This window comes from Phytobacter cepae, from assembly GCF_054165735.1.
The window spans coordinates 5099740-5157410 of record NZ_CM135107.1 but is presented as its reverse complement, the minus strand read 5'-3'; the positions used below and the strand labels follow the sequence as shown (position 1 = coordinate 5157410).

The following is a 57671-nucleotide window of genomic DNA, read 5'->3' as shown; positions in this document are numbered from 1 at the left end:
CCCTTTACATCCGGGTGGAGACGATCCCGTCCCGCCAGGACCCTTTAATACCAGAGAACACTAACGATGGATTCGCAACGCAATCTTTTTGTCATCGCTTTGTTGTTCGTGTCTTTCATGATCTGGCAAGCCTGGGAGCAGGATAAAAATCCTCAGCCTCAGCAGCAGATCACGCAGACTACGACCACCGCAGCGGGTAACGCAGCCGACCAGGGCGTACCAGCCAGTGGCCAGGGAAAACTGATTACGGTTAAAACCGACGTGCTGGAACTGACCATCAACACCCGTGGTGGTGATGTTGAGCAGGCGCATCTTTTGGGTTACCCGAAAGAGCTGGGTTCTAACGAGCCTTTCCAGTTACTGGAAACCACCCCACAGTTTATCTATCAGGCTCAGAGCGGTCTGACAGGTCGCGACGGCCCGGATAATCCGGCTAATGGTCCGCGTCCGCTGTATAACATCGAAAAAGATGCGTTCGCACTGGCTGACGGTCAGAACGAACTGGCGATTCCATTAACCTTTACGGATGCGGCCGGTAACACCTTTACCAAAACCTTCACCCTGAAACGTGGTGAATATGCGGTAAACGTAGATTACAACGTGCAGAACAGCAGCGAAAAACCGCTGGAAGTCTCTGCCTTTGGTCAGCTGAAGCAATCCATCAATCTGCCATCGCACCGCGATACAGGCAGCAGCAACTTCGCACTGCATACTTTCCGTGGCGCAGCGTACTCTACGCCAGACGCGAAGTATGAAAAATATAAGTTCGATACCATTGCTGATAACGAAAACCTGAACGTCAGTGCAACCAACGGCTGGGTGGCGATGCTGCAGCAGTACTTTGCGACTGCGTGGATTCCACACGTTGCGGGCGCGAATAACTTCTATACCAGCAACCTGGGCAACGGTGTTGCAGCCATCGGCTACAAATCTCAGCCGGTCCTGGTACAGCCTGGCCAGACCGCAGCGCTGAACAGCACCCTGTGGGTTGGTCCGGAAATTCAGGACAAAATGGCCGCAGCAGCACCTCACCTGGATTTGACCGTTGATTACGGTTGGTTGTGGTTCATCTCTCAGCCGTTGTTCAAACTGCTGAAATGGATCCATAGCTTCCTGGGCAACTGGGGCTTCTCCATCATCGCGATTACCTTTATCGTTCGTGGCATCATGTACCCGCTGACCAAAGCGCAGTACACCTCCATGGCGAAGATGCGTATGCTGCAGCCGAAGATTCAGGCCATGCGTGAGCGTCTGGGCGATGACAAGCAACGTCAAAGCCAGGAAATGATGGCGCTCTACAAAGCGGAAAAAGTAAACCCGCTGGGTGGGTGTTTCCCGCTGCTGATTCAGATGCCAATCTTCCTGGCGCTGTATTACATGCTGATGGGCTCGGTTGAACTGCGCCACGCGCCGTTCGCGCTGTGGATCCACGACTTGTCCGCACAGGACCCGTACTACATCCTGCCGATCCTGATGGGCGTAACGATGTTCTTCATCCAGAAGATGTCGCCGACCACCGTGACCGACCCGATGCAGCAGAAGATCATGACCTTCATGCCGGTCATCTTCACCGTGTTCTTCCTGTGGTTCCCGTCAGGCCTGGTGCTGTACTATATCGTCAGTAACCTGGTGACCATTCTGCAGCAGCAGCTGATTTACCGTGGTCTGGAGAAACGTGGTCTGCATAGCCGCGAGAAGAAAAGCTCCTGATACTCTTCATTCTTCAAGCCGCAGCTGCGTTGGCTGCAACTTGAATTATTTCGAGTATTCACGGTAAAGTTAATGCCAGAGAAGGCGGTCATTAGACCGCCTTTTTTACATTTAAAAGAGAACTATCATGAGCCATAACGACACCATTGTCGCCCAGGCAACCCCACCAGGACGCGGTGGCGTGGGTATCCTGCGTATTTCAGGCCTGAAAGCCCGTGATGTGGCGCAAACGGTTTTAGGCAAGCTGCCAAAGCCTCGCTACGCCGATTATCTGCCGTTCAACGATGTCGACGGTAAGGCACTGGATCAGGGCATCGCCCTGTGGTTCCCTGGCCCCAACTCCTTTACTGGTGAAGACGTCCTGGAATTACAAGGCCACGGCGGTCCGGTGATTCTGGATTTACTGCTCAAACGCATTCTGACTATCCCAGGGCTGCGCATTGCCAACCCGGGCGAGTTTTCCGAGCGTGCCTTCCTCAATGACAAACTGGATTTAGCGCAGGCAGAAGCCATCGCCGACCTGATTGATGCCAGCTCAGAGCAGGCAGCACGCTCCGCACTGAACTCCTTGCAGGGTGCGTTCTCCGCGCGTGTAAATCATTTAGTGGAAGCACTTACTCACCTGCGAATCTACGTTGAGGCGGCTATCGACTTTCCTGATGAAGAGATCGACTTCCTCTCTGACGGTAAAATTGAAGCCCAGCTCAACGAGGTCATTGTTGATCTGGACGCCGTGCGTGCTGAAGCGCGCCAGGGCAGTCTGCTGCGCGAAGGGATGAAGGTGGTGATTGCCGGTCGCCCGAATGCCGGGAAATCAAGCCTGCTGAACGCGCTGGCGGGCCGTGAAGCGGCGATTGTGACGGACATTGCTGGCACCACACGCGATGTACTCCGTGAACACATCCATATTGACGGTATGCCGTTGCATATTATCGATACTGCCGGCCTGCGTGATGCCAACGACGAAGTTGAACGTATCGGTATCGAACGCGCCTGGCTGGAAATCGAGCAAGCCGACCGGGTGCTGTTTATGGTGGACGGCACCACCACCGACGCGCAGGATCCTGCCGAAATCTGGCCGGACTTTATTGCCCGCCTGCCGCAAAAATTGCCGATCACCGTTGTACGTAACAAAGCCGATGTCACAGGCGAGGCGCTGGGTATCAGCGATGTGAATGGTCACTCACTTATTCGCCTTTCCGCGCGAACCGGTGAGGGTGTGGAGGCGCTAAGAAACCATCTCAAACAGAGTATGGGGTTCGATACCAACATGGAAGGCGGCTTCCTTGCTCGCCGTCGCCATCTCCAGGCGCTGGAAGAGGCGGCAAACCATCTGCAACAGGGCAAAGCGCAGTTGCTGGGTGCCTGGGCAGGTGAATTGCTGGCGGAAGAGTTACGCCTGGCGCAGCAGTCGCTCAGCGAGATTACCGGCGACTTTACCTCTGACGACCTGCTTGGCCGCATTTTCTCGAGCTTCTGTATCGGAAAATGACCCTCTCTGCCGCTGCACTTAGCAGGCTTTACACGGCGACCAGTGAAAAAACGCTGGCCGCCTGGCAGGTCGCACCTGATTGCGGCGAACCCATGCGTCAGGCTTATTATGATCCGCATAAACTGGCGCTGGCGAGCGGGATCCAACCGGCGTTATCATCCGCAGTTTCCGCACTGCTCGCTGAGCTGGCGCTGTTAACCGACGGTGATGAACGGGCTGATATCATGCCGCCCGCAGGGCTGCACTTCACCTTTCTGCCCTTCACTTTGCCGCTGTATGATGACGAACATCAGCCTGACGATCTCGCGCCGTTGCAGGCCCTTTGGCAAAAGTGGCACCGCCAACCGCTAAACATCGAAGCGCTCCGACTGGTGGCGCTTCCCAGCCAGCTTTTACTCGCGGGCGTTGCCGATGAAAAAAGCATACAGGCACGGCAGGCTCTCTGCGAGGCACTGCTGACCTCACCCTGGCGCGATAAGCTGATGGCTCGACACCGGAACGCCCCGCTGCCACCGCTCTTCTGGCACACAACATTATTACGTTATCGTGCACAATATCTCCCCCTGCCGATTCGGCACTTTTTTGCACAACATCAGCATCAGCGTTACGGCGCTGTCGAGGGCACGTTGACCCTTGCCCAGGTGAACTACAACTGGACGCGCGTACTGCCCTGCTGACTCAATTGTGGAGGAAATGTGGAAAGGGGGAAGTATTGACTAAATAAATTGTAAAAGTCGCCATCAGGGGCTTTTCAGATCTGTATTTCCACATTAAAACCTAAACGGTATACGCGATAATGTGAATTATCGTTTCCAGTACCAGACCATTATCACGGAGCGAAAAATGGCAACGCATTTTGCAAGAGGGATCCTTTCTGAAGGCTGTTCAGCCTCCCCCCGGCTCTCTCAGGCCTGTCGCGACAGCGCGAGACAACTTCCTGAGCACCAGCAATCACGCTTCCTGGCATCACGGGCCTTACTCGCAGAAATGATGTTTATGTTGTACGGACTCGGTGAATTACCGGACATCATGACTGAAGCCAGCGGCCGCCCTAAATTTGCCGATCCTGACCTGCCGCACTTTTCTCTGGCGTATGCCGGAAATATGGTGGGCGTGGCGATCATCACCGAAGGTGAATGTGGCCTGGATATGGAACTCCAGCGCGCGACACGCAGCTTCCATAGCCCTCACGCGCAGCAAGGTAAACACTTTTCCAGCAATGAACAGTTGTGGATTAACAATCAAAACGACCCCAATGAGGCTCAGACTCAGCTCTCCACCCTCAGACAAAGCGTGCTGAAGATGATAAGCCAGATGGGGGATGGCAACGATATGCTGCAACTGCTGCCCGGCGCAGGGCGTCTGCGTGTACAGCAACGGGCGCAGGTAGAAGTCTTGAGTGATGCTGAAGATGTCCTGATCTGGTCGGTCGCCGCCACACCGGCGATTGAAAGCCTGAAAATATGGGAATATGACGGCAAGAACGGCTGGCGCTATCTCTCTGACGTGCAAACCCGTGCCAACGACCCCGCCTCCCGTCTGATGCGATTCACCAGCTTGCCAGCAGACAGGTAAAGTTGGGCCGCTGAACGGGCCTGGCTGAGTCTGCTCAGCGTGTGCTAATCCAATAAAAAAGCCCGGAGGCGATATCGCGCTCCGGGCTTTTATCGTTACAGCTGAAGTTATTAATGGTCGATAAAGACGATTTTCAGCAGGAACAGCAGGGCCACCACAATGACGCACAGGCTCAAATCGCGCAGACGTCCGGTGAAAATTTTCATCACGCAGTAAGAGATGAAGCCCAGCGCAATACCTTCAGTGATTGAGAAGCTGAACGGCATCATGACCGCGGTAATAAACGCAGGGACCGCTTCCGTCAGGTCATCCCACTTCACACGGGAGAGGCTGGAGGTCATCAGTACACCAACGTAGATCAGCGCGCCCGCCGCAGCGTAGCCCGGCACCATCCCGGCCAGAGGCGACAGGAAGATAACCAACAGGAACAGAAGGCCGACCACAACCGCCGTCAGCCCCGTACGGCCACCGACTGAGACACCAGAAGATGACTCGATGTAAGCCGTCACGGAAGAGGTACCGATAAAGGAACCCGCGACGGACGAGATGCTGTCGACATACAGCGCCTGCTTCATACGCGGGAATTTACCTTTTTCGTCCACCAGCCCGGCTTTGTCGGTGACCCCGATGAGCGTGCCGGAGGAGTCGAACAGGTTAACCAGCATGAAGGAGAAAATGACCCCTGCCAGACCGATATTAAACGAACCGGCGAGGTCTACGTTACCCACTACGCTTGTGATGCTCGGCGGGGCAGACACAATTCCGTGATACTGAACATCGCCCAGCAACCAGCCCAGCAGGGTAGTTACAACGATGGAAACCAGTACCGCAGCATGAATGTTACGGGAAGCCAGAATCGCGATGATAAAGAAGCCCAGCACGCCCAACAGAACGCTGTGGGAGGTCAGGTTGCCAATGGAGACGAGGGTGTCTTTGTTCGCCACGATAACACCGGCATTTTTCAGCCCCATCATGCCGATAAACAGACCGATCCCGCTGGTGATCCCCACGCGCAGGCTGACCGGGATATTGGCAATCATCCAGTAACGCACGCGGAAAATGGTCAGCAGCAGCAGGCCAACCGCGCCCCAGAAAATCGCGCCCATGCCGATCTGCCAGGAAAGTCCCATTGCCCCGACCACGACAAAAGCGAAGAAGGCATTCAGCCCCATTGCGGGTGCCAGCGCAACCGGCAGGTTGGCCACCAGGCCCATCAGGATACTACCAAACGCTGCAATCAGGCAGGTCGTCACGAAGACCGCGCTGGTGTCCATGCCAGCGACACCCAAAATCTGCGGGTTAACAAAAACGATGTACACCATCGTTAAAAAGGTGGTGAAACCGGCGATCACCTCGGTGCGTGCCGACGTGCCATGTTCGCGCAGTTTAAACACGCGCTCGAGCAACCCGTGGCCCGACGCCTGGGTAGTGTGTTGTTGGCTCATTATCAATTTCCGGACAAAGGAGGGAAAATTCGTCGCTATCCTATACCAAAATGAGACAATGTTGACCGTTATCACACACTTTTTTTCATTGAATTTGCTTATACGGCAACGATTGCGTGGGGTAATCTGGCTTAAGTAAACGTTAAACTTGCAAGTAACAGGAAAAGGCATGTCTGAAATAGAAGCAGTATTTTTCGACTGTGACGGCACCCTGGTCGACAGTGAAGTCATTTGTTCGCGCGCGTATGTGCATATGTTTAAAGAGTTTGGTATCACCCTCGATCTGGAGGAGGTGTTCAAACGCTTCAAAGGCATGAAGCTCTACGAGATCATCGAAGTGATTGGCGAAGAACACGGAAAGACGCTGGACAAGACTGCGCTGGAGCCCGTGTTCCGCAGCGAAGTTGCCCGTCTTTTTGATGCTGAGCTGGAAATCATTCCTGGCGCAAAAGCGCTTTTAGACGCGGTGACCGTGCCGATTTGCGTGGTATCCAACGGCCCGGTCAGCAAAATGCAGCACTCTCTGGGCAAACTGGGGCTACTGCACCACTTCCCGGAACTCTTGTTTAGTGGCTACGATATCCAAAGCTGGAAGCCTGACCCGGCGCTGATGTTCCATGCCGCCAACGCGCTGAAGGTAAACACAAAACACTGCATTCTGGTGGATGATTCGGTGGCTGGCGTTCAGTCCGGCATCGCAGCGGGTATGGAGGTCTTTTACTTCTGTGCCGATCCGCATAACAAGCCCATTGAGCACCCGCAGGTCACGACCTTTACGGCGCTTTCACAGCTGCCGGAACTCTGGCGCGCCCGCGGCTGGAACATCATTCGCTAAGAATGACGCCTCTCCCGCGAAGGAAGAGAGAGGCGTAACACCTTACTTAAATAACTTCTGCACAAACTCAGCATAAGCCGGACGCCAGACGTCCATTTCATGGTTCAGGCCCGGGTACATCTTGTAATCAAACTTGATGCCCTGCTTCTCCAGTTCACTTTTAAGGCCCGCAATATCTTTACCGGTCACCGAGTCTTTCTCGCCCACCACCACCGTAAAGTTATGAAGCTGGGCATTAACCCCCTGCGGTTTATTAAGCTGTGCCGTCACCCCTGCGTCCGGTACCGTTGTGGTGGTCACGCCGCTGAAGGTCGCCAGCCAGCCGAAACTCTCCAGATGGTTCATCCCTGACACCAGCGCCTGATAGCCACCTTGCGATAATCCCGCCAGGGCGCGCCCGGCTGCGTCCTTACGCACGTTAAATCGACCGTCGACCAGCGGAATAATGTCATGCATTAATTCCCGGTCAGCCGCTTTGGCATTAAGAGGATAGAAGGTCTTACGCCGCTCTTTCGGCGGATAATTTTCCGCAATCGCCTGCACGATGTCGGTCTCTGTATCCGGCACAACCACCAGCATCGGCTTAATTTTGCCTTCTGCCAGCAGGTTATCCATGATCTGCGGCAGACGCCCCTGGTCGATCGCCGAAAGACCGGTGTCACCAAAGCCATGATAGAAGTAGAGCACCGGCAGCGGTTCACCTTTGCCGTTATAGCCCGGCGGCGTCCAGATATAGACGCGACGCTCAGAACGCAGCTCTTTTGAATGGTAGGTCACGGTCAGCAGGTCGCCATGAGGAACCGCGCGATCGTCCAGAATGCTCCCCGGCACCAGAATCAGGCTGGTATTCACCTGGCGCTGCGGCTTCTGATAACGGCTGCCGGTGTCTACCGAGCGGAACCCGTCCACATCGAAATAGTACTCGTAGAGGTTCGGTGCCAGGCTCTCGCTCTTCCAGGACCAGACACCGCTGTCGTCTTTGGTCATATCATGGGAGACGAAGCTGTCCGGCGTGGACCCGGTAACCACCGAAACACGTTTAGCTCCCGGCGCGAACAGGCGATAGGTGATGCTCTTATCTGCGTTGACCTGCGTAACATACTGGCTTACCGGAACAGACATATCTGGCGTGACCGGGAAGGGTGCTGCAAACGCAGGAACTGCCATAGCGCCTAACAGCGCTGATACCGCAAGGGTCAGACAGGTAAGTTGTCGTTTCATATCATTACCTTCATGTTGTTTTCCGTTCAGACTCATCGATTACTCTTCGCACGCTTTACCACCAGACTTCGGCTTGTACGCCCGCCGCAAACTGGTCGTTTTTCTCATCGGCAAAGCTAAAGTTATCCAGTTCGTTGTTTAATGCGTGGATGTAAGTCCCATAAAAACGAATTTCCGGACGAGAAGTCAGTAAGCTGGTGTTGACCTTAAGCGCATGGTAAAGCGTGGTTTTATAACCAGACTCTTTGTACTTCACCCCCAGTTGATCTTTGTTCTGTTGATTGAAATATGCCAGTTCTACACCAGACTGGTTGTATTTATCCCAGACATAAGATGGGCGAATCACTGCGCGGTAGCTGGTAAAATCACTGTGCGCGCCGGTTTCGTAGCTGTAGACATCTTCACCACGTGAATAGACCAGTGCGTTGGCAAGGATCACGTTGTCGGTCAGATACGTTTCCCCCTGAGAGACCAGGCGAATTGCCGTACCGTTGGTGTGATCGCCATAGTAACGACCATTAAAGGCTGTATTCGGACTGGAGTCGGTGTAGCGGGAGAAGCTGCTGGCCAGTGAGTTGTTCGCCATCAGGAAGCTAAACTCGTTAAAGCCGCCGTTATTGAACTTCTGCGTCAGCGCCGTTCCTACCATCCAGGTATCTTTCCATTTGTAATACCCGTTGTCGTTAACGTTATCTTTCTGCTCGTCGGTGGAGTTCCCCATCGCATAACGACCATTCACCATCAACTCAGCGTTATTCCATAGCGGAATCGCTTTATAACGCACATCCACGGTGTTGGTGTTGAGCTGCTGCGAGTGGCTGAGCGTACGATCGTACTGGTCGATATCGGCACGCAGCAGGGCAATATCCAGCTTGCCGCTACCCAGCACCATATTTTCGATCCCGACACCGCCCGCGTTATCGGTAGGGAGGGTTTTCCAGTCAAGCATCTGCACTTCGTGCTTAGGTAGCTGATGTTTACCGACCCATAGTTCAGCCTCAGGCGCAAACGGCAGGAACCCGGTGGTGGTCAGGTAGATATCGGAGAATTGCAGGAGATTATCGTTGCTGCTGTTGTCGCCAAACCAGCCCGACGCATAAGACTGACCGACGTTACCGTCCAGCATCACCACGGCCTTCGCCGTTTTGCCATTTTCATTGTAGACACGCTGAGAGAGCTGCAAATCAAACCAGCTGGTGTACTCATTACCAAAGCGCCCCAGCGATCCGATAGCCCATGATTTTGGCGAGCCATTGGTGGAAGCCCCCCAACCCGAACGGATATAACCGTTGTAACTAAAACCAATTTCATCCTTAACGTACTTACTGAGATCCTTCATCGACATCGGCGTTACCGCCTCTGTTTTCGCAGGTTGCGTGCCCGCCGCTGGCGCGGCCTGAACCAGCACTGCCGACGGTGCAGCAACCGGGGCTTTTGCAGCAGTGGCTGTAGGTTGAGAGTAATACAACGCCTGTTTGTTTTTCTCATCGTCCTTGTAGCGCTGTAATTCCTTTTTCGTTTCGCTGAGATCTTTCTCCAGCGCCGCCAGGCGCTGTTCGATAGTCAGGTTTTCTGTCGCAGCCACAGCAGGTGTAACGGAGTATAAAAATGATGATGCCAGAATTAAGGGTATTGTTTTTTTCATGGTTTCCATCCAACCATTTTTTGAATAAAAAAAAACCTGAACCCGCACGTAACAATACGTGCGGGTTCAGGTTTTGCCTGTCTAATGCAGTAACAATCCTGTGCTGGATATCGCAATGCGGCGGCGCACTTTTCCGTGCCCCAAAAACAAAAAAACCCGGCACCTCCGTTAAAGAGATGTCAGGTTTAGCCCGCAACGCGGTAGCAATCCAGTTTCAGCCCACAACATAGCGATTTTTAATCCGCCAGCAATGAGCAAAAGAACAAACTGTGATTCACCGCGAATTTTTTGCCCGTCTTACATTCGCGACATAGCCTTAAGTGTTATGTCAGAGAGCAAAATCACTCTTTAGGGTCATGGCCCGCAAGCAATTTGTCCAGTTCATCGCCGCCCACGTGACGGAAGTCCTGGCCTTTCACGAAGTAGAAGATGTATTCGCAGATGTTCTGGCAGCGGTCGCCAATACGCTCGATGGAACGTGCGCAAAAAAGGGCAGTCAACACGCTGGGAATCGTGCGTGGATCTTCCATCATGTAGGTCATCAGCTGACGCACGATGCCTTCATATTCCTGATCCACTTTCTTGTCTTCACGGTAGATACGCACCGCTTCGTCAAGATCCATACGCGCAAACGCATCCAGCACATCATGCAGCATCTGTACGGTATGGCGGCCCAGAGACTCGAGGCTGACCAGCAACGGCTGATGCTGAGAAGAGAATTTCTCCAGCGCCGTGCGGCAGATTTTATCCGCCACGTCGCCAATACGTTCCAGCTCAGCGATGGTCTTGATAATCGCCATCACCAGGCGCAAGTCGCTGGCGGTCGGCTGACGCTTTGCAATGATGCGTACGCAGGCTTCATCGATGGCGACTTCCATCATATTGACCTGCTTATCACCTTCGACAACGCGCTGCGCCAGCTCGCTGTCCTGGTTGTGCATGGCGGTAATCGCATCAGAAAGCTGCTGCTCTACCATCCCACCCATGGTCATGACCTGAGTGCGGATACTTTCCAGCTCAGCGTTAAACTGGCCAGAAATGTGTTTATTAAGGTTAAGGTTGTCCATCGTTCCTCCAGATGCCCAAAAGATTTCTGGCTGTAGCAAGGCGGCAACTGCGCGAATCCCCGGAAACGTAGATGACTACGTGACCGGAGTGAGCAAAGACAGCCAACGCGGGTACGGCCTGAAAGATGAAGGGCATATCAACCGTAGCGGCCAGTAATATAATCTTCGGTTTGTTTCTTCTTCGGCTTCGTGAACAGATCATCAGTATTACTGAACTCAATCAACTCGCCGAGGTACATAAACGCTGTGTGATCGGAGCAACGCGCAGCCTGCTGCATGTTGTGGGTAACAATCACAACGGTGTAATCCTGCTTAAGCTCAGTAATCAGCTCTTCAATACGACCCGTTGAGATCGGATCCAGTGCAGAACAAGGCTCATCCAGCAGCAACACTTCCGGGCGAATAGCGATACCGCGCGCGATGCACAGACGCTGCTGCTGACCACCAGAGAGAGAGTAACCACTCTGGTGCAACTTATCTTTGGTTTCATTCCACAATGCGGCCTTGGTCAATGCCCACTGCACACGTTCGTCCATATCCGGACGAGAAAGCTTTTCAAACAAACGCACACCAAAGGCGATGTTGTCATAAATCGACATCGGGAACGGCGTGGGTTTCTGGAATACCATCCCGACTTTCGCGCGCAGCAGGGCGATATCCTGGGTGTTAGTGAGGATGTTATCCCCATCCAGCAGGATCTCACCTTCCGCTCGCTGTTCCGGGTACAGCTCATACATTTTGTTGAACGTACGCAGCAGGGTGGATTTACCGCAGCCTGATGGCCCGATGAATGCCGTGACCTGATTTTTAGCAATATCCAGGCTGATGTTCTTCAGGGCATGGAATTTACCGTAATAGAAGTTCAAATCACGAACCTGAATTTTGTCCGGCGTTGTCTCAACCATACTCATTAGTCTCTTTCCTCAATCAGCACCGCTTACGCCGTGCCGCAAAAATTAGTGTTTCTTGTTCGCGAAAACGACGCGCGCCAGAATATTCAACAACAGCACACACAACGTAATCAGCAACACACCAGCCCAGGCCAGTTGTTGCCACTCAGCAAACGGGCTCATGGCGAATTTGAAGATGGTGACCGGCAGGTTGGCGATAGGCTGCATCATGTCGGTACTCCAGAACTGATTCGAGAGCGCAGTAAACAGCAGCGGGGCTGTTTCACCTGCAATACGCGCAATCGCCAGCAGAACACCGGTCAGAATGCCGGAAACCGAGGCTTTAAGCGTAATCGCAGAAATCATCTTCCACTTCGGCGTTCCCAGCGCGTAGGCCGCTTCACGCAGGCTGTCCGGTACCAGTTTCAGCATGTTTTCAGTGGTACGAATCACGATAGGAACCTGCAGCAACGCCAGTGCAATCACGCCAGCCCAGCCAGAGAAGTGCTGCATCTGCATCACCACAATGGTGTAGACAAAGAGGCCGACAACGATAGACGGGGCAGAAAGCAGAATATCGTTAATGAAGCGAATCACTTCAGCGAGCCAGGATTTACGCCCGTATTCAGCAAGGTAAATACCTGCCAGGATGCCCAATGGCGTACCGAAAGCGGTGGCCCAGAAAATCAGTAATCCACTGCCTGCCAGGGCATTAGCCAGCCCCCCGCCCGCCGTGTTCGGCGGCGGCGTCATTTCGGTGAAGAGCGCAAGGGACATACCGTCAAAACCGCGTGTCACGGTCGACATCAGGATCCAGATAAGCCAGAACAAACCGAATGCCATCGTCGCCATGGAGAGCGTAAGCGCAATACGGTTTTTCGCACGGCGTTTTGCCTGCATCTTACGGCGGGATTCTGCCAGTTCAGTTGAGGCTTGCATTTCGAGCGTAGCCATTAGCGTGCCCCCTCATTTTTCGCCAGACGCATGATCATCACTTTTGAGATTGCCAGCACGATAAAGGTAATCACGAACAGGATCAGACCCAGTTCCATCAGGGCGGCAACATGCAGTCCGGACTCCGCTTCAGCGAACTCATTCGCCAGTGCGGAAGTAATACTGTTACCCGGCATAAACAGCGATGCGCTGTCGAGCTGGTAGGTGTTACCGATGATGAAGGTTACCGCCATGGTTTCACCTAACGCACGGCCCAGCCCCAACATCACACCACCAATCACACCGTTTTTGGTGAACGGCAGAACGATACGCCAGATAACTTCCCAGGTGGTGCAGCCAATGCCATAGGCTGACTCTTTCATCATCACTGGGGTTTGTTCAAATACATCGCGCATAACGGAAGCGATGTAAGGAATAATCATGATAGCGAGGATCACGCCTGCAGCCAGAATCCCAATACCGAACGCCGGACCGGAAAACAGTGCGCCAACAAAAGGAATCGCTGACATCACATTGCCGACCGGTTCCTGGAAATATTTGGCAAACAGCGGCGCAAAGATGAACAACCCCCACATGCCGTAAACAATACTGGGAATCGCTGCCAGTAGCTCAATCGCAATCCCTAACGGGCGCTTCAGCCAGCCAGGCGCCAGTTCAGTCAGAAACAGAGCGATACCGAAACTGACCGGGACAGCGATCAGCAGGGCGATAAAAGAGGTGACCAGCGTGCCGTAAATCGGCACCAGCGCACCAAAAATTTCGTTCGGCGCATCCCACTCTTTTGTCCAAAGGAAGGAGAATCCAAATTTCTGAATACTCGGCCAGGAGGAGAAAATCAGAGACACAATAATGCCGCCGAGCAGCAATAGCACAATCAGCGCAGCCAGTTTTACCAGCGCGCTGAATATCATGTCACCTTTTTTGCCCGGGGGGCTAAAAGCCGGCTTGGTTGCAGCCATAAATCACTCTTTAAGGTTGGGCCAGAAAGCGCGCATTCTATCGTGCTTTCTGGCTAACGTAATGCCATACCCTAACCCATTCGAGTCGCAGCCAACACGGCAGCGACTCGACGTAAGTCGGATATTTAGTACAGCGCTTTACCGCTGCTGTCCTTCACGCTGGTTTTCCATGCGGCACGAACCTGCTCAACCACGCTTTCTGGCAGCGTTGCGTAGTCCAGTTCGTTAGCTTGTTTGCCACCGTTTTTGTAAGCCCAGTCGAAGAATTTCAGGACTTCAGCACCCTGCTCAGGGTTTTTCTGCTCTTTATGCACCAGGATGAAGGTGGTGGAGGTAATTGGCCACACATCTGCACCTTTCTGGTTGGTCAGGTCCTGTGCGAAGGATTTGCTCCAGTCGATGTTTTTCGTCGCGTTGGAGAAGCTTTCTTCAGTTGGAGAGACCGGTTTGCCATCAGCAGACAGCAGCTTGGTGTAGGTCAAATTGTTCTGCTTAGCGTAAGCATATTCAACATAACCAATGGAGCCCGGCAGACGCTGTACAAATGCAGCGATACCGTCGTTACCTTTACCGCCCAGACCGGTCGGCCAGTTAACGGTAGAACCCGCACCGATAGAGGATTTCCATTCTTCGTTCACTTTCGCCAGATAGCTGGTGAATACGAAGGATGTGCCTGAACCATCAGCACGACGAACAACCGCGATGTTCTGAGCCGGCAGTTTTTTGCCCGGGTTCAGCTTAGCGATGGCTGCGTCATCCCATTTTTTGATTTTGCCAAGGTAAATGTCACCCAGGGTTTTGCCATCCAGCACCAGCTCACCGGACTTGAAACCTTCCAGGTTAACGGCCAGCACAACGCCACCGATAACGGTAGGGAACTGGAACAGACCTTCCTGAGCCAGCTTATCGTCAGCCAGAGGAGCATCTGAAGCACCGAAATCAACGGTGTTAGCAATGATCTGTTTTACGCCGCCAGAAGAACCGATACCCTGGTAGTTTACTTTGCTACCGTTTTCTTTCTGGTAGGTATCAGCCCATTTGGCATACACCGGCGCAGGGAAAGTTGCACCCGCACCCGTCAGACTTGCAGCGGCGTTAACTGCAAAAGCACTCAGAGAAAAGGTCGCGGCGACAACAGTTGCGACAGTGGTACGCATAACGTTCATAATGTCTCCTGCAAGGAATCGTAAATCGTTGTTTAGTGGCTACGATGAGCAAAATAGGACACTTTGATGACAGTTATATGCAAGGATTGTTACTGTTTGATGACAATGACCATGAAAGTCGATATGTGATTAAAAATCGCTGTCGCATCATGAAGATGCTTATTTTGATGACCGTGAGTTTTCAGTAAGATTTTACTTTTATGACAATAAAAAAATAGTCGAAGCGGTGAGAATGTCATCTTTTTACGCTTAAAAAAGAGACACCACTGGGGCGCAGAGAGTAAAAAAAAACGCCCCGACTGGCGGGGCGTGTGAACACTTACTCGACCGTCACAGATTTGGCGAGATTACGTGGCTGATCCACGTCTGTGCCTTTAATCAGCGCAACGTGATAAGCCAGTAACTGTAGCGGTACGGTGTAGAAAATGGGTGCAATCACCTCATCAACATGCGGCATCTCAATGATGTGCATATTGTCGTTGCTGGTAAAGCCAGCATCTTTATCGGCGAAGACATACAACACGCCGCCACGCGCACGCACTTCTTCAATATTGGACTTCAGTTTTTCCAGCAATTCGTTGTTCGGCGCGATAACGATAACCGGCATATCATCATCAATCAGCGCCAGAGGGCCATGTTTCAGTTCACCTGCCGCATAAGCTTCCGCGTGAATGTACGAAATCTCTTTCAGCTTCAGCGCACCTTCCAGTGCAATCGGGTACTGATCGCCACGGCCAAGGAACAGCGCGTGATGCTTGTCGGAGAAATCTTCTGCCAGCTGCGCGATGCGCTTATCCTGCGACAGCATTTGCTCAATACGGCTCGGCAGCGTCTGCAAACCGTGAACGATTTCATGCTCAATGGCGGCATCCAGCCCTTTCAGATGGCTCAGTTTCGCCACCAGCATCAGCAGCACGGTTAACTGGGTGGTGAAGGCTTTGGTGGACGCCACGCCAATTTCCGTACCGGCATTGGTCATGATGGCAAGATCGGATTCGCGCACCAGTGAAGAGCCCGGTACGTTACAAATGGCCAGCGATCCCAGATAGCCCAGCTCTTTGGATAAACGCAGGCCTGCCAGGGTATCTGCCGTTTCACCAGACTGAGAAAGGGTGATCATCAGGCTGTTACGACGCACTGCGGATTTGCGGTAGCGGAACTCAGAAGCGATTTCCACGTCGCACGGAACCCCCGCCAACGACTCAAACCAGTAACGGGAAACCATACCGGAGTTATAGGACGTTCCGCAGGCGATGATCTGGATGTGCTCGACCTTGCTCAATAGCTCATTGGCCTGCGCACCCAGCTCGCTTAAATCCACTTCACCATGGCTGATGCGCCCGGAGAGGGTGTTTTTAATCGCGTTCGGCTGCTCATAAATCTCTTTCTGCATGTAATGACGGTATGTACCTTTGTCACCCGCGTCATATTGCAGATTGGATTCGATCTCTTCACGTTTGACCGGTGCGCCGGCATTATCAAATACCGTCACGCTACGACGGGTCACTTCTGCGATATCGCCCTCTTCAAGGAAGATAAAGCGACGTGTTACCGGCAGCAGCGCCAGTTGATCGGAAGCAATAAAGTTCTCGCCCATGCCCAGTCCGATAACCATCGGGCTGCCGGAACGGGCAGCCAGCAGGGTACTTGGATCGCGGGAATCCATGATTACCGTACCGTATGCCCCACGCAGTTGTGGAATAGTACGCAGCACTGCTTCACGCAGCGAACCGCCCTGCTCCAGCTCCCAGTGCACCAGGTGAGCAATCACTTCAGTGTCGGTTTCAGAGACGAATGTGTAACCACGTGCTTTCAACGCTTCACGCAGCGGTTCGTGGTTTTCAATGATGCCGTTATGGACCACAACGATGTGGTCAGACACATGCGGGTGTGCGTTGCCTTCAGACGGTTCGCCGTGCGTCGCCCAGCGAGTGTGCGCAATACCTGTTCCACCGTGCAGCGGATGCTCTTCTGCAGCCTGAGCCAGCATCTGCACTTTACCGAGACGGCGCAGACGGGTCATATGACCTTCTGCATCCACCACTGCCAGACCGGCAGAGTCGTAGCCACGGTATTCCAGACGACGTAATCCTTCGAGAAGGATTTCAGCAATATCACGCTGCGCAACTGCGCCAACAATTCCACACATAGTTAGATTTCCTGATTATGGCGTTATGCCATGCGTTGTCGGTCAACCTGTATGCCTGTTTCCAGGCGCCCCGAGCCTTGTAGAGAGTGGGGTTATTTTTATGGTACTGCCAGCGGGCGGAGGATTATGTTATCCCCTCATCCCTGATTTGCCTGATAAGCGTTACCGCTGTCCGGCAAAAGAATCATTTTTTCTTTATGGGCCGTTGCCAGCCCGCTTTTTGCACCTGCGGCACCCGGCTTAATACCAGCTCGTTCTGGGCGACATTACGGGTCACCGTGGTGCCCGCAGCAATGGTGGCGCCATTGCCGACGCTGACAGGCGCGACCAGTTGGCTATCAGAGCCCACAAAGACATCATCGCCAATAATGGTTTTATGCTTGTTGGCACCGTCATAGTTACAGGTAATCGTACCCGCACCAATATTCACGTTATCGCCAATTTCAGCATCACCCAGGTAGGTCAGATGGCCTGCTTTGGAGCCTTTGCCCAGACGCGCTTTCTTGATTTCAACGAAATTGCCGACATGTGCGCCTTCGAGTAACTCAGCACCAGGGCGTAAATGCGCGAAGGGTCCGATGGTACACGCCGCTTCCAGATGCGCATCCTCAACAACACTGTAGGGACTGATTTCACAATCGTCACCGATGACGCTGTTTTTGATAATGCAGCCTGCGCCAATTTTAACGCGATGACCAAGCGTTACCTCTCCCTCAAGGATCACGTTAGCATCGATTTCAACATCGCGCCCATGGGACAAGGTGCCACGCAGATCGAAGCGTGCCGGGTCACGCAACATGACGCCTGCCAGCAGCAGTTTATCGGCCTGCTCGGTAAGATAAACACGTTCAAGGCGGGAAAGCTGCAGACGATTGTTTACGCCTTCCACTTCGCTCAGGCGCTCAGGATGAACGGCCGCAATGGCATTTCCTTCCTGATAAGCCGACGCGATGATGTCGGTGATGTAATATTCACCCTGCGCATTATTGTTGGTGAGCTTAGCGAGCCAGCGCTTCAAATCGCCGCCGTTGGCAATCAGAATGCCGGTGTTGATTTCCTGAATCCTGAGCTGCTCTTCACTGGCATCTTTCTGCTCAACAATGCCACTGACCTTGCCATTTTCACGCGTGATACGACCATAACCGGTGGGATCGTCGAGCTTCACCGTCAGCAGACCAATCCCCCCCTGCGGCTTCGCCTCACGCAGGCGCGTCAGCGTTGCGGCTGAAATCAATGGCACATCGCCGTAAAGCATCAGGATGTCTTCATCATCGGTAAAGAAAGGAGCGGCCTGCTGCATGGCGTGCCCGGTACCGAGCTGCTCGGCCTGTAATACCCAGTTGAGCTTGTCGTCAGACAGCGTCTGTTTCAACAGATCGCCGCCGTGACCATAAACCAGATGCACATTGCTGGCACCAAGATTGTTTGCCACATCAATCACATGCTGAACCATCGCTTTCCCGGCAAGGGTGTGCAGCACCTTCGGAAGATCGGAATACATGCGAGTGCCTTTGCCAGCGGCAAGGATCACCACACTCATTTTCGTGTTCAACATACGCGTCCTGACTGTAATTTGAGTGGAATTTTTACCGTTTCACGTTGAAAGTTCTACATTTTTTTCGACGCGAATTGGTTTGAGGATGAAGTGCTCAACCCACCTCATCGGAAGGTAATTTAGGGCATATTATCGGGTAATACACACATAATTATTTCGAAAACATAAGACGAATGTGTGGAAAATATTCACAGTACGCTGTTTTTATTATTCTTTTTAATCCTGAATAAAGCATCACTGGAAAGTATGAAATGCGCGATAACAGACATAAAAAAAGCCAGCCTGATAATCAGACTGGCTTTTTGACGTTAAGCCGGTGTTACATCGCTTTTTTGGTCAACTCGATAACGCGCAGTTTAGCGATCGCTTTGGCCAGTTCCGCAGACGCCTGAGCGTAATCCACGTCACCGTGAGAGCTCTTAATGTGCTCTTCAGCCTTACGTTTAGCTTCCAGGGCTCGCGCTTCATCGAGATCCTGGCCGCGAATTGCGGTATCAGCCAGAACGGTCGTGCTGCCAGGCTGCACTTCAAGAATGCCGCCGGACAGATAGATAAACTCTTCATGACCGTGCTGTTTAACGATGCGAATCATACCAGGCTTAATGGCGGTGAGCAGCGGGGCGTGGCCCGGGTAAATACCCAGTTCACCTTCGCTACCCGTTACCTGGATTTTTTCGACCAGACCAGAGAACATCTGTTTCTCTGCGCTGACGACGTCCAGGTGGTAAGTCATAGCCATATCACCCTCCGATTAAGGCGTTAAAGTTTTTTGGCTTTTTCCACGGCTTCGTCGATAGAACCGACCATGTAGAACGCCTGCTCTGGCAGGTGATCGTATTCGCCTTCCATGATGCCTTTAAAGCCACGGATGGTGTCTTTCAGGGAGACGTATTTGCCCGGAGAACCGGTGAATACTTCTGCCACGAAGAACGGCTGGGACAGGAAGCGCTGAATCTTACGCGCACGTGCTACCACCAGTTTATCTTCTTCAGACAGCTCATCCATACCGAGGATGGCGATGATGTCTTTCAGTTCCTGGTAACGTTGCAGCAGGGACTGTACGCCACGCGCGGTGTCGTAGTGTTCCTGGCCAACAACCAGTGGATCCAGCTGACGGCTGGTGGAGTCCAGCGGGTCAACGGCCGGGTAGATACCCAGAGACGCGATCTGACGGCTCAGTACCACGGTTGCATCTAAGTGAGCAAAGGTGGTGGCTGGGGATGGGTCAGTCAAGTCATCCGCAGGTACGTATACCGCCTGAACGGAGGTGATAGAACCGGTTTTGGTGGAAGTGATACGTTCCTGCAGAACGCCCATCTCTTCCGCCAGCGTCGGCTGGTAACCTACCGCTGAAGGCATACGACCCAGCAGTGCAGATACTTCCGTACCGGCCAGGGTGTAACGATAGATGTTATCGACGAACAGCAGTACGTCACGACCTTCATCACGGAACTTCTCAGCCATGGTCAGGCCGGTCAGCGCAACGCGCAGACGGTTTCCCGGTGGCTCATTCATCTGGCCGTAAACCAGGGATACTTTGTCCAGAACGTTGGAGTCGGTCATTTCGTGGTAGAAGTCGTTACCCTCACGAGTACGCTCACCTACGCCTGCAAACACGGAGTAACCAGAGTGCTCGATCGCGATGTTACGGATCAGCTCCATCATGTTTACGGTTTTACCCACACCCGCACCACCGAACAGACCGACTTTACCGCCCTTAGCGAACGGACACATCAGGTCGATAACCTTGATACCGGTTTCCAGCAGTTCCTGAGAGCTGGACAGCTCTTCATAGGACGGTGCTGCACGGTGAATAGCCCAACGGTCTTCTTCACCGATGTCGCCTTTCATGTCGATCGGCTGGCCCAGGACGTTCATGATACGACCCAGGGTTGCTTTACCTACCGGGACTTCGATCGGGTGTTCGAGGTCTTTAACTTCCAGACCACGACGCAGACCGTCGGAAGAACCCATGGCGATGGTACGCACGATACCACCACCGAGCTGCTGCTGAACTTCCAGCACCAGGCTCTCGTTACCATTGTTTACCTCAAGAGCATCGTACACGCGCGGTACGGCATCCTGAGGGAATTCGACGTCAACCACGGCGCCGATTACCTGGACAATTTTTCCAGTAGCCATCTTGAATCCTCTACGAATTAACCTGGTTATACCGCGGATGCACCACCGACGATTTCGGTGAGTTCCTGAGTAATGCTGGCCTGACGAGCTTTGTTGTATACCAACTGCAGCTCTTTAATCAGGCTGCCGCCATTGTCGGTCGCGGCTTTCATCGCCACCATACGTGCGGCCTGCTCGCTGGCCAGGTTTTCAACAACACCCTGATAAACCTGAGATTCAACATAGCGACGCAGGAGGGTATCCAGCAGTGCTTTTGGATCAGGCTCATACAGATAATCCCAGGATTTACGCTTCAATTCTTCATCTTCTGCGGCCGGTAACGGCAGCAGTTGAGTGATCGTTGGCACCTGAGACATGGTGTTGATAAATTTGTTACTGACAATATAAAGCTTGTCCAAACGACCTTCGTCGTAAGCCTGCAGCATGACTTTTACCGGGCCGATCAGTTCGGACAGGGAAGGGTTATCCCCCATACCGGTTACCTGAGCGACAACGTTGCCACCTACGGAATTAAAGAAAGACACGCCTTTAGAGCCAATCATCGCGAGATCGCTTTGAACGCCTTTATCAGACCAGACTTTCATATCCGCCAGCAGTTTTTTGAACAAGTTGATGTTCAAGCCACCACACAGACCACGGTCGGTCGACACCACCAGGTAGCCCACGCGCTTAACGTCGCGTTCTTCCAGGTAAGGGTGCTTATATTCCAGATTACCGTTCGCAAGGTGACCAATCACTTTGCGCATGGTATCTGCATAAGGACGGCTGGACGCCATGCGATCCTGCGATTTACGCATTTTGGAAGCGGCGACCATCTCCATCGCTTTAGTGATCTTTTGCGTGTTCTGGACGCTTGCGATCTTACTACGTATCTCTTTTGCGCCGGCCATGAGCTTCTCCTCAATGCCTTGCGGCCTGTCCTAAGACAAGCCGCCAGACGTTACCAGGACTGGGTTGCTTTGAAGGAATCGAGGATGCCTTTCAGCTTGCCTTCGATTTCGTCGTTATAGCCACCGGACTGGTTAATCTCTTGCATCAGCGGAGCGTGATCACGGTCGACGTAAGCCAGCAGAGCGGCTTCGAAGCTACCGATTTTCGCCAGTTCCACATCTTCGAGGTAACCGCGTTCAGCCGCGAACAGCACCAGGCCCTGTTGTGCAACAGACATAGGGGCATACTGTTTCTGTTTCAGCAGCTCGGTCACTTTCTGACCGTGGCTCAGCTGTTTGCGGGTTGCTTCATCCAGATCGGATGCGAACTGAGAGAACGCAGCCAGTTCACGATACTGTGCCAGCGCGGTACGAATACCACCGGACAGTTTCTTGATGATCTTGGTCTGAGCAGCACCACCCACACGGGATACGGAGATACCCGGGTTAACCGCCGGACGAATACCGGAGTTAAACAGGTTGGTTTCCAGGAAGATCTGACCATCGGTAATAGAAATTACGTTGGTCGGAACGAACGCAGAAACGTCACCCGCCTGGGTTTCGATGATTGGCAGCGCGGTCAGAGAACCGGTTTTCCCTTTCACTTCACCTTTGGTAAAGGCTTCAACGTACTCAGCGTTAACGCGGGATGCGCGTTCCAGCAGACGGGAGTGCAGGTAGAAAACGTCGCCCGGGAATGCTTCACGTCCTGGCGGACGACGGAGCAGCAGGGAAACCTGACGATAAGCAACAGCCTGTTTAGACAGGTCATCGTATACGATCAGCGCATCTTCACCGCGGTCACGGAAGTATTCGCCCATTGCGCAACCCGCATACGGTGCCAGGTATTGCAGTGCAGCAGATTCAGACGCAGTCGCCACAACAACGATAGTGTTGGACAACGCGCCGTGCTCTTCCAGTTTACGAACCACGTTGGAAATGGTGGACGCTTTCTGGCCAATGGCCACGTACACGCATTTGATACCGGAATCACGCTGGTTGATGATCGCATCGATTGCCATCGCGGTTTTACCGGTCTGACGGTCACCGATGATCAGCTCACGCTGGCCACGGCCGATTGGGATCATGGCATCAACAGATTTATAACCGGTTTGAACAGGCTGGTCGACGGACTGACGTTCGATAACGCCCGGTGCGATAACTTCGATTGGCGAGAAGCCATCGTTATCAACCGGACCTTTACCGTCGATTGGCGCACCCAGGGTGTTCACCACGCGACCCAGCAGGCCACGGCCTACCGGAACTTCAAGAATACGGCCAGTACACTTAACCTTCATGCCTTCGGCGAGGTCAGCGTAAGGACCCATCACAACTGCACCTACGGAGTCGCGCTCCAGGTTCAGTGCGATAGCGTAACGGTTACCCGGCAGGGAGATCATTTCACCCTGCATACAATCGGCCAGGCCGTGGATGCGGATAACACCGTCGCTTACGGAAACAATAGTACCTTCGTTGTGAGCTTCACTCACAACACTGAACTGAGCAATGCGCTGCTTGATCAGTTCGCTGATTTCGGTGGAATTCAGTTGCATGCTCCAGTCCCCTTAAGACTGCAAGACGTCTGCAAGGCGTTCAAGACGGCCGCGTACGCTGCCATCAATGACCATATCACCCGAACGGATGATTACGCCTGCCATTACAGACTTATCGATTTTGCAATTCAGCTTCACTTTGCGTGATAGACGTTTTTCCATCGCGGCACTGATTTTCGAAAGCTGTTCTTCACTCAGTGCGGTCGCAGAAGTCACTTCGACTTCAGCGATAGCCTCGCTGGCTGCACGCAATTGAATAAACTGCTCAAGAACATCAGGGAGCGCTTTAAGACGACCGTTTTCAGCCATTACCTTAATCAGGTTTTGGCCGTTGTCGTCAAGTTGCTCCCCACAGACTGCGATAAACGAATTGGCGAGCGTTTCTGGTGCCATCGCACCGGAAAGAAGCTCTGCCATGTGTTCGTTCTTCGTCACCTCGGCGGCAAACACCAGCATATCCTGCCAGCGGTCAACGCTCTGGGTTTCGACGGCAAAGTCAAAAGCTGCTTTGGCGTAGGGGCGAGCTACCGTTACAAATTCAGACATCAGCCCCTCCTCCTTACAGTTCAGCGACCAGTTTATTCACGATGTCGCTGTTAGCAGCTTCATCCACGGAACGCTCGATGATCTTCTCGGCACCGGCAACAGCCAGCAGAGCCACTTGCTTACGCAGCTCTTCACGGGCACGTTTACGTTCAGCGTCAATTTCCGCCTGCGCCTGCGCCACGATTTTAGTACGTTCCTGCTCGGCTTCAGCTTTCGCTTCGTCCAGGATCTGAGCACGGCGTTTGTTCGCCTGTTCAATGATGACCTGAGCTTCAGCTTTCGCTTTTTTCAGCTGGTCGGTCGCATTGGCCTGTGCAAGGTCCAGGTCCTTTTTAGCCCGTTCAGCGGAAGCAAGACCGTCAGCAATTTCTTTCTGACGTTTTTCAATGGCTGCGATTAACGGCGGCCATACGTACTTCATGCAGAACAGAACGAACAGGACAAACGCGATGGCCTGGCCGAGGATTGTTGCGTTTAGATTCACAGCACAATGCCTCTTATCTGGTTAACGTTCTTAAATATTTGCTGTTAAGCAACCCGTACTACGCGACAGCAAACATCACGTACAGACCCAGACCTACAGCGATCATTGGGATAGCATCCACCAGACCCATAACGATAAAGAACTGAGTACGCAGAAGTGGGATCAGATCAGGTTGACGCGCTGCGCCTTCCAGGAATTTGCCCCCGAGGATGCCGATACCGATCGCAGCACCGATTGCCGCCAGACCCATCATAATAGCGGCAGCCATGTACAGCAGATCCATATTCAGGTTTTCCATGACAGTCTCCAGATTGTTTCAGTTAGAACGTAGTAGTGTATTAAAAATCAATGCTCTTCAGATGCCATCGACAGATAGACGATCGTCAGAACCATGAAGATGAAGGCTTGCAGCGTAATGATCAGGATGTGGAAAATGGCCCATGGCACATTCAGAATCCACTGTGACCACCACGGCAACAGACCAGCAATCAGAATGAAAATCAACTCACCGGCGTACATGTTGCCGAACAGTCGCAGACCGAGAGAAACCGGTTTGGACAGCAGGCTAACACCTTCCAGGATCAGGTTGACCGGAATAAACACCGGATGGTTGAACGGCTGGAGTGTCAGCTCTTTAGCAAAACCACCGAGGCCTTTCATTTTGATGCTGTAGAACAGAATCAGGATAAATACGCCCAACGCCATGGAGAGTGTAATGTTCACGTCAGCAGACGGCACCACACGCAGCGCAGGTAGACCAAAGATATGCTCGCCGATGTACGGCAGCAGGTCGATAGGCAGCAAATCCATCAGGTTCATCAGGAATACCCAGACGAAAATCGTCAGGGCCAGTGGCGCAATGAGCTTGCTTTTGCCATGGTACATGTCTTTCACGCTACCATTGACAAAACCAATAACCAGCTCAATTGCAGTCTGGAATTTGCCTGGAACGCCGCTTGTCGCCTTTTTGGCTACGCTACGGAACATGACCAGGAACAACAGACCCAGCGCCACTGAGAAAAACATGGAGTCAATGTTGAGCGTCCAGAAAGTGGCCGGGGGGTTATGCGGATCCACCAGCGAGAACGTACGCAGGTCCAACTGAAGGTTATTCAGATGGTGGCCAATGTACTCCTGCGGTGTTGAGATTTCTCCTGCAGACATGATGCCTCTTACCCTTTGTTGTTAATTACAGCGGGTGCCAGTATCTGAACAACCAGCACCGAAACCCACGTGACTATCAGCGGTAGAAACACCGCCTTAAAAACCGCCAGCGCCACCACCAGCAACACGAATGTTGCCAACACCTTAAACGCTTCGCCGAGGGCGAAGGACCAGGCCATGCGGCCTTTGACAGGTGTATGTGCCTGATGGCGCCAGGCAAAAATCATAAACAACATATTTGGCAAAAATACTGCCATCCCTCCGCACGCGGCGGAGACGCCCCAGAAGGGGTCTTTGAGGCTAAACAGCGTTCCTGAAATAAACACAACCAGAAGCTGAATAAGCAGAAGCTTGCGCGCAACGTTTCGACTTAATAGCGACACCGACATCGTATTCACTCCTGCTCACTTCGAGGTATGCCGCGTGTCGTATAAAACGTTCTTTAACGCCCGGAGTCAAGCACCAAAAAGCGGTCAAATTATACGGTGCGGCCTCGTGAATTCAAACAATAAGTAGCGAAAAGGTGAATAAATGTTTAAATATTTTTCTCACGCCCTATTTTTCAACTTTTAGGGAAACTGTGAACCTTTAAGCAAAATCCCAAATAACGCGAAAACCCTGGGATTAAAGTGCGCACCAGATCACAAATTAAACATTTATGCCGTCACCCAATGATGCCCATGCGGAAAATGCGCCAATTCAAGGTTTTGATATTTCGAGCGATTATCTTCAACTCTTTTAAAAATAGTTAGGTACAACTTAAAAACCTTTCATTGACATTTTTAATAATTTTTTAACAACAGCATTTCTGTTGCTTTGCCGATTTTTAGCAGCCTGATATTTTCAATGTTGACTATTTTAACGGTTAACAATAATCCCGGCGTTAAAATCTCGAAAATTGCAGGTGACAATTCCGTTAAATGTAACCGAACGTATCGGTGTTTTTGGTGCCGTTTTTTAACAATCAAAAAACAGCACAAATTCTACATTTTTTGAGGAAAATTAAATTTTGTTTAGCTTAACGACCACTAAATGGCGCTCTCCCTCAAGGTGAGGAACCGAAAGTTCGATGACAGATTCAACGCTAAGGTCTATAGGCAACAGCGCAATTTCATCCGAAGGAATCAATCCTTTAAGTGCGTAGAAGCGCCCGTCAGGCCCAGGTAAATGGTGGCACCAGCTAACCATATCAGTGAGCGAGGCAAATGCGCGGCTGATGACCCCATCAAACGGTGGAACCGCTGAAAAATCCTCAACCCGGCTTTGCACTGGCGTGATATTGGTCAGCTTAAGCTCATGCTGCACCTGGCGTAAGAAACGAACCCGCTTTCCAAGGCTGTCCAGCAGGGTAAAGTGCGCATCAGGAAGGACGATGGCGAGCGGAATACCGGGTAATCCAGGCCCTGTTCCAACATCAATGAAGCGCTCCCCCTGTAAGTGCGGTGCAGCCACAATACTGTCAAGTATATGGCGGACAAGCATTTCATCAGGGTTACGCACCGAGGTCAGATTATAGGCTTTGTTCCACTTATGCAGCATTTCCACATAGGCAACGAGCTGACTTTTCTGGTGATCGGTGAGCGTAATACCTGCTTCGTCCAGCAGACGGGAGAGTTTGTTAAGCACGGTGAATACCTGTAAACGATGCCAGCGGGTGAAGAAACACTTACCCGCTATAGCGATTCTGACAGCCCGGCACGATTTGCGTTACCGGGCGATAATCAACATGTTACGCGCTGCGGCGCAGCATGCCTTGCTTTTTAAGCCATACCAGCAAAATAGAGATCGCCGCAGGCGTGATGCCGGAAATACGCGATGCCTGACCGATGGATGCCGGTTTATGATCGTTAAGCTTGGCGATCACTTCATTGGATAATCCACTGACCTGACGATAATCCAGCGAGGCAGGCAGTAACGTATTTTCATTACGCTGCTGCTTTTCAATTTCGTCCTGCTGACGCGCAATATACCCTTCGTATTTCACCTGAATCTCAACCTGTTCGGCCGCCTGCACATCCGTCAGGCCCGGTGCGAACGCAGTCATTTGCACCAGTTGCTCATAGGTCATTTCCGGGCGACGAAGTAAGTCTTCTCCGCTGGCTTCACGTGACAGGGGCGCCGTCAGGTTTTTGTTCACTTCCGGTGCCGTTTCAGAGGTCGGGTTGACCCAGACTGACTTCAGACGCTGACGTTCACGTTCAATGCTTTCCAGTTTCTCATTGAAACGCGCCCAACGTTCATCGTCGACCAGGCCCAGTTCACGCCCTTTTTCCGTCAAACGCAGATCGGCGTTGTCCTCACGCAGCATCAGACGGTATTCGGCACGCGAGGTAAACATGCGGTAGGGCTCTTTTGTCCCCAGCGTACACAGGTCGTCCACCAGCACACCCAGATAAGCTTCAGAGCGCGCCGGTGCCCACCCCTCTTTCTCGGCAGAGCTGCGCGCGGCGTTCAGGCCAGCCAGCAATCCTTGTGCAGCGGCTTCTTCGTAACCGGTGGTGCCGTTGATCTGCCCGGCAAAGAACAACCCCTGGATGTATTTGCTCTCCAGTGTCGGTTTCAGGTCACGCGGATCGAAGAAATCGTACTCAATGGCATAGCCAGGACGAACGATTTTAGCGTTTTCCATCCCCTGCATTGAGCGGACGATGTTCATCTGTACATCAAACGGCAGGCTGGTGGAGATGCCGTTCGGATAAATTTCGTTAGAGGTCAGTCCTTCCGGTTCAAGGAAGATCTGATGCTGGTTACGATCGGCAAAGCGCATGACCTTGTCTTCGATCGACGGACAGTAACGCGGCCCGATCCCTTCGATCACCCCCGCATACATCGGGCTGCGATCGAGATTATTGCGGATCACATCATGGGTTTTCTCGTTGGTATGCGTGATGTAACACGGTACCTGGCGCGGATGCTGGCTTGCATTGCCCATGAACGAGAAGACCGGCATGGGATCATCACCATGCTGTTGCGCGAGGACGCTGAAATCAATGGTGCGCGCGTCAATACGCGGCGGTGTACCGGTTTTAAGGCGGCTTACGCGCAGAGGCAGTTCACGCAGGCGGCGGGAGAGGGGGATAGACGGCGGATCGCCTGCACGGCCACCGCTGTAGTTGTCCAGTCCAATATGAATTTTGCCGTCAAGGAAAGTCCCGACCGTCAGCACGACCGCTTTGGCACGGAATTTCAATCCCATCTGCGTGACTGCACCCACGACGCGATCGTTTTCCACGATCAAATCTTCAACCGCCTGTTGGAAGATCATCAAATTCGGTTGGTTTTCCAGGGCAGTGCGCACCGCCTGGCGATAGAGAACACGATCCGCCTGAGCACGCGTTGCCCGTACCGCAGGGCCTTTGCTCGCGTTTAGTATCCTAAACTGGATACCTGCCTGATCGATCGCCTTCGCCATCAAACCGCCAAGGGCATCCACTTCCTTAACCAGGTGTCCTTTCCCAATACCGCCGATCGCCGGATTGCAGCTCATCTGCCCCAGCGTGTCGATATTGTGTGTCAAAAGCAGGGTTTGTTGACCCATACGCGCTGCGGCCATCGCGGCCTCAGTGCCTGCATGACCCCCGCCAATGATGATGACGTCAAAAGGATCCGGATAAAACATGGTGAATTGCCTCGCATAAAGCGGTTAGAAATGGAATTGAAGCCCGGGCCGTGGATTCTACTCAACTTTAGCTCAGGGAGAAAGCGTTGGGATCCGGGGTATTAAAAAGAAGATCTTTAGATAGAGAGATCTGTTCTATTGTGATCTCTTATTAGGATCCCACTTGCTTGTGGATAAGCCCGATCCTGGCAGAAAGATCATCATCTTAGAGAGGATCATTGCTTGTGAATGATCGGTGATCCTGTTCAGTATAAGCTGGGATCAAAAGGGCTAGTTATACACAAGACAAAAAGTGAGCAAGGGTTGTTCATTGGATAACTACCGGTTGATCAGTGCTTTTAAGCATAGTTATCCACAACTGTTTGCGTGATCTTTAAGCGTTTTTGAGTAAATTAATCCAGGATCCCAACCAAATTTCGGCCGGATCTTCGGGAATGTCGTGTTCAAGAATGTTAATTCTGGCCATTTCACCGATCTCTTTTGCGCCGTTTGCGGTCAATACCGCTTCCAGTTTCTCTATGGCGCCACAGAAAGTGTCATATTCCCGACTGCCGATCCCGACAGCGCCAAAGCGAACCCCGGAGAGATCGGGATTTTGCTCCTGCAACTGATCGTATAAAGGCTGGATGTTGTCCGGAAGATCGCCCGCACCATGGGTTGAGCTTATCACCAGCCAGATACCTTCCTGCGGCAGGTCTTCCAACAGAGGACCATGTAGGGTTTCGGTGGTGTAACCCGCCTCTTCCAGCTTTTCAGCCAGATGTTCAGCCACGTATTCCGCGCCGCCCAGGGTGCTGCCGCTAATCAGCGTAATTTCTGCCATGAAGTCCACTCCGGTTATGAGGGGCGTATTGTACGCTGTGAATGAGCTGGGATCTACCTGTGGACAATATGGGTATTATGCGTGAATGAAAATCTCCCTGTCAGGGACGGATCGTCCGCATAATGGGGTTTTGCAGGGAGATCAATGTCTCGGTGGACTGAATTTCATCAATCGTTTGGATCTTGTTGATAAGCACCTGTTGCAGCGCATCAATTGATCGGCACATCACCTTAATAAAGATGCTGTAGTGGCCGGTGGTGTAATACGCTTCGGTTACTTCCTCCAGACTTTCCAGTCGCGCCAGCGCGGAAGGGTAATCTTTTGCACTCTTTAAAATGATGCCGATAAAGCAGCAGACGTCATAACCTAATTGTTTGGGACTGACATCAATGCGTGCGCCGGTGATGATACCCGCCTGCTTCATTTTCTCTACGCGGACGTGGATAGTGCCCGGACTGACGCCAAATTGCTTGGCCAGTTCAGCGTAGGCGGTACGCGCATTCGCCATCAGCGCCTCAAGGATGCCGCGGTCCAGATTGTCGATCTGATAATTTTCCATAGGTTTTTCTTATGTTGAATAAACAATCTTTCTATTTTAGCGGTGGATTTTAACGAATCAAAACCCATAAGGCCTTTTTTATTGATGATTATTGAATAAAGGGTATTTTTTGTTGCTTAATAACTGCAACAGACAGCAAACAGGAAGTAAAAAAATGAAATCCGCCTACATCAGCAAACAACGTCAGATTATTTTCGTGAAGTCGCACTTCTCTCGTCAGCTGGAAGAAAAACTGGGGCTTATTGAAGTGCAGGCACCCATTTTGAGCCGCGTCGGGGATGGCACTCAGGATAACCTGTCGGGGGCTGAGAAAGCGGTGCAGGTGAAAGTTAAAAACCTGCCGGATGCACAGTTTGAAGTGGTGCATTCGCTGGCCAAATGGAAACGTAAAACGCTGGGTCAACATGATTTCAGCGCGGGTGAGGGCTTGTACACGCACATGAAAGCCCTGCGCCCTGACGAAGATCGCCTGTCCCCTATTCACTCGGTTTATGTTGATCAGTGGGACTGGGAACGGGTGATGGGCGAGGGTGAACGCCACACCGGCACGCTGAAGTCGACCGTAGAAGCCATTTACGCCGGGATCAAAGCGACCGAAGCGGCTGTGAGTGAAGAGTTTGGCCTGACGGCGTTTCTGCCGGAGAAAATCCATTTCGTTCATAGCCAGGAGCTGCTGAGCCGTTTCCCGCATCTGGATGCTAAAGGTCGGGAACGTGCTATTGCCAAAGAGCTGGGTGCTGTTTTCCTGATAGGGATTGGGGGAACGCTGAGCGACGGTCAGCGCCATGACGTACGTGCGCCGGATTATGATGACTGGAGTACCCCTGGCGACAGCGGTTTGCAGGGCCTGAACGGCGATATTCTGGTGTGGAACCCGGTTCTGGAGGATGTCCTTGAACTCTCTTCAATGGGTATTCGCGTGGACGCCGAAACCCTGAAACGTCAGCTTAAACTTACTGACGATGAAGATCGTCTGCGCCTTGAGTGGCATCAGGCACTGGTGCAGGGAGAAATGCCGCAAACTATCGGGGGTGGCATCGGGCAATCACGTCTGACGATGCTTCTGCTGCAACTGCCACACATCGGCCAGGTTCAATGTGGCGTCTGGCCTGAGCAGGTACGGTCAAGCGTCGCTTCTCTTCTCTAACGCTTCCAGCGGCGCAGCAGACGGCTGCGCATCCCGGTATCAAAGCGCCAGATATGATCGAAGATGCGCATGATGCCGGGTTTCCCGTGTGCTGACATTGCAACGGCGTGAAAACGTTGCTGATGTACGGTTTGCAGCTCTTTGACTTTACTGACCACATCGTCCGGCAATCGCTGGGCGATAAAGTCGGAGATGACCACCGCATCGGCGTCATACCACTCTCCCCCCTGCATACGCTCGATAATGGCGCGAAAACAGCTCGCAATATCTGTCCCCCCACGAAAGCGCTGGCTAAGAAAACGGATTGCCTGTTCCAGCCCTTGCTGACAGGTAAGTTCATAACGCACCACTTCACTGGAAAAGAGCATGATGTAGCAACGCCGTTTATCCGCCAGGGCAACACGCATCAGGGCGAGACAAAACGCTTTTGCACACTGTTCATTGAATCCGCCCATTGATCCAGAAGTATCCACGCAGACAATAAAAGGACCGCGCGGCTGCTCGTCAAAATCCTGATGTACCACCGGCCGCTCGGTAACCCGTTCATGCCAGGCATCGCCATGCAGTCGATACGTAATCAGCTGCTTTTCCACCAGCCGGCGGTAAAACTCGTATTCCAGTTCCGTGATACCCAGTGTCGCCAGTTCTGGTGGTAACAGGCGCAGGATATCGTCGCTTTGATGAATGCCATCGACCTGTTCTGGCACCGTCGATGGCTCCCGAACCAGCATGCGAAAGGTTTCCATCGGCGCATCTTTCCGGGGAACGGATTTCGCTTCTCGTGAGCGCCCGAGCTGTTCCGCCAGCTGTTTTAACTCCGGCTGTTCCGTTAAAAAATCACCGTACTTCACGATGAGCTGATAATCGCCGCGTTTGATCTGCCCGGCGCTCATATCCCATAACCGCCCGGCGGCATTCTCGTTTTCGATCAATACCGGTTCAAGCTGGCCGCTCAGCGTCATCCGATCCTGCACCTCGCTGAGCAACTGCTCTCGCTCTTCCTCCAACAACTGCTGATTAAAGGCGGTGGTCTGCACCACCAGGCTAAGTCGCCAGCGTTGTAAAAAGAGCGTATGTAGCGCCGGGGTAAAGGTGGGGGTATCCGCCACCATGGCATGGGCCTGGGCAGCAAAGGGAGAGCGGAGCTTATCCAGTAATGCCAGGACTTGCGGAAGCTGGCTGATGAGCTGCGACGTTGAGAGTAGCTGGCATTGCTGATAGGACAAAACTTCTTCAGTCAGTTCCGGCGGAACCTGGGCCTCTTTCAGGCGACTTCTGAGCGCATCACGCCAGCGGGGAATATCCTCTGTTATGGCGTGACGAAGACGCGGAAATTTTTCAAAAAAGATGGCCAACTGTGGAGAGGCGAGTAAGGCGACGATCAACTCTTCGATGATCGTCTCTTCACCAATGGTCAGTATTGCATTGAGCGCATCCAGCGTTAGCATTGACGCGCCTGTTGAATCTGCGCACGCACATCCTGCAGGCTGGCTTCAATACGCCCTAACCAGTCGGCCGGAATAAACAGGCATTTTTGCAGTTCGCTGAACCGGGTATGTTGCTGGTGCCAGAGCGTATCCAGCGCTTCCAGTTGCTGCGTCACCTCTTCAGGTACGTTTGCGCTTGTACTGCCTGGCAGGGCAAGACGCGATCCTTGCAAACTGACATCGCGGATCAGCACGTTCAGGCCACCGTCCACATCCAGGTTAAGCACCTGAGCAAAGCCAATTCCGTTCAACTTGCCGCGGATCTCCCCCCCTTTTGCCAGCCATTGCGCCAGCGCTGCACGTTCGATAGTCACGTGAATGACCTGCATATCATGAAGCTTAAGGGGCTGCTGAAGCAGCAGCGTCAGCGTGGTGTCCTGTATATCTTCCGGTAAGTCATAGTGCGGCCGGCGGCTGAACATTCCCCCCTGGCGGGAGACTTTTAGCGCCGTTTTATCGCTTTGTTGTTGTTGAATCTGAATTCGGCGTTGCTCAATGGTCGCCAGTTGCGTCAGCATGGTTTGCTGCTGCCAGGCGTGCCCGGTCATCAATATTTCCAGCTGATTTTTCAGTAATTGCATGCTCTGCGCGTCATACCACAGGCAATCTTTCAACAGGATAAGATCGATTGGCGCGACCGCATCACGCCCGCTGAAAAAGGCACTGGCCTGCAACAGATGAAGGGCTTTTTTCCAGCGACGATCCGAAACATAAGGCGCATTGGGCAGGCTATCAAGCTGCTGGCGGAGCTGATAGATCAACTCGAAAACGACGTCAGGCAGCTTCACCTGCGCAATGTCCTGCTGCCACTGCGTGTACTCTTCATCGCTAATCTGCAAATCGGAAGGTACGGGATTATCATTTTCATCCTGCTGGCTTATCAGCATGGAACGGAAATTTCCCTTCTCCTGCACTTTATCGAGCCACAGGCGAATTAGCATGCGGTCATAAAGCGCTTCAAGGCTGCTGTCCGCTTCGGGCAGTTCGTTGGATGCCGCCACCAGTAAGCGCATGGGGATCTTTTCTTCACTGGCGCCGTTACGAAAACGGCGTTCATTAATGGCGGTGAGCAGGGTATTCAGAATCGCCGGTCCCGCTTTCCAGATTTCATCAAGAAAGACAATTTCCGCTTCCGGTAAATAACCCCGGGTTAAACGTTCATAGCGGCCTTCATCTTTCAGTGCCTGAATAGACAGAGGGCCAAAGACCTCTTCGGGGGTGGAAAAACGGGTCATCAGGTATTCAAACGCACGGGCATGTTTGAACGCATATTTCAGTCGGCGGGCGATAAGGCTTTTGGCAATCCCCGGCGGACCCAGCAAAAAAACGCTTTCGCCGCAGAGTGCGGCAAGCAGACACAGGCGAATAGCGTGGCTACGCTCAAAAAGACCTTTTTCCAGCGCGCTACTGAGACGGGAAATTCTTTCTGCTAATAAATGGGAGTGAGCCATAATTGATTTGCATCCTTTCGCCGCGATTCCGGCTTGCCTGTGCGAGTATAGCCATTTAGATAAAGGCTTGTAATAGACTGAACAATGGCATCATTTTCATTGCGCCAGAATAATGTGGTCGCATTTAGGGGTACGATTTAGCAAATAATCGTGCATACTGTGCGCTTTTTGTGGGCCAAGGGACTAAGCACACATTTGTCATTCAAACAAAAGATTAGTCTATGAGCACTGATAATAAGCAATCATTGCCCGCGATAACACTCGCGGCTATTGGGGTTGTCTACGGTGATATCGGCACCAGCCCGCTTTATACTCTTCGTGAATGTCTGTCAGGTCAGTTTGGTTTTGGTGTTGAGCGCGATGCCGTCTTTGGTTTCCTGTCGCTGATTTTCTGGCTATTGATACTTGTTGTTTCTATAAAATATCTCACCTTCGTGATGCGTGCTGATAACGCCGGAGAAGGCGGGATTTTAACGCTGATGTCTCTTGCCGGGCGAAATACGTCGGCGCGGATGACCTCGGTTCTGGTGATCATGGGGCTTATTGGCGGTAGCTTCTTCTATGGGGAAGTGGTGATAACCCCTGCCATTTCGGTGATGTCAGCCATTGAAGGTCTGGAAATCGTCGCCCCTTCCCTGGAAACCTGGACCGTTCCTCTTTCTATTGTGGTACTGACGCTGCTGTTTGTGATTCAGAAGCACGGAACGGGGCTTGTTGGGAAACTCTTTGCGCCTATCATGCTCGCTTGGTTTTTGATTCTGGCCATGCTGGGGGCGCGCGGGATTATCTCTAATCCTGAAGTGCTTCAGGCGCTTAATCCTGCCTGGGCTGTCCATTTCTTCCTTGAATACAAAACGGTGTCGTTTGTGGCGCTCGGGGCGGTTGTGCTCTCTATTACGGGCGTTGAAGCGCTGTATGCCGATATGGGGCACTTCGGTAAACTGCCGATCCGCGTGGCCTGGTTCCTGGTGGTACTGCCGTCGCTGGTGCTCAACTACTTCGGGCAAGGGGCGCTGCTGCTGAAAACGCCGGAAGCCATCAAAAACCCCTTCTTCCTGCTGGCTCCCGACTGGGCGCTGATCCCGATGCTGATTATTGCCACCCTGGCAACGGTCATCGCATCGCAGGCGGTCATCTCAGGCGTCTTTTCGCTGACGCGTCAGGCGGTACGCCTGGGGTATCTGTCACCGATGCGCATTATCCACACCTCGGAGATGGAGTCCGGTCAGATCTACATTCCGTTTGTTAACTGGCTGCTCTATTTTGCCGTCGTGATCGTTATTGTCAGCTTTGAACACTCCAGTAACCTGGCGGCCGCTTACGGTATCGCGGTGACCGGCACCATGGTGCTGACGTCCATTCTCTCCATGACGGTGGCGCGCAAAAACTGGCACTGGAACAGGCTGTTCGTGGGGCTGCTGTTGACGGGCTTCTTGTGCATTGATATTCCGCTGTTCTCAGCGAACCTCGATAAGCTCCTGTCAGGGGGCTGGCTGCCGCTGAGTCTGGGCCTCGTGATGTTCGTTATCATGACGACCTGGAAGAGTGAACGTTTCCGCCTGCTGCGCCGTATGCATGAGCACGGGAACTCTCTGGAAGCGATGATTGCATCACTGGAAAAATCACCACCGGTACGTGTACCGGGCACTGCGGTGTATATGTCTCGTGCACTGAACGTGATCCCGTTTGCCATGATGCACAACCTCAAGCACAACAAGGTGCTGCACGAGCGCGTCATTCTACTAACGCTGCGTACGGAAGATGCGCCTTATGTCCACAACGTGCGCCGTGTGCAAATAGAACAACTCTCCCCGACGTTCTGGCGGGTGGTGGCGAGCTATGGCTGGCGTGAAACGCCAAACGTCGAAGAGGTTTTCCACCGTTGTGGTCTTGAAGGATTAAGCTGTCGCATGATGGAGACCTCGTTCTTTATGTCTCATGAATCGCTGATCGTGGGTAAACGCCCGTGGTATTTGCGCCTGCGCGGTAAGCTTTATCTTCTCCTCCAGCGTAATGCATTGCGTGCGCCAGATCAGTTTGAAATTCCGCCTAACCGGGTCATCGAACTCGGTACCCAGGTCGAAATATAACGGCCCTTTAAAACCCCTCTTTCTGAGGGGTTTTTGCTATTTATCCCCCGCAATTTTGCTTAAGAAAGCAAAGAAATGTTTCCCTGATGCAACACGAGCGAAACGTTTCGATTTCGATCACACTTCTGTAACCCCACGGTGGTTTTCTGAACTTTCTCAGGTTTACACTGAGTCTAGCGAAACGTTTCGCTAATGGAGCATAAAATGAAAAAAGGTCCTGTTCTCAACTCAGAAATCTCGGCGGTCATCTCTCGTCTTGGGCATACCGATACGCTGGTGGTATGCGATGCAGGCTTGCCTGTGCCGCAGAGTACTCAGCGCATTGATATGGCTCTCACTCAGGGCGTACCCGGCTTTATGCAGGTGCTGGAGGTGGTCACCGCAGAAATGCAGGTTGAGGCAGCTATCATTGCGTCGGAAATTGAGGAACAGAATCCGCAGCTCCACGAAACGTTGCTCAAGCATATTGAGCAGCTGCAACAACACCAGGGCAATACCATAAATGTTCGTTATGTGACCCACGAACAATTCAAAAAACAGACCGCGGACAGTCAGGCGGTTATTCGCAGCGGGGAGTGTTCCCCGTATGCGAATATCATTCTCTGTGCTGGCGTCACCTTCTGAGGCCGGTATGGACGCATTACTGCAACTTAAGGGAATCGACAAAGCATTCCCGGGGGTAAAAGCCCTCTCCGGTGCGGCGCTGAATGTTTACGCTGGCCGCGTTATGGCGCTGGTCGGCGAGAACGGCGCGGGCAAATCCACCATGATGAAAGTCCTGACCGGTATCTATCAGCGTGATGCCGGTTCGCTGCTGTGGCTGGGGAAAGAGACAACCTTTACGGGGCCGAAATCCTCCCAGGAAGCGGGCATTGGGATTATCCACCAGGAACTTAACCTGATCCCGCAACTGACCATCGCGGAAAACATTTTCCTCGGTCGTGAGTTTGTCGGTCGTTTTGGCAAAATTGACTGGAAAACAATGTATGCCGAAGCGGACAAACTGCTGGCGAAACTGAATTTGCGTTTCAAAAGCGACAAGCTGGTGGGCGAACTTTCCATCGGCGATCAGCAAATGGTCGAAATCGCCAAAGTGCTGAGCTATGAGTCACAAGTCATTGTGATGGACGAACCGACAGATGCCCTGACCGATACCGAAACAGCGTCGTTGTTCCGTGTTATTCGCGAATTGAAAGCGCAGGGGCGCGGCATCGTTTACATCTCCCACCGTATGAAAGAGATCTTTGAGATTTGCGATGATGTGACCGTGTTCCGCGATGGGCAGTTTATCGCCGAGCGCGAAGTCGCATCGCTTACTGAAGACTCGCTGATTGAAATGATGGTCGGCCGCAAGCTTGAGGATCAATATCCGCGTCTCGATAAAGTACCCGGTGATATCCGTCTGAAAGTCGACAACCTTTGTGGACCGGGGGTGAACGACGTCTCCTTCACGCTGCGTAAAGGTGAAATTTTGGGTGTGGCGGGCCTGATGGGCGCCGGACGCACTGAACTGATGAAAGTGCTGTATGGCGCGATGCCGCGCACCAGTGGTTATGTCACCCTGGACGGGCATGAAGTGATTACCCGTACACCGCAGGATGGGCTGGCGAACGGTATCGTCTATATCTCAGAAGACCGTAAGCGCGATGGCTTAGTGCTCGGTATGTCGGTTAAAGAGAACATGTCGCTGACGGCACTGGGTTATTTCAGCCGAACCGGCGGTAATCTCAAACACAAAGATGAACAGCAGGCGGTGAGCGATTTCATTCGCCTGTTTAATGTCAAAACCCCGTCTATGGAGCAGGCCATCGGTTTGCTTTCCGGTGGTAATCAACAAAAGGTGGCCATTGCGCGCGGTTTAATGACGCGTCCGAAGGTGCTTATTCTTGATGAACCCACCCGTGGCGTGGACGTTGGGGCGAAAAAAGAGATTTATCAGCTTATCAACCAGTTCAAGGCCGACGGGCTGAGCATCATTCTGGTGTCATCGGAAATGCCGGAAGTGCTGGGCATGAGCGATCGCATCATCGTGATGCACGAAGGGCATCTCGGCGGTGAATTCACGCGCGAGCAGGCCACTCAGGAAGTATTGATGGCTGCCGCAGTGGGCAAGCTTAATCGTGTGAATCAGGAGTAAAAAAGATGACTACCCAGGCTGTATCTGGTCGCCGCTATTTCACCAAAGCGTGGTTGATGGAACAAAAATCACTGATCGCTTTACTGGTGCTGATTGCCATTGTATCGACCCTGAGCCCGAACTTTTTTACCGTCAATAATCTGCTGAATATTCTGCAACAGACCTCGGTCAACGCCATTATGGCGGTCGGCATGACGCTGGTTATTTTGACTTCCGGGATCGACCTGTCCGTCGGTTCCTTACTGGCACTGACCGGTGCGGTCGCCGCGTCGCTTGTTGGTATGGAAGTGAATGCGCTGGTGGCTGTCGCCGCCGCCCTGGCGTTGGGTGCGGCCATCGGTGCGGTGACGGGGGTTATTGTGGCCAAAGGGCGCGTTCAGGCCTTTATCGCGACATTGGTCATGATGCTGTTACTGCGTGGTGTAACGCTGGTGTATACCAACGGAAGCCCCATGAATACCGGCTTTACTGACAATGCTGATGTCTTTGGTTGGTTTGGTATCGGTCGCCCGTTTGGGGTTCCGACGCCAATATGGATTATGGCGGTGGTCTTTATCGCCACCTGGTATCTGCTGCATCACACGCGTCTTGGGCGCTATATTTATGCGCTGGGGGGTAACGAAGCGGCAACGCGCCTGTCAGGTATCAGCGTCGATAAAGTTAAAGTTATTGTCTACTCCTTGTGCGGCTTGCTGGCTTCACTGGCCGGTATTATCGAAGTAGCGCGTCTTTCCTCCGCGCAGCCCGTTGCAGGAACAGGTTATGAGCTGGACGCTATCGCCGCTGTTGTATTGGGTGGTACCAGTCTGGCGGGAGGTAAAGGTCGCATCGTGGGAACATTGATCGGTGCGCTTATCCTTGGCTTCCTGAGTAATGGACTGAACTTATTAGGCATTTCTTCCTATTACCAGATGATCGTTAAAGCAGTGGTGATTCTGCTCGCGGTGCTGGTAGACAACAAAAAGCAGTAATTACCTACACAGGACATCATGAATATGAACATGAAAAAGCTGGCTCTTTTGGTTTCTGCTGTTGCACTGAGCGCCACCGTAAGCGCAAATGCGATGGCAAAGGATACGATTGCTCTGGTTGTTTCCACCCTGAATAACCCGTTCTTCGTTAGCCTGAAAGACGGTGCGCAGAAAGAAGCAGACAAACTGGGCTATGACCTGGTGGTGCTGGACTCGCAGAATAATCCGGCAAAAGAGCTGGCTAACGTTCAGGATTTGACCGTACGTGGTACTAAACTGCTGCTGATTAACCCTACCGATTCTGATGCGGTCGGTAACGCCGTGAAGATGGCTAACCAGGCGAAAATCCCGGTAATCACCCTTGATCGCGCAGCGGCACAAGGCGAAGTGGTCAGCCATATCGCTTCTGATAACGTACTGGGCGGCAAAATCGCAGGCGACTACATTGCCAAGAAAGCCGGTGAAGGCGCGAAGGTTATCGAACTGCAGGGCATTGCAGGGACTTCAGCGGCGCGTGAACGTGGCGAAGGTTTCCAGCAAGCCGTTGCGGCGCATAAATTCAATGTCCTGGCCAGTCAGCCAGCTGACTTTGACCGCACCAAGGGGCTGAACGTCATGCAGAACCTGCTGACCGCGCATCCGGACGTGCAGGCCGTGTTTGCTCAGAACGACGAAATGGCACTGGGCGCTATGCGTGCGCTGCAAACGGCGGGCAAATCCGATGTCATGGTGGTGGGTTTTGACGGTACACCGGATGGCGTAAAAGCGGTTAACGACGGCAAACTGGCGGCTACAATCGCACAGTTACCTGAGCAAATTGGCGCGAAAGGCGTTGAAACCGCTGATAAAGTGCTGAAAGGCGAAAAAGTACACGTTAAGATCCCGGTCGACCTGAAGCTGGTTATCAAGCAGTAAGCCGGGTTCAGACGCTCCCTTTGGGAGTCAGTCTTGAGGATAACCTCAAAAAGCAGGGCATGCGCCACGCGTTCGCGGGTGGCGCACTTTAATGGACAAGCTCATCATGAAAACCAGTGGCAAACTCGTTGTTCTTGGCAGCATTAATGCCGATCACATTCTCAACCTTGAATCCTTCCCGACCCCTGGGGAAACCGTCACCGGTAGTCAGTATCAGGTTGCCTTCGGTGGTAAAGGTGCAAACCAGGCCGTTGCGGCGGGCCGCAGTGGCGCAGATATTGCCTTTATTGCCTGCACGGGTGATGACGACACCGGAGAGCGTGTTCGCCAGCAGCTGAGCAGTGACAATATTGATGTCGCTCCGGTCAGCGTCATTACGGGGGAATCGACAGGCGTTGCGCTGATTTTCGTTAACGGCGAAGGTGAGAATGTCATCGGTATTCATGCAGGTGCAAACGCGGCGCTCTCCGTAGCGCGTGTTGAAGCACAACGCGAGTTAATCCGTCAGGCTTCCGCATTGCTGATGCAACTGGAGTCACCCGTTGAGAGCGTGCTGGCAGCAGCCCGTATCGCGCATGAAAACAATACTATTGTGGCGCTGAATCCCGCGCCTGCCCGTGAACTGTCAGATGAGCTGTTGGCGCTGGTAGATATCATTACGCCAAATGAGACTGAAGCAGAAAAACTGACAGGTATTCGGGTAAACAGTGACGAAGACGCCTCAAATGCGGCGCAAGTACTACATACTAAAGGTATTGAGACTGTCATCATTACCCTCGGCAGTCGTGGTGTCTGGGCGAGTGTAAAAGGTGAAGGTCGCCGTATCCCGGGATTCAAAGTGAAAGCGATTGATACCATCGCGGCAGGCGACACCTTTAACGGCGCACTGATGACGGCATTACTCGAAAAGCATGCGCTTGATGATGCCATTCGATTTGCTCATGCGGCCGCAGCGATCGCTGTGACCCGTAAAGGCGCGCAACCGTCAGTGCCATGGCGCAACGAAATCGATGATTTTCTCAGTCAGCAGGGGTGACGATTGGCTACGATGAAGGATGTGGCCCGCGTGGCGGGTGTATCTACCTCGACCGTTTCACATGTCATCAATAACGATCGTTTTGTCAGTGATGCCATTCGTGAGAAGGTGGAGTCCGCCATCAAGGCGCTGAATTATGCGCCTTCTGCACTGGCCCGAAGCCTGAAAATCAATCAGACCCGCACCATCGGGATGTTGATCACTGCGAGTACTAACCCTTTCTATTCTGAGTTGGTCAGAGGGGTGGAACGTAGCTGTTTTGAGCGTGGGTACAGCCTCGTGCTGTGCAACACCGAAGGCGATGAGCAGCGGATGAACCGCAACCTGGAAACGCTGATGCAAAAGCGTGTCGATGGTCTTCTGCTTTTATGTACCGAAACGCATCAACCTTCCCAGGAAATTCTCCAGCGTTATCCCTCTGTCCCCACCGTGATGATGGACTGGGCGCCGTTTGATGGCGACAGTGACCTGATTCAGGATAACTCATTGCTGGGCGGTGACATGGCGACGCAATATCTTATCCAGAAAGGGTATACGCATATCGCCTGTATCACCGGGCCGCTGGATAAAACGCCCGCTCGTCTGCGACTTGAAGGGTACCGCGCAGCGATGGCCAACGCCGGGCTGACCGTCCACGAAGGGGATGAAATCATCGGCGATTTTGAGTTTGCTGGTGGGCTTGAAGCCATGCAAACCTTGCTGGCGAGGGATGTCCGCCCGCAGGCGGTGTTTATTGGTAACGATGCGATGGCGTTCGGTGCCTATCAGGCGCTGTATCAGGCCGGGCTCCACGTTCCCCAGGATATCGCTATTGTTGGCTATGATGATATTGAGCTGGCGCGCTACATGACACCGCCTCTGACCACGGTCCATCAACCGAAAGATGAGCTCGGTGAACTGGCCATCGATGTGTTAATCCATCGAATTGCCGATCCCACTCAACAGCAGCAGCGTTTGCAACTTACGCCAGTGCTGATGGAGCGCGGATCGGCTTAGCAATCAATGTTTTTCTTTTATCAGGTTACGGCCATCTTTGGGTCGTAACAGCATAAAGGTAAAAGCGGAGATCAGCGTGATAACGCCCATGGTAATAAAGGTATAGTGGAACTGCTCCACGGTATTATTGTTCTCAAACCCTTCATAAAACCGCAGCACTGCCGCACTGACTGCAACACCCAGACTGATTGAGAGCTGTTGAGTGACGGCCAGCACGCTGTTGCCGCTGCTGGCGTTCTCATCAGTCAGATCCGCAAGGGTAATCGTGTTCATCGCAGTAAACTGCGTCGACATCGCCATTCCCAGAATGAACAGCGGCAATATCAGCAGCCAGACCTCCATTGACGGCGACTGGAGAGAGAACTGGGCGATCATCACGCCAATAAACAGCGTTATGCCGACCAGCGTCTTGCGATAACCGAGGCGGCGGAGTACCTGCGTAACGAGTGATTTTGCCAGAATGGAGCCCATCGCCGTCGGGGCCATCATGCATCCGGCAATCAACGCGGAGTAACCGAATCCAACCTGCAGCATTAGCGGCATCAAAAAGGGTACACATCCGGTTCCCAGCCGTGAGGCGATATTCCCGGCAATCCCCACCGAAAAGGTCCGTGTCTTAAAGAGATGAAGAGAAATGAGCGGCGTGGGGTGACGACGTGCGTGACGTATATAAAGAAGGAACAACACAATCCCGCTGAGGATCACGCTGCAAGCCAGCCAGCTTGCCACGATTTTCTCGCCAAAAAGCTCCATGCCGCAGGAAAACAGCACCAGGCTCAGACCGAACAGGAAGAAACCGCCGGTATCAAAGCGTTTACGGGGCGTAGTAAAGTTGGGCATGTATTTGCGTGCATACAGCAGGCCGGCAAGGCCAATCGGGATATTAATCAGGAATATCCAGTGCCAGGTGGCCCAGGTCACCATTACGCCGCCCAGCACCGGGCCGAGTATTGGCCCTACCAGACCCGGCATGGTCACAAAGTTGAGTACGGGAAGCAGTTCGCTGCGCGGGTAGGCTCGAAGCAGTGCCAGGCGGGCAACGGGCATCATCATGGCACCGCCAATTCCCTGGAGCACGCGGAACAGTACCAGTGAGGTTAGTGAGGTTGAGAGGGCGCAGGCCAGTGAGCCAAGGGTAAATAAGCTGACGGCTAACATAAAGACGCGACGGGTGCCGAACCTGTCAGCCAGCCAGCCGCTGGCCGGAATCAACATAGCGACGGTTAACGTATAGCTAATGATGGCGGACTGCATCGCAAGGGGGGAACGGTTGAGACTCTCGGCAATAGCCGGTAGTGCGGTGTTTAATATGGTGGCATCCAGTGCCTGCATAAAGAAAGCCATTGCTGCAATCCATGGCAATCCGGCCATGCTGCGGTGTTTTTTCTCTGTCATGCGGGATCCTGTTATTTTGCCGCAGGCGCGTTAGGGGTATTCAATAAAATCTGACAAGCCTGGAAGGCTCCCTCTCCATCACTCTCCTGAATAGCATCAACAATCGCCTGATGAAGGTCGAGCTTAATCACCTGATCCTGCGTTATCGATGTGAAATAGGTGTGATAGACCGAATGGAACAGTGCAGCAAAAGAAGTAAGGAAAGGATTGGCGCTCATAGCATAGATGTGTTCGTGCCAGGCCATGTCCACTTCAATCCAGCGTTCGCGATTGAAATGCTTCTTCAGGCAGACCATCTCCTCCATTAATGTATTCAGGTACGCTTTCTGCTCAGCTTCACCTAAGATGGCGGCCAGGCGGCAAGCCTGTGGCTCAAGACTACTGCGCATAATAAGGAAGTGCTGAATGACTTCCTGAAAATTACCCTCATGCATCCACCACGACAGTAACTCCTTATCCAGGAAGTTCCAGTTCTCCCTCGGCATAACGCGAGTACCAATCCGCGGACGCGGAAGAACCATACCCTTTGCTGTTAATGTCTTTACTGCTTCCCTGACCGCAGTCCGGCTTACACCGAACTGTTCTCCTAATTCTATTTCACCTGGCAGGATGCTCCCGGGAACATATTCACCTTTGAGGATTTGCTGAGCGAGTTTTTCTGCCAGCACCCAGGAAAGGTTCTTTTGTGCCGCAAGCTGTTGTGCATTTAAAGACATTGATGAGTTCCTGGTTTTTACTTATTCACTTATTAGTATGCCATCCGGTATATCGATGTGGTGGTAAATACAGCAAATTAGCGCTGTTATGCTCTATTTTTCCCCGTCTTGTTGAAAAAAGAGACGGTTGAAAAGTTTTTTGTATTTTTGACTTGTCAGCCCGAAATAAATCCCTATACTGCGCCTCCACTGACACGGAACAACGGCACACACGCCGCCGGGTCAGCGGGGTTCTCCTGAGAATTCCGGCAGAGAAAAGCGAAAATAAACGCTTGACTCTGAAAGAGGAAAGCGTAATATACGCCACCTCGCAACGGTGAGCGAAAGCCGCGTTGCACTGCTCTTTAACAATTTATCAGACAATCTGTGTGGGCACTCAAAGTGACATGGATTCTTAATGTCTTCGGACAATAAATGAATACCAAGTCTCAAAGAGTGAACACGTAATTCATTACGAAGTTTAATTCTACGAGCATCAAACTTAAATTGAAGAGTTTGATCATGGCTCAGATTGAACGCTGGCGGCAGGCCTAACACATGCAAGTCGAACGGTAGCACAGAGGAGCTTGCTCCTTGGGTGACGAGTGGCGGACGGGTGAGTAATGTCTGGGAAACTGCCTGATGGAGGGGGATAACTACTGGAAACGGTAGCTAATACCGCATAACGTCGCAAGACCAAAGAGGGGGACCTTCGGGCCTCTTGCCATCAGATGTGCCCAGATGGGATTAGCTAGTAGGTGGGGTAACGGCTCACCTAGGCGACGATCCCTAGCTGGTCTGAGAGGATGACCAGCCACACTGGAACTGAGACACGGTCCAGACTCCTACGGGAGGCAGCAGTGGGGAATATTGCACAATGGGCGCAAGCCTGATGCAGCCATGCCGCGTGTATGAAGAAGGCCTTCGGGTTGTAAAGTACTTTCAGCGGGGAGGAAGGCGATACGGTTAATAACCGTGTCGATTGACGTTACCCGCAGAAGAAGCACCGGCTAACTCCGTGCCAGCAGCCGCGGTAATACGGAGGGTGCAAGCGTTAATCGGAATTACTGGGCGTAAAGCGCACGCAGGCGGTCTGTCAAGTCGGATGTGAAATCCCCGGGCTCAACCTGGGAACTGCATTCGAAACTGGCAGGCTTGAGTCTTGTAGAGGGGGGTAGAATTCCAGGTGTAGCGGTGAAATGCGTAGAGATCTGGAGGAATACCGGTGGCGAAGGCGGCCCCCTGGACAAAGACTGACGCTCAGGTGCGAAAGCGTGGGGAGCAAACAGGATTAGATACCCTGGTAGTCCACGCTGTAAACGATGTCGACTTGGAGGTTGTTCCCTTGAGGAGTGGCTTCCGGAGCTAACGCGTTAAGTCGACCGCCTGGGGAGTACGGCCGCAAGGTTAAAACTCAAATGAATTGACGGGGGCCCGCACAAGCGGTGGAGCATGTGGTTTAATTCGATGCAACGCGAAGAACCTTACCTACTCTTGACATCCAGAGAACTTAGCAGAGATGCTTTGGTGCCTTCGGGAACTCTGAGACAGGTGCTGCATGGCTGTCGTCAGCTCGTGTTGTGAAATGTTGGGTTAAGTCCCGCAACGAGCGCAACCCTTATCCTTTGTTGCCAGCGGTCCGGCCGGGAACTCAAAGGAGACTGCCAGTGATAAACTGGAGGAAGGTGGGGATGACGTCAAGTCATCATGGCCCTTACGAGTAGGGCTACACACGTGCTACAATGGCATATACAAAGAGAAGCGACCTCGCGAGAGCAAGCGGACCTCATAAAGTATGTCGTAGTCCGGATCGGAGTCTGCAACTCGACTCCGTGAAGTCGGAATCGCTAGTAATCGTGGATCAGAATGCCACGGTGAATACGTTCCCGGGCCTTGTACACACCGCCCGTCACACCATGGGAGTGGGTTGCAAAAGAAGTAGGTAGCTTAACCTTCGGGAGGGCGCTTACCACTTTGTGATTCATGACTGGGGTGAAGTCGTAACAAGGTAACCGTAGGGGAACCTGCGGTTGGATCACCTCCTTACCTTAAAGAACCTGCCTTTGTAGTGCTCACACAGATTGTCTGATGAAAAGTAAACAGCAAGGCGTCTTGCGATTGAGACTTCAGTGTCCCCTTCGTCTAGAGGCCCAGGACACCGCCCTTTCACGGCGGTAACAGGGGTTCGAATCCCCTAGGGGACGCCACTTGCTGGTTTGTGAGTGAAAGTCGCCGACCCCCGTATCTCAAAACTGACTTGCGAGTCATGTTTGAGATATTTGCTCTTTAAAAATCTGGATCAAGCTGAAAATTGAAACGACACATCGTGTCTGTTCTCCGTAATAAGAACAGAATGACGGTGTGTTCGAGTCTCTCAAATTTTCACGACACTGACGGTGTTTTACGAAACATCTTCGGGTTGTGAGGTTAAGCGACTAAGCGTACACGGTGGATGCCCTGGCAGTCAGAGGCGATGAAGGGCGTGCTAATCTGCGATAAGCGTCGGCGAGGTGATATGAACCTTTGACCCGGCGATACCCGAATGGGGAAACCCAGTGTGTTTCGACACACTATCATGTCATGAATACATAGTGGCATGAGGCGAACCGGGGGAACTGAAACATCTAAGTACCCCGAGGAAAAGAAATCAACCGAGATTCCCCCAGTAGCGGCGAGCGAACGGGGAGGAGCCCAGAGTCTGAATCAGCATGTGTGTTAATGGAAGCGTCTGGAAAGTCGCACGATACAGGGTGAAAGTCCCGTACATGAAAGTGCATATGTTGTGAACTCGAAGAGTAGGGCGGGACACGTGGTATCCTGTCTGAATATGGGGGGACCATCCTCCAAGGCTAAATACTCCTGACTGACCGATAGTGAACCAGTACCGTGAGGGAAAGGCGAAAAGAACCCCGGCGAGGGGAGTGAAAAAGAACCTGAAACCGTGTACGTACAAGCAGTGGGAGCACCTTCGTGGTGTGACTGCGTACCTTTTGTATAATGGGTCAGCGACTTATATTCTGTAGCAAGGTTAACCGTATAGGGGAGCCGCAGGGAAACCGAGTCTTAACTGGGCGTTAAGTTGCAGGGTATAGACCCGAAACCCGGTGATCTAGCCATGGGCAGGTTGAAGGTTGGGTAACACTAACTGGAGGACCGAACCGACTAATGTTGAAAAATTAGCGGATGACCTGTGGCTGGGGGTGAAAGGCCAATCAAACCGGGAGATAGCTGGTTCTCCCCGAAAGCTATTTAGGTAGCGCCTCGTGAATTCATCTTCGGGGGTAGAGCACTGTTTCGGCTAGGGGGTCATCCCGACTTACCAACCCGATGCAAACTACGAATACCGAAGAATGTTATCACGGGAGACACACGGCGGGTGCTAACGTCCGTCGTGAAGAGGGAAACAACCCAGACCGCCAGCTAAGGTCCCAAAGTCATGGTTAAGTGGGAAACGATGTGGGAAGGCACAGACAGCCAGGATGTTGGCTTAGAAGCAGCCATCATTTAAAGAAAGCGTAATAGCTCACTGGTCGAGTCGGCCTGCGCGGAAGATGTAACGGGGCTAAACCATGCACCGAAGCTGCGGCAGCGACGCTTATGCGTTGTTGGGTAGGGGAGCGTTCTGTAAGCCGTTGAAGGTGACCTGTGAGGGTTGCTGGAGGTATCAGAAGTGCGAATGCTGACATAAGTAACGATAAAGCGGGTGAAAAGCCCGCTCGCCGGAAGACCAAGGGTTCCTGTCCAACGTTAATCGGGGCAGGGTGAGTCGACCCCTAAGGCGAGGCCGAAAGGCGTAGTCGATGGGAAACAGGTTAATATTCCTGTACTTGGTGTTACTGCGAAGGGGGGACGGAGAAGGCTATGTTAGCCGGGCGACGGTTGTCCCGGTTTAAGCATGTAGGCGGAGGTTCCAGGTAAATCCGGTACCTTTTTAACGCTGAGGTGTGATGACGAGGCACTACGGTGCTGAAGTAACAAATGCCCTGCTTCCAGGAAAAGCCTCTAAGCATCAGGTAACACAAAATCGTACCCCAAACCGACACAGGTGGTCAGGTAGAGAATACCAAGGCGCTTGAGAGAACTCGGGTGAAGGAACTAGGCAAAATGGTGCCGTAACTTCGGGAGAAGGCACGCTGATGGTAGGTGAAGCGACTTGCTCGTGGAGCTGAACTCAGTCGAAGATACCAGCTGGCTGCAACTGTTTATTAAAAACACAGCACTGTGCAAACACGAAAGTGGACGTATACGGTGTGACGCCTGCCCGGTGCCGGAAGGTTAATTGATGGGGTTATCCGTAAGGAGAAGCTCTTGATCGAAGCCCCGGTAAACGGCGGCCGTAACTATAACGGTCCTAAGGTAGCGAAATTCCTTGTCGGGTAAGTTCCGACCTGCACGAATGGCGTAATGATGGCCAGGCTGTCTCCACCCGAGACTCAGTGAAATTGAACTCGCTGTGAAGATGCAGTGTACCCGCGGCAAGACGGAAAGACCCCGTGAACCTTTACTATAGCTTGACACTGAACATTGAGCCTTGATGTGTAGGATAGGTGGGAGGCTTTGAAGCGTGGACGCCAGTCTGCGTGGAGCCAACCTTGAAATACCACCCTTTAATGTTTGATGTTCTAACGTAGACCCGTGATCCGGGTTGCGGACAGTGTCTGGTGGGTAGTTTGACTGGGGCGGTCTCCTCCTAAAGTGTAACGGAGGAGCACGAAGGTTAGCTAATCCTGGTCGGACATCAGGAGGTTAGTGCAATGGCATAAGCTAGCTTGACTGCGAGAGTGACGGCTCGAGCAGGTGCGAAAGCAGGTCATAGTGATCCGGTGGTTCTGAATGGAAGGGCCATCGCTCAACGGATAAAAGGTACTCCGGGGATAACAGGCTGATACCGCCCAAGAGTTCATATCGACGGCGGTGTTTGGCACCTCGATGTCGGCTCATCACATCCTGGGGCTGAAGTAGGTCCCAAGGGTACGGCTGTTCGCCGTTTAAAGTGGTACGCGAGCTGGGTTTAGAACGTCGTGAGACAGTTCGGTCCCTATCTGCCGTGGGCGCTGGAGAATTGAGGGGGGCTGCTCCTAGTACGAGAGGACCGGAGTGGACGCATCACTGGTGTTCGGGTTGTCATGCCAATGGCATTGCCCGGTAGCTAAATGCGGAAAAGATAAGTGCTGAAAGCATCTAAGCACGAAACTTGCCCCGAGATGAGTTCTCCCTGACCCTTTAAGGGTCCTGAAGGAACGTTGAAGACGACGACGTTGATAGGTCGGGTGTGTAAGCGTAGCGATACGTTGAGCTAACCGATACTAATGAACCGTGAGGCTTAACCTTACAACGCCGAAGGTGTTTTGGCGTGATTTGAGAGATTTTCAGCTTAGATTCAGAGTCCGAAGGATTTTGCGCTGAGACAAGGCGGCAAACGCAGTGACGGAAGGAGCATACTGAGGTATGTGACTGACGTTCACAAGAGCAGCCAACGCAGTATCAGCACAAAAGCCACAGGACAGAGCACAAAGAATTTGCCTGGCGGCACTAGCGCGGTGGTCCCACCTGACCCCATGCCGAACTCAGAAGTGAAACGCCGTAGCGCCGATGGTAGTGTGGGGTCTCCCCATGCGAGAGTAGGGAACTGCCAGGCATCAAACAAGTGAAGAGCCCATCCTGACGGATGGGCTTTTTGCGTTTTATTGCTTTAATGCGCGGTAAAAACCACCATCAGGTGGCATTTTTCGTTCACCGTTCACCGTTCACCGTTCAACTTCTGCTGCTCTAACCACCGCATAATTAACGCCACGATCTGTGCAATACCGTTTATATCTAAATTTGGTACATCCAGAACAAGTGGAATGTCACTGGCAACAGCAATAACGTGCTCATCCAGCACGAGCTCATGTGCTTCATGCCCGCAGCCATGGCGAAATAACACTATTTTTGGAACCGCTTCGTGTTTGAAACCTTCCACTAGCACCAGATCCAGCGTTGATGCATCCATCCTGCTGACCAAATAGTGTAAATCCAGCTCGGGTTCTTCCGGTGTTTCTGTCATTAACGCCCAACGCTGCGTACTGGCAACAAGCGTTTGCGCTGCGCCAGCTTTGCGTAATTCGTAACTGTCCTTGCCCGGCTTATCAATATCCATATCATGATGAGTATGTTTGATAAGACCTGGTCTGACGCCTTTTGCACAAAGTGCCGGTATCAGTGCCTTTAATAAGGTTGTTTTTCCCGTACCGCTCCAGGCGGCAATTGCCAGTAATGGAATCACGCTTTTTCTTCCCAACGCGCTAAATCCTCCGGCGTATTTACATTAATAAAAGCGTTCTGTGTATCGCTGAAATCAACAGAACATCCACCCAAACTCCTCAGAAACACCATCACTCTACGCTCACCGCGTTCAATGTAGTGCTGCAGTTCAGGCACGATCTTTCGGTGAAGTAAGGCTATTGTTGGATGATCGCGCTCACCATCATGGACCCATACGGCTGATGTGGACTCACTGACCGAACTTAAACGTTTCGCGAGGTTGTGGGGAATAAAAGGGGTGTCGCATGGCGAAAAAAGATACCATTCGCTGTCAATGTGTTGCATCACAGAAAGCATTCCGGCCAACGGACCTGGATAATCGGCAATGCTATCCTGAATGACAGGTAATCCACTTGCCCGATAAATCTCCAGATTGCGATTTGCACTGACAATCAGTTTATCTACCTGCGGCCGCAATGCATGGGCGACATACTGCCATAAAGGTTTACCGTTCAACTCAAGCAAACCTTTATCTTGCCCACCCATGCGTGAGGCTTTGCCTCCTGCCAGGATCACGCCTGTTACCGTACCCATTTCACTCACCCTTATCGCCTCTTTTATTGTGGGATTGACCCTGCTAACGTGTCTGTACCAAGAGTAAGGAGCACGACCATGAAATGTAAACGCCTGAACGAAGTTATCGAACTCCTCCAGCCAGCATGGCAGAAAGAGCCAGAATTAAACCTTATTCAATTCTTGCAGAAACTGGCGAAAGAATCAGGTTACGACGGCGAACTGAGTGATTTAAGTGACGACATCCTGATCTACCATCTGAAAATGCGTGATTCGCAGAAGGATGCGGTGATTCCTGGCATCAAGAAAGATTATGAGGAGGACTTCAAAACCGCGTTACTTCGCGCCCGCGGCGTAATTAAAGAGTAAAAGCTTGTAAGAGGAGCCACCGAAAGCGCAGTGAGATGATATCCTGAATCATTCGTTTTCATTTGCGGATAATGGGATGAACCATAACGCTTTTACTTTCCAGACTCTCCATCCAGACACCATTATGGATGCGCTTTTTGAACTGGGAATTCGGGTCGACTCAGGCCTGACACCACTCAATAGCTATGAAAATCGCGTCTATCAGTTCCAGGATGAAGATCGTCGTCGCTACGTGGTGAAATTTTATCGTCCCGAAAGATGGACTGCCGATCAAATACAGGAAGAGCACCAGTTTGCCGAGGAACTTCTGCAAGATGAAGTTCCCGTTGCATCCCCCCTTTCCTTTAAACATCAAACGCTGTTAACCCATCAAGGTTTTTACTACGCCGTCTTCCCCAGCGTCGGTGGCCGCCAGTTTGAGCCTGATAATCTCGATCAAATGGAGTGGGTGGGGCGTTATCTGGGACGCATGCACCAGACAGGGCGCAAAGCATGCTTCGCGCATCGTCCTGATATGGGCGTTAAAGAATATCTGATCGAACCCCGGCAGGTGTTTGAAAAGACCACGCTTATACCTTCTGCGTTAAAGCCTGCTTTCCTGAGCGCCGCGGATACGCTGATCGATGCGGTAATGGCGCAGTGGCATAACCGATTTACACGTCTACGTTTGCATGGTGATTGTCATGCCGGAAATATACTCTGGCGTGATGGACCCCTATTTGTTGACCTTGACGATGCCCGTAATGGCCCTGCCGTGCAGGATTTGTGGATGCTGTTACATGGCGATAAAGCCGAGCAGCGAATGCAACTTGAGACCATTATTGAAGCCTATGAAGAGTTCTGTGAGTTCGATACGGCTGAACTAAGTCTTATTGAACCCTTGCGTGCCATGCGTCAGGTTTATTATCTGGCATGGATAATCCGTCGGTGGGAAGATCCTGCTTTTCCGAAAAACTTCCCATGGTTAACTGGGGAAGATTACTGGCGCGAACAAACCTCAACCTTTCTCTGGCAAGTGAAGGCGCTACAAGAACCGCCTTTGCAATTAACGCCATTTTATTAATGTGACACATCCTGGAGAGTATTAACCATGAAGAAAATTTGGCTGGCGCTGGCGGGAATGATTCTGGCATTTAGCGCATCTGCTGCTCAATTCACCGATGGCAAACAGTACATCACGCTGGATAAACCTGTTGCGGGCGAGCCGCAGGTTCTTGAGTTCTTTTCCTTCTATTGCCCTCACTGCTACGACTTTGAACACGTCTGGCACGTTGCTGACGCCGTAAAACAAAAATTGCCGGAAGGCACTAAAATGACCAAATACCATGTTGAGTTCCTTGGCCCATTGGGTAAAGAGATGACTCAGGCGTGGGCCGTGGCCATGGCGCTGGGTGTAGAAGACAAAATTACCGCACCGATGTTTGAAGCTGTACAGAAAACGCAAACAGTTCAGTCCGTTGCGGATATCCGCGACGTCTTTATCAAAGCAGGTGTGAAAGGCGAAGAGTATGACGCTGCGTGGAACAGTTTTGTGGTGAAATCACTGGTGGCCCAGCAAGAAAAAGCGGCTGCTGACCTGCAACTGCGCGGCGTACCGGCCATGTATGTCAACGGTAAGTATCAGTTGAATATGCAAGGCATGGATACCAGCAGCATGGACATCTTTGTCCAACAGTATGCTGACACGGTGAAATTCCTGGTTGAGAAGAAGTAATGAGATAACGCCGGTCACTGACCGGCGTTATGGTACTGACGCTTTATGATTTCAATTTGTTGGTCTTTTTCGTTCCAAAGATTATTCAGCCACTGCTGGAATCCTCGTTTGAAGTTCTTATCACCTACATAATCCCCATGTAAATCAGCGGGAACCGGCAATACATTAATTCGAACCACAATCCTTGTTAATTTTCCGCTTAACATGTCATAAAAAGGTTTGGCTTCATTTTCCGGATAGCACAGTGTGACGTTCAGTAATTTATCGAACTGTGTACCCAAAACACCCAGTGCCATCGCAATGCCTGCGGCTTTAGGCGGTAACAGATGAGTAAAGGTGGAGCGGCTCTGAATACGTTTCTCATCAGTAAAGCGTGACCCTTCAACGAAGTTCACAATGGTGGTTGGGTGTAGACGAAACTTTTCGCAGGAGCGCCGTGTTGTATCAACATCTTTCCCGCGCCGTTCCGGGTGTCGAATCAGATAACCACGCGAGTAGCGACGCATAAAAGGCATGTCCAGCGCCCAGCAGGCGAGCCCAATAAAGGGCACCCAGGCAAGCTGATGCTTTAAAAAATATTTATTCATCGGGATGTGTTGGCGTAAAAGAACACAAGCACCACGATATCTGCCCAGCTATTGTGGTTACAGATAAGCAGATACCAGTTTTTCTTATTCAGCCCATCCAGACCTTCAACATCCCACTTTAAGTGAGGATTCAGACGTAATAGCCAGGCCAGCCCTTCACACCAGCAATACATCATAAAGTTACAGAAAGCGGATATGACGCGCCACAGCGCGGGTACCGGCAAAAGTAGCTTAACGACTCCGGCAGTAATAATGGGTACAGAACACAGAACACAGAACAGTCACCAGGAGGGTAAGCAGAATACTTAGCGACAGGGTGAGAACAGCGAGCAATCTCGACATAATTAATTTATTCAAAGAGTTGATAGCAAATACGCGCTTCAGAAAAGCGTAAGGCGCAGATTTTAACAGAATATGTGCAGTGTTATTTGAGGAAAGGAGGTCTGCTTTCAGTAAGTGACAATATCCGTAAAAGACAATTGCTTATTCTTATATCCACATAGAGCAAATAATCATCAAAAGGCAATAACGATCGTTCATCTTTGTATAAGTTTCTGATAGTAATACATAAATAGTTTTCTGCGATCTTTAGAAATACACAATAATCCAGCCCCTGAGAAATAATTCACAAACTTATCCACAGAAGATGGTCTCCGCGATCGTGATGATCGACAATTCTTTTGCCGACAATGACGGCGAAAAACTGATGTTTTCGCCGGTCTGTGGCATCCTTTAACCATAAATTGATAAACAGGCACGGACATTATGGTTCAGATCCCAGAAAATCCCCTCATTCTCGTCGACGGTTCTTCCTACCTCTATCGCGCCTACCACGCGTTCCCTCCGCTGACCAACTCAGCAGGGGAGCCGACTGGCGCGATGTACGGTGTGTTGAATATGCTGCGCAGTTTGATTTTGCAGTATCAGCCAACCCATGCTGCGGTGGTGTTTGATGCAAAAGGCAAAACGTTCCGTGATGAGTTATTCGAGGACTATAAATCTCACCGTCCACCTATGCCCGACGATCTGCGTGCGCAGATTGAACCTCTGCATGAGATGGTGAGAGCAATGGGATTACCCTTGATGGCGGTGTCGGGTGTCGAAGCCGATGATGTGATCGGTACGCTCGCGCGTGAAGCTGAAAAGATGGGCCGTCCAGTGCTGATAAGCACTGGTGATAAGGATATGGCACAACTGGTGACGCCAGGTATAACCCTGATTAACACCATGACCAACACCATTCTCGGCCCGGAAGAAGTGGCCACTAAATACGGCGTTCCACCAGACCTGATTATCGACTTTCTGGCGCTGATGGGAGACTCATCGGACAACATCCCTGGCGTACCGGGCGTGGGGGAGAAGACTGCACAGGGGCTGCTTCAGGGGCTGGGTGGACTGGATACGCTCTATGCCAACCCGGATAAAATTGCCGGGCTGTCATTCCGTGGTGCCAAAACCATGGCCGCAAAACTTGAGCAGAATAAAGATCTGGCTTATCTCTCCTACAAACTGGCTACCATCAAAACGGATGTTGAGCTGGAACTGACCTGCGAACAACTTGAAGTCCAGCAACCGGCCGCAGAATCACTGCTGGAGCTGTTTAAAAAATACGAATTCAAACGCTGGATCGTTGATGTGGAAGCCGGTAAATGGCTCCAGGCGAAAGGGGCCAGGCCGGCCGCGAAGCTTCAGGAAACGATTGTTGTTGACGCTGACGTTGAAGAGGCGCCAGCCGTGCAGCTGTCAGCGGATCGCTACGTTACCGTTCTGGATGAAGCCGTATTGCAGGAGTGGATTGCGAAACTTAAAAAGGCCCCTCTCTTTGCTTTTGATACTGAGACCGACAGCCTGGATAACGTCAGCGCCAATCTGGTCGGGTTGTCTTTTGCCACAGAACCAGGCGTTGCTGCCTACGTTCCGGTCGCGCACAACTACATGGATGCCCCTGAACAGATTTCTTGCGATCGGGCACTGGAATTGCTCAAGCCGCTGCTGGAAGACGAAAAAGCGCTGAAGGTTGGTCAAAATCTGAAGTTCGACCGCGGGATTTTACAAAATTACGGCATCGAACTGCGCGGCATTGCGTTTGATACCATGCTTGAGTCCTACATTCTGGACAGTGTGGCAGGCCGTCACGATATGGACAGCCTTTCCGATCGCTGGTTGAAGCACAAAACCATCACCTTTGAAGAGATTGCGGGTAAGGGCAAGAATCAGCTCACCTTTAACCAAATCGATCTTGAACAGGCAGGGCGCTATGCTGCGGAAGATGCTGACGTCACTCTACAACTGCATTTAAAAATGTGGCCAGAGCTGCAAAAACACGCTGGCCCGTTGAATGTTTTCCAGCATATTGAGATGCCGCTGGTGCCCGTACTGTCACGTATTGAGCGTAACGGCGTTAATATCGATCCGGCCGTTCTGCGCAAACACTCCGCTGAAATTGCGTTGCGTTTGACCGAACTGGAGAAAAAGGCACACGAGATTGCCGGTGAGCCGTTTAATCTGGCTTCAACAAAACAGCTGCAAACGATTCTTTTCGAAAAACAGGGCATTAAGCCCCTGAAAAAGACGCCTGGCGGCGCACCGTCTACGTCAGAAGAGGTGCTGGAAGAGCTGGCGCTGGACTACCCGCTGCCGAAAGTGATTCTTGAGCACCGTGGTTTGTCGAAGCTTAAATCGACCTACACCGACAAGCTGCCGCTCATGATCAGCGAGAAAACGGGCCGTGTGCACACCTCTTATCATCAGGCGGTGACGGCGACCGGGCGTTTGTCCTCAACCGATCCGAACCTGCAAAACATCCCGGTACGTAATGAAGAGGGGCGACGTATTCGTCAGGCATTCATCGCGCCAAAAGATTACGTCATTGTCTCCGCTGACTACTCGCAAATTGAACTGCGCATTATGGCGCACCTGTCGCGCGATAAAGGTCTGCTGTCTGCATTTGCCGAAGGGAAAGACATTCACCGTGCCACTGCGGCCGAAGTCTTTAGTATGCCGCTGGAGAGTGTGACTAACGAACAGCGTCGCAGCGCGAAAGCGATCAACTTCGGGCTGATTTACGGCATGAGTGCATTTGGTTTGTCTCGCCAGCTCAATATTCCCCGTAAAGAGTCGCAGAAGTATATGGATCTCTACTTTGAGCGCTATCCGGGTGTGATGGACTATATGGAGCGAACTCGCGCACAAGCGAAAGAGCAGGGCTATGTTGAAACGCTTGAGGGCCGCCGACTTTACCTGCCGGACATTAAGTCCAGTAACGGGGCTCGTCGTGCTGGCGCCGAACGAGCTGCTATCAACGCGCCAATGCAGGGCACGGCCGCTGACATCATCAAACGTGCAATGATTGCCGTAGACGCCTGGCTGGAAAGCGAAAAACC

The 57671-nt window shown here is 52.2% G+C and carries 45 protein-coding genes, 1 tRNA gene, 3 rRNA genes and 3 pseudogenes (2 of these 52 only partly in view); 22 read left to right on the top strand and 30 right to left on the bottom strand.

Annotated elements, in window-relative coordinates:
* From yidD to ACUY4Q_RS24140, 5 genes are all read left to right on the top strand, one after another.
* On the top strand, positions 1–64 hold the 3' portion of the coding sequence (gene yidD, locus ACUY4Q_RS24160; protein ID WP_458045122.1) for a membrane protein insertion efficiency factor YidD. It extends 194 nt beyond the left edge of the window; only the last 64 of its 258 coding nucleotides appear in the window; its start codon lies off the left edge, out of view; the stop codon is at positions 62–64.
* Positions 65–66: 2 nt separating this feature from the next.
* A complete protein-coding gene (gene yidC, locus ACUY4Q_RS24155; RefSeq protein WP_458045121.1) occupies positions 67–1710 on the top strand; it encodes a membrane protein insertase YidC in 1644 nt (547 codons plus the stop codon).
* Positions 1711–1837: 127 nt separating this feature from the next.
* Positions 1838–3202, top strand: a complete 1365-nt coding sequence (gene mnmE, locus ACUY4Q_RS24150; protein WP_458045120.1) for a tRNA uridine-5-carboxymethylaminomethyl(34) synthesis GTPase MnmE — start codon at positions 1838–1840, stop codon at positions 3200–3202.
* Entirely contained in the window at positions 3199–3879 is a 681-nt protein-coding gene (locus ACUY4Q_RS24145) for a hypothetical protein (RefSeq protein WP_458045119.1), read from the top strand. The genes mnmE and ACUY4Q_RS24145 overlap by 4 nt, the downstream gene beginning before the upstream one ends.
* Before the next feature lie 166 nt (positions 3880–4045).
* A complete protein-coding gene (locus ACUY4Q_RS24140) occupies positions 4046–4777 on the top strand; it encodes a 4'-phosphopantetheinyl transferase family protein (RefSeq protein ID WP_458045118.1) in 732 nt (243 codons plus the stop codon).
* 110 nt (positions 4778–4887) lie between these two features.
* Here ACUY4Q_RS24140 and ACUY4Q_RS24135 read toward each other — a convergent pair whose 3' ends face one another.
* The gene (locus ACUY4Q_RS24135) at positions 4888–6222 is read right to left on the bottom strand and encodes an NCS2 family permease (RefSeq protein ID WP_458045117.1); all 1335 of its coding nucleotides are present in this window, start codon (positions 6220–6222) and stop codon (positions 4888–4890) included.
* Positions 6223–6391: 169 nt separating this feature from the next.
* Here ACUY4Q_RS24135 and yieH point away from each other — a divergent pair, with 169 nt between their 5' ends.
* Complete coding sequence (yieH, locus tag ACUY4Q_RS24130; protein WP_458045116.1) at positions 6392–7057, top strand: 6-phosphogluconate phosphatase; 666 nt, start codon at positions 6392–6394, stop codon at positions 7055–7057.
* A gap of 42 nt (positions 7058–7099) precedes the next feature.
* On the opposite strand, the gene ACUY4Q_RS24125 is transcribed toward yieH, so the two are convergent.
* The 22 genes and pseudogenes from ACUY4Q_RS24125 to asnC form a co-directional block, all read right to left on the bottom strand.
* On the bottom strand, positions 7100–8278 hold the full coding sequence (locus tag ACUY4Q_RS24125; protein ID WP_458045115.1) for an esterase: 1179 nt from the start codon (positions 8276–8278) through the stop codon (positions 7100–7102).
* Between the two features lie 55 nt (positions 8279–8333).
* Positions 8334–9851: pseudogene (locus tag ACUY4Q_RS24120) on the bottom strand (carbohydrate porin); the annotation flags it as partial.
* A 413-nt stretch (positions 9852–10264) separates the two neighbouring features.
* The gene (phoU, locus tag ACUY4Q_RS24115) at positions 10265–10990 is read right to left on the bottom strand and encodes a phosphate signaling complex protein PhoU (protein ID WP_458045114.1); all 726 of its coding nucleotides are present in this window, start codon (positions 10988–10990) and stop codon (positions 10265–10267) included.
* A 137-nt stretch (positions 10991–11127) separates the two neighbouring features.
* Entirely contained in the window at positions 11128–11901 is a 774-nt protein-coding gene (gene pstB, locus ACUY4Q_RS24110) for a phosphate ABC transporter ATP-binding protein PstB (protein ID WP_458045113.1), read from the bottom strand.
* 45 nt (positions 11902–11946) lie between these two features.
* Entirely contained in the window at positions 11947–12834 is an 888-nt protein-coding gene (gene pstA, locus ACUY4Q_RS24105) for a phosphate ABC transporter permease PstA (protein ID WP_458045112.1), read from the bottom strand.
* Entirely contained in the window at positions 12834–13793 is a 960-nt protein-coding gene (pstC, locus tag ACUY4Q_RS24100) for a phosphate ABC transporter permease PstC (protein WP_458045111.1), read from the bottom strand. Before pstC ends, pstA begins: the two co-directional genes overlap by 1 nt.
* Positions 13794–13918: 125 nt before the next feature.
* Positions 13919–14959: a phosphate ABC transporter substrate-binding protein PstS gene (pstS, locus tag ACUY4Q_RS24095; RefSeq protein ID WP_458045110.1), complete on the bottom strand. Its 1041-nt coding sequence runs from the start codon at positions 14957–14959 to the stop codon at positions 13919–13921.
* Positions 14960–15278: 319 nt separating this feature from the next.
* Positions 15279–17108, bottom strand: coding sequence for a glutamine--fructose-6-phosphate transaminase (isomerizing) (glmS, locus tag ACUY4Q_RS24090; RefSeq protein WP_458045109.1), 1830 nt, complete (start codon positions 17106–17108; stop codon positions 15279–15281).
* Positions 17109–17292: 184 nt separating this feature from the next.
* On the bottom strand, positions 17293–18663 hold the full coding sequence (glmU, locus tag ACUY4Q_RS24085; RefSeq protein WP_458045108.1) for a bifunctional UDP-N-acetylglucosamine diphosphorylase/glucosamine-1-phosphate N-acetyltransferase GlmU: 1371 nt from the start codon (positions 18661–18663) through the stop codon (positions 17293–17295).
* A 319-nt stretch (positions 18664–18982) separates the two neighbouring features.
* Complete coding sequence (locus tag ACUY4Q_RS24080) at positions 18983–19402, bottom strand: F0F1 ATP synthase subunit epsilon (RefSeq protein ID WP_004107274.1); 420 nt, start codon at positions 19400–19402, stop codon at positions 18983–18985.
* Positions 19403–19422: 20 nt separating this feature from the next.
* Entirely contained in the window at positions 19423–20805 is a 1383-nt protein-coding gene (gene atpD / locus ACUY4Q_RS24075) for a F0F1 ATP synthase subunit beta (protein ID WP_437888184.1), read from the bottom strand.
* 26 nt (positions 20806–20831) lie between these two features.
* Complete coding sequence (gene atpG / locus ACUY4Q_RS24070) at positions 20832–21695, bottom strand: F0F1 ATP synthase subunit gamma (protein ID WP_437433089.1); 864 nt, start codon at positions 21693–21695, stop codon at positions 20832–20834.
* Positions 21696–21745: 50 nt separating this feature from the next.
* Positions 21746–23287, bottom strand: coding sequence for a F0F1 ATP synthase subunit alpha (gene atpA / locus ACUY4Q_RS24065; RefSeq protein ID WP_437888186.1), 1542 nt, complete (start codon positions 23285–23287; stop codon positions 21746–21748).
* A 12-nt stretch (positions 23288–23299) separates the two neighbouring features.
* The gene (gene atpH, locus ACUY4Q_RS24060) at positions 23300–23833 is read right to left on the bottom strand and encodes a F0F1 ATP synthase subunit delta (RefSeq protein WP_458045107.1); all 534 of its coding nucleotides are present in this window, start codon (positions 23831–23833) and stop codon (positions 23300–23302) included.
* 13 nt (positions 23834–23846) lie between these two features.
* Entirely contained in the window at positions 23847–24317 is a 471-nt protein-coding gene (atpF, locus tag ACUY4Q_RS24055) for a F0F1 ATP synthase subunit B (protein ID WP_437888188.1), read from the bottom strand.
* A gap of 58 nt (positions 24318–24375) precedes the next feature.
* The gene (gene atpE, locus ACUY4Q_RS24050) at positions 24376–24615 is read right to left on the bottom strand and encodes a F0F1 ATP synthase subunit C (protein ID WP_004393045.1); all 240 of its coding nucleotides are present in this window, start codon (positions 24613–24615) and stop codon (positions 24376–24378) included.
* 47 nt (positions 24616–24662) lie between these two features.
* Positions 24663–25481 carry a F0F1 ATP synthase subunit A gene (gene atpB / locus ACUY4Q_RS24045; RefSeq protein ID WP_458045106.1) on the bottom strand — a complete coding sequence of 273 codons (819 nt, stop codon included), beginning with the start codon at positions 25479–25481 and terminating at the stop codon, positions 24663–24665.
* 8 nt (positions 25482–25489) lie between these two features.
* The gene (gene atpI / locus ACUY4Q_RS24040) at positions 25490–25870 is read right to left on the bottom strand and encodes a F0F1 ATP synthase subunit I (RefSeq protein ID WP_458045105.1); all 381 of its coding nucleotides are present in this window, start codon (positions 25868–25870) and stop codon (positions 25490–25492) included.
* Positions 25871–26483: 613 nt separating this feature from the next.
* Positions 26484–27107 carry a 16S rRNA (guanine(527)-N(7))-methyltransferase RsmG gene (gene rsmG / locus ACUY4Q_RS24035; protein WP_458045104.1) on the bottom strand — a complete coding sequence of 208 codons (624 nt, stop codon included), beginning with the start codon at positions 27105–27107 and terminating at the stop codon, positions 26484–26486.
* A gap of 103 nt (positions 27108–27210) precedes the next feature.
* On the bottom strand, positions 27211–29100 hold the full coding sequence (mnmG, locus tag ACUY4Q_RS24030) for a tRNA uridine-5-carboxymethylaminomethyl(34) synthesis enzyme MnmG (protein ID WP_458045103.1): 1890 nt from the start codon (positions 29098–29100) through the stop codon (positions 27211–27213).
* A 373-nt stretch (positions 29101–29473) separates the two neighbouring features.
* Positions 29474–29923 (bottom strand): FMN-binding protein MioC, encoded by a 450-nt coding sequence (gene mioC, locus ACUY4Q_RS24025; RefSeq protein ID WP_458045102.1) that lies wholly within the window; start codon positions 29921–29923, stop codon positions 29474–29476.
* Between the two features lie 100 nt (positions 29924–30023).
* Positions 30024–30482 carry a transcriptional regulator AsnC gene (asnC, locus tag ACUY4Q_RS24020; RefSeq protein WP_041689565.1) on the bottom strand — a complete coding sequence of 153 codons (459 nt, stop codon included), beginning with the start codon at positions 30480–30482 and terminating at the stop codon, positions 30024–30026.
* Between the two features lie 154 nt (positions 30483–30636).
* On the opposite strand from asnC, the gene asnA reads away from it, so the two are divergent.
* Entirely contained in the window at positions 30637–31629 is a 993-nt protein-coding gene (gene asnA, locus ACUY4Q_RS24015; protein WP_458045101.1) for an aspartate--ammonia ligase, read from the top strand.
* Here the strand turns inward: asnA and viaA are convergent.
* Positions 31626–33077, bottom strand: coding sequence for an ATPase RavA stimulator ViaA (gene viaA / locus ACUY4Q_RS24010; protein ID WP_458045100.1), 1452 nt, complete (start codon positions 33075–33077; stop codon positions 31626–31628). The two genes, asnA and viaA, sit on opposite strands and share 4 nt — an antisense overlap.
* Positions 33071–34567 carry an ATPase RavA gene (ravA, locus tag ACUY4Q_RS24005; protein WP_458045099.1) on the bottom strand — a complete coding sequence of 499 codons (1497 nt, stop codon included), beginning with the start codon at positions 34565–34567 and terminating at the stop codon, positions 33071–33073. The genes viaA and ravA overlap by 7 nt, the downstream gene beginning before the upstream one ends.
* Positions 34568–34788: 221 nt before the next feature.
* Between ravA and kup the strand changes: the two genes are divergently transcribed.
* The 7 genes from kup (at position 34789) to rbsR (ending at position 42712) form a co-directional block, all read left to right on the top strand.
* Positions 34789–36657 (top strand): low affinity potassium transporter Kup, encoded by a 1869-nt coding sequence (gene kup / locus ACUY4Q_RS24000; RefSeq protein WP_458045098.1) that lies wholly within the window; start codon positions 34789–34791, stop codon positions 36655–36657.
* A gap of 204 nt (positions 36658–36861) precedes the next feature.
* Positions 36862–37281: a D-ribose pyranase gene (gene rbsD, locus ACUY4Q_RS23995; RefSeq protein WP_458045097.1), complete on the top strand. Its 420-nt coding sequence runs from the start codon at positions 36862–36864 to the stop codon at positions 37279–37281.
* Positions 37282–37288: 7 nt separating this feature from the next.
* Positions 37289–38794, top strand: a complete 1506-nt coding sequence (gene rbsA, locus ACUY4Q_RS23990; protein ID WP_458047436.1) for a ribose ABC transporter ATP-binding protein RbsA — start codon at positions 37289–37291, stop codon at positions 38792–38794.
* Between the two features lie 5 nt (positions 38795–38799).
* Positions 38800–39765: a ribose ABC transporter permease gene (gene rbsC, locus ACUY4Q_RS23985; RefSeq protein WP_458045096.1), complete on the top strand. Its 966-nt coding sequence runs from the start codon at positions 38800–38802 to the stop codon at positions 39763–39765.
* A gap of 24 nt (positions 39766–39789) precedes the next feature.
* Positions 39790–40680 (top strand): ribose ABC transporter substrate-binding protein RbsB, encoded by an 891-nt coding sequence (gene rbsB / locus ACUY4Q_RS23980; RefSeq protein WP_458045095.1) that lies wholly within the window; start codon positions 39790–39792, stop codon positions 40678–40680.
* Positions 40681–40786: 106 nt separating this feature from the next.
* Positions 40787–41716 (top strand): ribokinase, encoded by a 930-nt coding sequence (rbsK, locus tag ACUY4Q_RS23975; protein ID WP_458047435.1) that lies wholly within the window; start codon positions 40787–40789, stop codon positions 41714–41716.
* A 3-nt stretch (positions 41717–41719) separates the two neighbouring features.
* Positions 41720–42712 (top strand): ribose operon transcriptional repressor RbsR, encoded by a 993-nt coding sequence (rbsR, locus tag ACUY4Q_RS23970; protein WP_458045094.1) that lies wholly within the window; start codon positions 41720–41722, stop codon positions 42710–42712.
* On the opposite strand, the pseudogene mdtD reads toward rbsR, so the two are convergent.
* Positions 42678–44107: pseudogene (mdtD, locus tag ACUY4Q_RS23965) on the bottom strand (multidrug transporter subunit MdtD). The gene rbsR and the pseudogene mdtD overlap by 35 nt on opposite strands.
* Before the next feature lie 11 nt (positions 44108–44118).
* The gene (locus ACUY4Q_RS23960) at positions 44119–44823 is read right to left on the bottom strand and encodes a FadR/GntR family transcriptional regulator (protein WP_458045093.1); all 705 of its coding nucleotides are present in this window, start codon (positions 44821–44823) and stop codon (positions 44119–44121) included.
* 483 nt (positions 44824–45306) lie between these two features.
* On the opposite strand from ACUY4Q_RS23960, the gene ACUY4Q_RS23955 reads away from it, so the two are divergent.
* From ACUY4Q_RS23955 to rrf, 4 genes are all read left to right on the top strand, one after another.
* A 16S ribosomal RNA gene (locus tag ACUY4Q_RS23955) occupies positions 45307–46848 on the top strand.
* 85 nt (positions 46849–46933) lie between these two features.
* Positions 46934–47009 (top strand) — tRNA-Glu (locus ACUY4Q_RS23950).
* Positions 47010–47227: 218 nt separating this feature from the next.
* A 23S ribosomal RNA gene (locus tag ACUY4Q_RS23945) occupies positions 47228–50133 on the top strand.
* Positions 50134–50324: 191 nt separating this feature from the next.
* A 5S ribosomal RNA gene (rrf, locus tag ACUY4Q_RS23940) occupies positions 50325–50440 on the top strand.
* The 16S, 23S and 5S rRNA genes sit together here with 1 tRNA gene alongside, the layout of an rRNA operon.
* Positions 50441–50542: 102 nt before the next feature.
* On the opposite strand, the gene mobB is transcribed toward rrf, so the two are convergent.
* Both mobB and mobA read right to left on the bottom strand, forming a co-directional pair.
* Positions 50543–51067, bottom strand: coding sequence for a molybdopterin-guanine dinucleotide biosynthesis protein MobB (gene mobB / locus ACUY4Q_RS23935; protein WP_458045092.1), 525 nt, complete (start codon positions 51065–51067; stop codon positions 50543–50545).
* Complete coding sequence (gene mobA, locus ACUY4Q_RS23930) at positions 51064–51639, bottom strand: molybdenum cofactor guanylyltransferase MobA (protein ID WP_458045091.1); 576 nt, start codon at positions 51637–51639, stop codon at positions 51064–51066. The genes mobB and mobA overlap by 4 nt, the downstream gene beginning before the upstream one ends.
* 78 nt (positions 51640–51717) lie before the next feature.
* On the opposite strand from mobA, the gene ACUY4Q_RS23925 reads away from it, so the two are divergent.
* The 3 genes from ACUY4Q_RS23925 (at position 51718) to dsbA (ending at position 53701) form a co-directional block, all read left to right on the top strand.
* Complete coding sequence (locus tag ACUY4Q_RS23925) at positions 51718–51987, top strand: YihD family protein (RefSeq protein ID WP_458045090.1); 270 nt, start codon at positions 51718–51720, stop codon at positions 51985–51987.
* Between the two features lie 76 nt (positions 51988–52063).
* Positions 52064–53050, top strand: coding sequence for a serine/threonine protein kinase (locus ACUY4Q_RS23920; RefSeq protein ID WP_458045089.1), 987 nt, complete (start codon positions 52064–52066; stop codon positions 53048–53050).
* A gap of 27 nt (positions 53051–53077) precedes the next feature.
* Positions 53078–53701: a thiol:disulfide interchange protein DsbA gene (dsbA, locus tag ACUY4Q_RS23915; RefSeq protein ID WP_458045088.1), complete on the top strand. Its 624-nt coding sequence runs from the start codon at positions 53078–53080 to the stop codon at positions 53699–53701.
* Positions 53702–53715: 14 nt separating this feature from the next.
* Here the strand turns inward: dsbA and yihG are convergent.
* Positions 53716–54630 (bottom strand): annotated as a pseudogene (yihG, locus tag ACUY4Q_RS23910) (1-acylglycerol-3-phosphate O-acyltransferase, YihG family).
* 423 nt (positions 54631–55053) lie between these two features.
* Here yihG and polA point away from each other — a divergent pair.
* Positions 55054–57671, top strand: partial view of a DNA polymerase I gene (polA, locus tag ACUY4Q_RS23905; RefSeq protein WP_458045087.1) — the 5' portion only. The gene runs 172 nt beyond the window's last position; only the first 2618 of its 2790 coding nucleotides appear in the window; the start codon lies at positions 55054–55056; its stop codon lies beyond the right edge, outside the window.

What these genes read in the sequence shown, in the direction of transcription:
- dsbA (WP_458045088.1), top strand. Translation starts at nt 53,078, where the DNA reads ATGAAGAAAATTTGGCTGGCGCTGGCGGGAATGATTCTGGCATTTAGC.
- pstB (WP_458045113.1), bottom strand. Translation starts at nt 11,901, where the DNA reads ATGAGTATGGTTGAGACAACGCCGGACAAAATTCAGGTTCGTGATTTG.
- viaA (WP_458045100.1), bottom strand. Translation starts at nt 33,077, where the DNA reads ATGCTAACGCTGGATGCGCTCAATGCAATACTGACCATTGGTGAAGAG.
- atpD (WP_437888184.1), bottom strand. Translation starts at nt 20,805, where the DNA reads ATGGCTACTGGAAAAATTGTCCAGGTAATCGGCGCCGTGGTTGACGTC.
- mioC (WP_458045102.1), bottom strand. Translation starts at nt 29,923, where the DNA reads ATGGCAGAAATTACGCTGATTAGCGGCAGCACCCTGGGCGGCGCGGAA.
- rbsK (WP_458047435.1), top strand. Translation starts at nt 40,787, where the DNA reads ATGAAAACCAGTGGCAAACTCGTTGTTCTTGGCAGCATTAATGCCGAT.
- kup (WP_458045098.1), top strand. Translation starts at nt 34,789, where the DNA reads ATGAGCACTGATAATAAGCAATCATTGCCCGCGATAACACTCGCGGCT.
- atpE (WP_004393045.1), bottom strand. Translation starts at nt 24,615, where the DNA reads ATGGAAAACCTGAATATGGATCTGCTGTACATGGCTGCCGCTATTATG.
- ACUY4Q_RS24125 (WP_458045115.1), bottom strand. Translation starts at nt 8,278, where the DNA reads ATGAAACGACAACTTACCTGTCTGACCCTTGCGGTATCAGCGCTGTTA.
- ACUY4Q_RS24140 (WP_458045118.1), top strand. Translation starts at nt 4,046, where the DNA reads ATGGCAACGCATTTTGCAAGAGGGATCCTTTCTGAAGGCTGTTCAGCC.
- atpG (WP_437433089.1), bottom strand. Translation starts at nt 21,695, where the DNA reads ATGGCCGGCGCAAAAGAGATACGTAGTAAGATCGCAAGCGTCCAGAAC.
- asnA (WP_458045101.1), top strand. Translation starts at nt 30,637, where the DNA reads ATGAAATCCGCCTACATCAGCAAACAACGTCAGATTATTTTCGTGAAG.
- rbsA (WP_458047436.1), top strand. Translation starts at nt 37,289, where the DNA reads ATGGACGCATTACTGCAACTTAAGGGAATCGACAAAGCATTCCCGGGG.
- atpI (WP_458045105.1), bottom strand. Translation starts at nt 25,870, where the DNA reads ATGTCGGTGTCGCTATTAAGTCGAAACGTTGCGCGCAAGCTTCTGCTT.
- ACUY4Q_RS24080 (WP_004107274.1), bottom strand. Translation starts at nt 19,402, where the DNA reads ATGGCTATGACTTACCACCTGGACGTCGTCAGCGCAGAGAAACAGATG.
- pstS (WP_458045110.1), bottom strand. Translation starts at nt 14,959, where the DNA reads ATGAACGTTATGCGTACCACTGTCGCAACTGTTGTCGCCGCGACCTTT.
- glmU (WP_458045108.1), bottom strand. Translation starts at nt 18,663, where the DNA reads ATGTTGAACACGAAAATGAGTGTGGTGATCCTTGCCGCTGGCAAAGGC.
- pstA (WP_458045112.1), bottom strand. Translation starts at nt 12,834, where the DNA reads ATGGCTACGCTCGAAATGCAAGCCTCAACTGAACTGGCAGAATCCCGC.
- atpH (WP_458045107.1), bottom strand. Translation starts at nt 23,833, where the DNA reads ATGTCTGAATTTGTAACGGTAGCTCGCCCCTACGCCAAAGCAGCTTTT.
- yidC (WP_458045121.1), top strand. Translation starts at nt 67, where the DNA reads ATGGATTCGCAACGCAATCTTTTTGTCATCGCTTTGTTGTTCGTGTCT.
- ACUY4Q_RS24135 (WP_458045117.1), bottom strand. Translation starts at nt 6,222, where the DNA reads ATGAGCCAACAACACACTACCCAGGCGTCGGGCCACGGGTTGCTCGAG.
- mnmG (WP_458045103.1), bottom strand. Translation starts at nt 29,100, where the DNA reads ATGTTTTATCCGGATCCTTTTGACGTCATCATCATTGGCGGGGGTCAT.
- ravA (WP_458045099.1), bottom strand. Translation starts at nt 34,567, where the DNA reads ATGGCTCACTCCCATTTATTAGCAGAAAGAATTTCCCGTCTCAGTAGC.
- asnC (WP_041689565.1), bottom strand. Translation starts at nt 30,482, where the DNA reads ATGGAAAATTATCAGATCGACAATCTGGACCGCGGCATCCTTGAGGCG.
- phoU (WP_458045114.1), bottom strand. Translation starts at nt 10,990, where the DNA reads ATGGACAACCTTAACCTTAATAAACACATTTCTGGCCAGTTTAACGCT.
- rbsD (WP_458045097.1), top strand. Translation starts at nt 36,862, where the DNA reads ATGAAAAAAGGTCCTGTTCTCAACTCAGAAATCTCGGCGGTCATCTCT.
- yieH (WP_458045116.1), top strand. Translation starts at nt 6,392, where the DNA reads ATGTCTGAAATAGAAGCAGTATTTTTCGACTGTGACGGCACCCTGGTC.
- glmS (WP_458045109.1), bottom strand. Translation starts at nt 17,108, where the DNA reads ATGTGTGGAATTGTTGGCGCAGTTGCGCAGCGTGATATTGCTGAAATC.
- atpA (WP_437888186.1), bottom strand. Translation starts at nt 23,287, where the DNA reads ATGCAACTGAATTCCACCGAAATCAGCGAACTGATCAAGCAGCGCATT.
- ACUY4Q_RS23960 (WP_458045093.1), bottom strand. Translation starts at nt 44,823, where the DNA reads ATGTCTTTAAATGCACAACAGCTTGCGGCACAAAAGAACCTTTCCTGG.
- ACUY4Q_RS24145 (WP_458045119.1), top strand. Translation starts at nt 3,199, where the DNA reads ATGACCCTCTCTGCCGCTGCACTTAGCAGGCTTTACACGGCGACCAGT.
- rbsB (WP_458045095.1), top strand. Translation starts at nt 39,790, where the DNA reads ATGAACATGAAAAAGCTGGCTCTTTTGGTTTCTGCTGTTGCACTGAGC.
- ACUY4Q_RS23920 (WP_458045089.1), top strand. Translation starts at nt 52,064, where the DNA reads ATGAACCATAACGCTTTTACTTTCCAGACTCTCCATCCAGACACCATT.
- pstC (WP_458045111.1), bottom strand. Translation starts at nt 13,793, where the DNA reads ATGGCTGCAACCAAGCCGGCTTTTAGCCCCCCGGGCAAAAAAGGTGAC.
- ACUY4Q_RS23925 (WP_458045090.1), top strand. Translation starts at nt 51,718, where the DNA reads ATGAAATGTAAACGCCTGAACGAAGTTATCGAACTCCTCCAGCCAGCA.
- mnmE (WP_458045120.1), top strand. Translation starts at nt 1,838, where the DNA reads ATGAGCCATAACGACACCATTGTCGCCCAGGCAACCCCACCAGGACGC.
- atpB (WP_458045106.1), bottom strand. Translation starts at nt 25,481, where the DNA reads ATGTCTGCAGGAGAAATCTCAACACCGCAGGAGTACATTGGCCACCAT.
- mobA (WP_458045091.1), bottom strand. Translation starts at nt 51,639, where the DNA reads ATGGGTACGGTAACAGGCGTGATCCTGGCAGGAGGCAAAGCCTCACGC.
- rbsC (WP_458045096.1), top strand. Translation starts at nt 38,800, where the DNA reads ATGACTACCCAGGCTGTATCTGGTCGCCGCTATTTCACCAAAGCGTGG.